Source organism: Halobellus sp. EA9, assembly GCF_051195055.1.
GTDB classification, from domain to species: domain Archaea; phylum Halobacteriota; class Halobacteria; order Halobacteriales; family Haloferacaceae; genus Haloquadratum; species Haloquadratum rubicundus.
Genome location: NZ_JBNTJW010000012.1, coordinates 53,822 through 107,554, shown reverse-complemented (window position 1 = coordinate 107,554; position 53,733 = coordinate 53,822). Strand labels below are relative to the sequence as shown.

Sequence of the window (53,733 nt, the reverse complement as noted above, 5' to 3'; positions counted from 1 at the left end):
GAGGATCAGCAATGCATCGAAGATGCAGATTCAAGCTCTACTGGAGGAGTCAGAACGGTCTCGATGTGATCGACTGACATTCGGGACACCGCGTTTCGTCGGAAAAGGCGGTGAGAGACTGCTGGCTCATCGCCCACCTCCGTCGGCGACGAGTGCCGTCACCTCGGGGTCGCTCACCGACTCGACGACCCGCTCGAAGTCCGCCTTCGGCACTCGCCAGACTTTCGCTTCGGCATCGAAGCGAGCGGTGGGCAGCTCCGAGAAGAACCGCAAGAAGGTCTTGAACGAGTCGGTATCCATATTGCCTGTGCTACTGAATTGGACCGTGGGAGCCGTCCCATCGCCGTGCGCAGCATCGTGGCACTGACGGCACAGGAGGGCGAGGTTGGACAGCCTGTTCGACCCTCCTTGGCCGCGCGGAACGATGTGATGCACGTCGAGCGTCACGTCGGGGCCCGATGCACCACAGTTGACACACTGACTTCGATCCCGTTCGTGGACGGCCTCCCGTGTTTCATCCTTCATTTCGATCTCCTTGCCGCCGCAGACGACAGTGATGCCTCTGGCTGATCTGGATTCTCAGGGCATCCGAGCGGGCTGAGACACCCGCTCTGCCTTCGACGACAGTATCCAGTTTGGACCGATGGTTAATAAACGTCCAGCTCGCCTATATGCTCATATTAGTTAAAAAGAGGGATAAAGCTCACACATAAATTGTGAACTTTTATATCTAAGATTCGTTGTGAGAGTATGTCAGTCAGTTGGTCCACACTACGGAGGTATGAAGTAAGTGATAGGGTGACGATATTGATCAAGTACAAGCCGTTTGATCTCGAACGAGATTTCGTCGGTGAACAACGAATAGAAGTAGTCGATAATCAGATCGGTCAGGCTCATTCTACAAAGGATCGCTATATTGCACGAGCAATTCGCATCCTAATAGAGTGCTACGATATTAAACCTCGTCAAGAATATAGTGATAGTGTTCCGCTTGAACTTGCTCTTGAGGGTAATCCTTCTATCGCGATCTATCTTTGTGGAGCACGGGATTACGGGATCTCGGACGTAGCAGAGATAATGGATATCTCAGAAGACACGGTCGAGAAGTACATTATGCGGCACGACTCGTCCCCATATTGGTCTTCTAGACCAGATTATGAAGCCAAATTTGAGGTTGAGTAATTCGTCGGTCAGGTAGCTCCGTGCGTCGATGACGCGGGCGTACTCCTGACCGACGGGTATCCCCCAACACCGAGATACTCCTACTCCACGCCCTCTATCCCGAGGGCGCGGACCCTGAAGCGCGTCGTCCGCGCCGCGGATCCGACGGCGTCACGTCGACCCCGTCGACTGACGCCGAGGACTCCGCAAGCGGCGACCGCTTCACACTCTCCTTCCCTCCGTATGATCCATTGAGGCGGGGACAAGATTGAAGTTCGAACCGTGAGACGTTAGGGCCGACCGCACGACGGCGTCTCCCCGACGGTGCGAGACGACAGGTGTTATGGGCTAATCCGCCTGTCGCTACCGATTCCGAGGGTGCGAGGTGACGAACACGACGGATTACGGCATCGACGGTTCCGCCGACGGTGTTATGCCGTGCGATAGAAAGCGAATCCGTCGCGTCACGCTACCTGAACGTCCTCGCCTCGGGGAGCGACGGCCGACGGGCGATGCTCGCGCGCGTCGCCGACACCGACGCCTACGGCGAGACCGCGGTCGCGCTCCGGAAGGCGCTCAACACCGCCGCGATGACCGGCAACGTCGACGAGGGGCTCCGCCGGGTCGCGCGCGACACCCCCGCCCAGGACTCCCTCACGCCGTTCCTCCTGAAGTTCCGCGAACACGCCGAACAGGGCCCCGACGCGCTCTCGGAGTACCTGGCGATGGAGAGCCGGATGCTCCGCCACCAGCAGGACCGCGACCGCAGCCGCGCGCAGGGCTTCCTCGAACTGCTGGCCGAGCTCTTCGTCGTCCTCCTGGTCCTCCCGGCGCTGCTCGTGATCGTCCTCACGGTGATGAGCGTCGTCTCGCCGTCGCTGTCGTCCGCGGTCGGAACGCCGCTCGGCCCCGTCACGGTCCGCGCGCTGGCGGTCTACGGGAGCGCGGCGTTCATCGTCCTGGTCGGCCTCGGGACCGCCGGCCTCGTCGCGCGGCTCCGCCCGCCGGACCAGCAGGTCGACTACGACCAGCCGGCGACGACGCTCGGCGTCCTCCGGACCGCGACGATGAACCCCGCGAGCGCCGTCGTCGCGTTCGCGCCGCTCGGCGTCGCGGCCTGCGTCGCGTCGCTCTTCCTCGGCGTCGACGCCGTCGTCTCGCTGCTCGTGGGCTACGTCGGCTTCGCGATCCCGGTCGGCCTCGTCGCCGTCCGCCGCTCCCGGCTCGACGACGGCAAGGACCACGAACTGAAGGACTTCGTCCACGCGATCTCCGGCCACGTCAACCTCGGCCGGCCTTTCTCCGAGGCGGTCGAACACGTCGCCCGCGACGTCGATCTCGGACCGCTGAACCCCGACGTCGCCGACCTCTCGCTCAACCTCCACCTCACGACGCCGACCGACCGGACCGAGACCGACCTCCGGACCGCCGCGCTGGACCGCTTCGTCGACCGCGTCGGCACGCCGATGGCCGAGCAGACCGTCGGGCTCGTGATCGGCGCGCTCGACGCCGGCAGCGACACGGGCGTCATCTTCGAGACGCTCCAGGGCGAGGTCGGCCGGCTGTACCACGAGAAGCGCGCGCTCCGCTCGGCGATGCTCGTCTACGTCGCCGTCGGCTGGACGACCGCCCTGCTCGTGATCGGGATCAGCGTCGCCACGAGCGCGACCGTCTTCGCGGGCTTCGACCGGCTGGCCTCGATGTCGTCGCTCTCGGGCGTCGCGGTCGACCCCGCCGGCGTCGACCTCGCGCGGGACCAGTACCGCGTGTACGTGGCGACGCAGGCGACGATGCTCGCCTCGGGGTGGTTCGCGGGCGTCGCCAGCCGCGGGCGGTACGAGGCGCTCCTCCACTCGGGCTGCCTGGTCGCGGTCTGTCACCTGGTCTTCGCGGGGGCGGGGTTGGTGTGACTGGCCTCGTCCGGCGGGGGCCCGGCACCGACCCCGACCCCGACCGGGCCCAGACGGCCGTCGTCGGCGTCGCGATCCTCCTCGGGCTCACCGTCCTCGCCGTCGCCGGCCTGTCGGCCACCGCGGGCTCGATCGTCGAGGACGGCGCCGCGTCGGCGACGGCGACCCGGGTCGCGGACGATCTCGAAACCGCGCTCGGGCCGGCGTCCGGCGCGCGGACGACGACGCTCGCGCTCGATTCCGGGTCCATGCGCGTCGTGAACCGCTCGGTGTGGGTCCTCGGCGAGGGCGGAGTCGTCTGGGCCGGCCACGCCGGGGCGATCGTCTACGCCGACGGTGGCCACCGCGTCACGGGCTTCGCCGGGGCTGTCGTCCACCGCGACGACCGCGGGCGCCGCCTCCTCGCGCCGAGTCGGCTCGCGCCCGCGGACGACGCGCTGTATCTCGGCGTCCCGGTGCTGAACGCCAGCGGCGCCGACGGCGTCGCCACCGGCGGCCACGGGCTCGACGTGGCGCTCCGGACCGACGCGCGGGCTCGCCGGATCGACCTGCCGCCCGGGCGCTACCGCGTCGGCTTCGAGACCGAGACCCCGGCCGCGTGGGAGCGCCACCTCCGCGAGCGCGGAGCGACGACGACCCGCCGCGACGTCGACGGCGACGGCGTCCCGAGCGTCGTCGCCGCGTTCGACGGGCCGCGGCGGGTCCACCTGATCGTCCACGACGTCCGGCTCCGGGTGGCGGTGGGCCGATGAGCCGGCGGAGTTGCGGGTCGGGGGCGCGGTCGGTGACACCAGCGCAGTGCCGCGGTTCCGGACTCGATCGCGGGCTCTCGCCGGTCGTCGGCAAGACGCTCGAACTCGGGGTCGGCGTGCTGTTCGTCGCGCTCCTGACGGCGACGTTCTTCGGCGGGCTCGTCCCGGAGTACCGCACCGCCGTCGGCGCCGAACTGGGCGAGCGGGCGACCGTGGCGGCCGCCGAGCGGGTCGAGGCCGCCGTTCCCGGGGACCGCCCGGTCGGCGTCGATCGGCGCGTGACCGTTCGGCTCCCGCCGACGATCCGTGGCGATCCGTACCGAGTCGTCGCCGTCGCCGCGGACGGCGGGCCCGCGCTCCGGCTCGTCCATCCCGACCCCGCGGTCGGCGGGCGCGTCCGGCTCGCCGTTCGGGCCGACGCGTCGGTCTCCGGCTCGTGGACCAGCACGTCGCCCTCCCAGGTTCTGGTCTCGACGACCGACCGCGCGGAGGGGGTGGTCTCGGTGCGTCTCGTCGACGCCGAATCGGACCGATCGGGGGACGCGCCGTGACGGACCGCGCGCAGGCGAACCTGATCGGCTTCGCCGTGGCGGTGATCGTCGTCGTGACGGTCACCGTCGGCGGCGCGGGGCTCGCGACCGACGCCCTTGCCGACGCCGAGCGCGAGCCGGCCGCCGTCCACGCCGCGGAGCGCCTGGCCGACTCCCTCGTTGCCGGCGACAGCGCGCACACTCGGGGTCCGAACGTCCTCGACGCGGCGGCCACCGCGAACCTCACGCTCGCCGACGTCGACGCCGCGGCTCCGCCCGTGCGCGGCCGCCCGGTTCGGATCTCGCTCGGCGGCGACGTGCTCCTGGCCCGAGGCGCGTTCGGGGATCGGCACTCCGCTGGCGACGAGCCGGTGCGGATCGTTCGTCGCGTCCGAGTCGAACACGACGCGGCCCGCACCGAGCGGCTCGACCTCCGGACCGAGCGATCGGTCACGCTCGACGACCACGGCGGAAACGCCGCGGTGACGATCGACCCGGTCCCGGGCCAGTCCGTCACGACGGTCCGCGCCGGCGGGCGCGTCGTCCTCCACGACCGGTCCGGACTCGACGGCGAATACGCGGTCCGGCTCCCGTCGACGCGGCCGCTCGCGGTTCGGTTCGAGGTCCGCGGCTCCGGCCTCGGGAGGGCGGGCACGGCGACCGTCGCCTGGGCGGCGCCGACCGGCCGGGACGAACGGCTGGTGGTGGTCGTCGGTGTCTGAGTCCACCGACCGCGGGCAGCTCGCGACCTCGCTCGTCGAGGCCGTGGTCGGCGCGCTGCTGGTGCTGGCGGTCGTCGCCGGGTTCCTCTGGGCTCCCGTCGACGACGGCCGGGCCGACGCCGAGCCGGACCGCCTCGCGGCCGACGCGCTGGCCGTGCTGCACGCCGAGGCGCCCGCGGGATCGGGTCGCAGTCGGCTGACGGCGGCCTGCCGGTCGCCGGCGTCGTTCGCGACCGAGCGCGCTCCCCTGCGGGCCCGCCTGGAAGCGGTGCTTCCCCCCGGGGCGTTCGGACGCGTCGCGACGCCGCACGGATCGGTCGGACCGCCGATCCCGACTACCGTCGTCGAATCCGGCCGGGCGAGGCTCGACGTCGGGCCGTGTGCGGTCGCCCTCCGGGTGTGGTTCCCGTGATGCGTTCGCCACTCCCCGGGCGCGCCGACGACCGCGGCCAGATCGTCCTCGTCTCGGCGGCGGTCGTCGCGGTCGCGCTCCTCGCGATGACGGTCGCGTACGCGCAGCTGGGCTACGACGGCGACCGGGACGCGGCGGCCGACGTCAAGGTGGCGTCGCTCGGGGAGATCGATCGCAGCCTCGCGGGCTCCGTTCGGACGGCCGCGACTGCGGTGACTGCGCGAAACGACGCCGCCGACCGCTGGCGGGACCGCCGCGTCGTCGCCGCGGAGATCAGCGCGGCAGTCGAGTCCGACGTCGCTCGACTCGAACGGGCGCACGCGGCTGAGAGCCGGTCGCTGACGGTGACGTTCGACGACGCGGCGGCGGCTCGCTGGGCCCGCGGGGAGTGCCCCGGTGGTCGCGGACGCGACTTCGGCCCCTGCCGAGCGATCGGGGGCATCGTCGTCCAGGAGCGCGCCGGGACGGCGACGCCCGTCGCGGCCGCGTTCCGCGTCCGAGTCGTCTCTCCGGTCGAGTCGACGCGCGCGACGCTCCTGGTCCGGGTGTGAGGCCGGGCCTCTCCGAGTCACATTCCCGAAACGTAGTTGGGGAGTTGACATTATTCGCTCTTAAGGCCGCCGGACCCGGCGATGTCGACCGATCTCCGGATTCTTCACCGGACTGGTGGTTTGATGTATGATGATCACCTCGGAACGAAACGTCGAAGACACGTATGGCGTGGTACCTCTCCCCAATCTCGGCCCTCGGTTTCGCCGCCGTCGGCGTCCACGCGGCGCTCGTCGCCGTCGGGTGGCGACACCGTGAGTCGCGGTGCGGCCCCGAGATCGCGGCGCTCCACGTCCTCGTCGGCCTCTCGGCGCTGGCGTACGCGATCCAGATCGGCTTCGGATCGGTCGCGATGCAGCGGCGCTGGTGGCAGGTGGCGTTCGCGCTGTCGACCGGCGTCCCGATCCTGTGGCTCGTCGTCGTCGTCCAGTACGTCAGCCGCTCGCAGTGGCTGACGGCCCGGCGCGCGGCGCTGCTCGCGCTCGAACCGCTCGCCGTCCTCGTCGCGACGGCGACGAATCCGATGCACCACCTGGTCTGGACGCTCCCGTCCGGATCGACCGTCGTCGACTCGACCGTCCAGGTCGCGTTCGGGCCGCTCTACTATCTCCACGTCGTCTTCGCCTACACCGCGGTCGCGATCGGAATGGGACTGATTCTTCTGGTCGGGATTCGGATGTCGCTGCTCTACTGGAAACAGGTCGCCGTCCTCGCGGTCGCGCCGCTGCCGCCGTTCCTCTCACACGTCGCGTTCCTGCTCGGTATGAGCCCGATTCCGGGCGTCGATCTGACGTCGTTCACCTTCGCGATCACCGGCGTTCTCGTGGTGCTCGGGCTGTATCACTTCGATCTGCTCGAACGGGTCCCGGTCGCCCGCCGCCGGGCCTTCGAGGCGATGGGCGACGGGCTCGTCGTCCTCGACTCCGACCGCGTCGTCGTCGAGGTCGACGACACCGCCCGCCGGGTCCTCGATCCGTCGCCCGACCCCGGCGACCACGTCAGCGACGTGTTCCCCGAGCACGCCTTCGAGGATCTCAAGGGAACGACGGTCACGGACGGGCGAAGCCGCGCGTACGACATCCGCCTCTCGGAGCTCTCCGACGAGCGGGGCGACGAGGTGGGGTACGCGCTGGCGCTCCGCGACGTCACCGGGCGGCACCGCTACGAACAGCGCCTCGAAGTCGCGAACCGGATCCTACGCCACAACCTCCGCAACGATATGAACGTCGTGCGCGGCTACGCCGACATCGTCGCCTCCGGGACGGCCGACGACGCCGAGCGCGCGGCCGAGTCCATCCTCAGCCGGACGGACGATCTCCTGACCGTCAGCGACAAGGCCCGGAAGGTCTCCGAGCTCAAAGAAACCCACTCGGAGACGCCGACGGTCCACGACGTGACCGAGGTCGTCGCCAGCGCCGTCCGCCGCGCCGCGCGGGGCTACCCCGACGTCGAGTTCGCCTTCGACGGCGACGCCCACGCCCGCGCGGCGCTCACCGATGCCAACTCGATCGGAACCGCGACCGAGGAGCTGATCGAGCTCCTCGTCACCGAGTCCGACTCCGAGGGGCTCCGCGTCCGGGTCAGCGTCGAGCGCGAGGCGACGGCCGACTCGGAGCCGTCGATCGCGGTCCGCTTCGCATCGAGCGGCGACGGCATCCCCGAAGTGGAGCGGCGGGCGCTCGATGCGGGCTCGGAGACGCCGCTCCAACACGCCGAGGGACTCGGCCTGTGGCTCGCGTACTGGTGCGTCATCGAGAACGGCGGCGAGCTCCGGTTCGCCGACGGATCCGGCGGGTCCGCGGGCGACCGCGACGCCCCCGTCGACGGCGATTCGCCCGGCGACGGCGTCGACAGCCCCGCCGAGGGCACCGCCGCCGCAACCGACTTCCGAACGATCGTGACGCTCCGGTTCTCCGAGCCCGACGAGTGAGTGCGCCCCGCCGACGCCGCTGGCGACTCTCTTTACCGAGGCGCGTCCGATACGCCACCAACACGTGGACGCATCGATCGCCCGCCGGCTCGCCGTGGCCCTCCTCGCCGTCGCCGCACTCGCCGCGACGGCGGCGACGATCGACACCACCGTCACCGGCGGGACCGGCGGCGGCCTCGGCGGCGCGTCCGGCGGCGCTCCCGCTGGCGCCCCGGCGCCGCTGATCGACGTTCCGAGCGGAGAGAGCGCCGCCGTCCTGGGCTCCGTCTGCGTCCCGTTCCTGGCTCGGCCGCCCGTCGTCGCGCTCCTCTTCGCGCTCCTCGCGGCGGGCCACTACGCGGTCTACCGTCGATCCGAGTCGCTCGCGACCGTCGTCGCGACCGCCGTGGGGGTCGGGTTCCCGCTCGCACTGCTGTGGGCGGTCCTGGTCTCGTGTCGGCTTCCGACGCTGTCGATCGACGTCGGCTTCGAGTTCGGTCTCGGCGCCGACGGTTTGGGGATCGTTCCGTTCCCCGTCGGGAGCGGCGGGTTCGGCCTCGGCGGGGAGGGAAGCGGCACGGTCGCGACGCCGTCTGCGCTCTTCGGCCTCGCGCTGTTCGTCGCGCTCGCGCTCGCCGTCGTCCTGCTTTTGGCCTCGACGGGGGACGAACTCGCGGGCGACGACGACCCCGCCGACGGGGATTCCGAGGCGACCCCGCCGGACGTCAGGCGGGTCGGCGAGGCCGCCGGCGACGCGGCCGACCGCCTCGAAGCCGAGGCCGACGTCGGGAACGAGGTGTACCGCGCGTGGGTCTCGCCGTCGAGGGTCATCTGTCGCTCCCCCATCGCCTCCAGGAGCGCGGCCTGGGTCTTCGGCGGCGCGCGGTTGATCTCGTCGGCGAGGACGACGTTCGCGAAGATCGGCCCCTCGCTGAACTCGAAGGTCCCCTCGCGCTCGTCGAAGACGTTCGTCCCGGTCACGTCCGCGGGGAGGAGGTCGGGCGTGAACTGCACGCGCGAGAAGGAGAGCCCGAGCGCCGTCGCGACGCTGCGGGCGGTGAGGGTCTTGCCGGTCCCGGGGACGTCCTCCAGGAGGACGTGCCCGCGAGCGAGGACGCCGAGCAGGACGCGTTCGAGGAAGCGCTCGTCGGCGATGACGGCTTTCGAGACCTCCGCGCGGACCGACTCGCAGGCGGCGGTCGCGTCGTCGAGATCCATACCGGCGTCTGGTGCGGCACGCGCCTATGGGGTCGCCTCCGGTCGCCCCGTCGCGCACGCGGACTCGACCAAATCGAAACCGATTAAACGCGTCACCGCCCTACTGGTGAGTGGAGCCGAGGTAGCCTAGCCTGGCCAAGGCGGTAGATTCGAAATCTACTGTCCATTCGGACTCGTGAGTTCAAATCTCACCCTCGGCGCTTCTCCGCGATACCACCCACAAGCGGCGCGTTTAGGCGCCGCGATACGCGTTTGTCGCGCAGTAGCGACCACGTGAGATTTGAATCAGGGAGGAGCCCCGCTCCGATCGTGGTTCAACTCTCACCCTCGGCGCTTCTCCCGAATCAACTCCGAAGCGGCGCGTTTAGGCGCCGCGATACGCGTCCGTCGCGCCGCTCCGTTTCGTTCCCGTGAGGTAAAAATTTCCGGGCCCGTATATGTCGGGGCCGTTCGTACCCCCGACCGAGGTGATTCGATGTCGGGAGTCCCGGGGGTCCGCGTGGCGGCCGAGGCCGCGATCCTCTCGTGTGGCCTCGTACTCGCCTCTCTGGCGTACCGCGCGTACAGGAACACGGAGTCCGCCGCGCTCGGACTCGTGACCGTCGGCTTCTGCCTCGTGAGTCTCGGCGCGGTCGCGGGCGTGGCGCTCCCGTTCGTCGCACCCGTGGAGATCGCTCTCGGACTGACGGTACAGAACGTCCTCACCGCGGTCGGCCTCGCGGTGCTCGTCTACTCGCTACGTGTCTCGAAAACGGGCATCGACACGGGATCGGGACCGGTCTGATCCCGTCTTCCGTTATGTGGCGCTCGTCGCCGTGTCCTGCGTGGCGGTTCCGTCCGTCGGCGTGAGCACCTTGTAGATGGCCCACACCAGCAGGATCAGCAGCGCCGCCACCACCAGACCGGTGCGGAGCTGCGGGTCGACCATCGGCGTGGCGACCACCTCGCCGGCGTCGTTCGTCACCGGCGCCGCGCCGTACGGCGGGCCGTCGAGGATCTCGACGACGCCGAGCACGACGACGCTGACGAACATCAGGCCGGTGCTCACGAGCATCACGATTCTGTCGATCGGGTTCAGGTCTTTGAGTGTCATCTCCTGTCACCTCCTCAGCCGAGTAGGTATCTGAGCCGCGGGTGTTGTTTGACGAACGCGGTCTTCTCGATGATGGCGTCGAGCCCGTAGTAGCGGCCGGCGGCGAACACGATCATCGTCGCGAACAGCAGCAGTCCCATCAGGTCGCCGTTCACGAGCCCGTGGCCGAACGCGGCGTTGCCGGTCCAGAACAGCGTCATGAAGAAGACGCCGCCGAACGCCGCGAGCCGAGTGAGGACGCCGAACAGGAGCCCGAGGCCGATCAGCGTCTCGAACAGCGGCACGCCGGCCTTCACGAGCCAGGCGGCGTCGGTGGCCAGGAAGGTCGCGAGGGGCCCGACGACCGTGTTGCTCATTCCCTTCAGGTACGCCGGCGCGTACGTGAAGTTCAGCCCGTCGGTGATGAGCTTCGTCACGCCCGCGTGGAAGAACCACCAGCCGGTGATCACCCGAAGGAACGCGATCCAGTACTGGCCCCAGCCGCCGGACAGTGTCAGGGCCGTCTCCTCCCCGAGTAAGTTACCCTCGAACTGGTATGACATACGTCTCACCTCTACATTCGTTCGTTGTGGTTCCGCGGGGAAAAGCGAATGAAGCGATTTTCATCCGCCGGGAATTGCACAGCCGTCGGACATAATAGAAAATAACCGGAAATACGATATCAGAGGACTCTCCGCGAACCACCGCCGCCGACGCCGCGCTGTCGCCTCCGCGTCACTCTCTCGGCGGCGACGCCGTCGTCCAGTTTCACTTTCACTCCGCTAGGCTGACTTACATACCGATTCCCGCCGAACTGCGAGTATGCACGCGACGGCGATCGAAGAGCCGACGACCGAGCGCGCCCAGCGAACGCGGCGGATCGACGTGACCGACGTCGAGACGGCCCGCGTCACCGAGTACGCCGCGACCAGGGAGGACGTCCGGTTCGAGCGGCGCGGCGGCTGGACCTACCTCGTCGAAGAGCGGTAGGGCGTCGCGCGCGGTCGCGAATCGATCGGAATCCATCGTCACGACCGCGCGTCGCCGTCGAGCGCCGCCTGTTCGCTCCCAGAGTCCGGAGCGACGTCGCTCGACGCGCCGCTGTCGGAGCCGACGCCCCACGACCGGCGGCCGATTAGGTACGCGTCCGCGTCCGAGCGGTCGTCGGGGTTCGCCGTCCGGATCCACACCGTCGACTCGCCCTGCGCGGAGAGGCCGGCGGCCCACGCCTCAGCGTCCGCGCGCCCGTCGAAGCGGTGACGGCTCCCCGCCTGCTGGATCAGCCGCCCGACCGCGCCGTTCGTCCGGCGCGCCGAGGGCTTCACGTCGACGACGTACTCGCTCACACCCGGAGCCACGGGGCGCAGTCACTTCACCGTGCGGTCCGTTGAGAAGGCGGCGCGACGCGGCGCCGACGCTCAGTCGTCGGCCAGCGTCGCGTCTTCCGGCTCGGCCTCCGCCCCGTCCTCGTCGGCGTCGGTGGCGAGCAGGCGGTCGAGCGCCTCGACCATCGCCTCGACGCTGCAGCGGGTGATGTCCGAGTCGGAGGTCGCGACCGTCACCGTCCGATCGCCCTTCGACATCTCCACCTCCACGGTGACGACGGCGTCGGTGCCGCCGGTGATCGCGTCGACGTGGTAGGATTCGAGCTGCGCGTCGGCCTCGGAGCCGAGCGCGGCCCGGACGGCCTCGACGGCGGCGTCGACCGGGCCGCTCCCGGTGCCGGAGGCGACGCGCTCTTCGGTGCCGACCCGGAGTCGGACCGAGGCGGTCGGCGTCCCGCCGCCCGAAGCGGCCGTGAGGTCCAGGAGCTCGACGTGGCGGTCGCGCTCCCGGCCCTGGACGTCCTCGGCGATCGCCAGGAGGTCGGCGTCGGTGACGCGCTTGTCGCGGTCGCCGAGGCGCTTCACGCGCTCGACGACGTCCGCGAGCTCTTCCTCGCTCACGTCGACGCCGTGCTCGTCGAGCGCCGCGCGGACGCCCGCGCGGCCGGCGTGTTTGCCCAGGACGAGCCGCCGTTCGCGACCCACCATTTCTGGGGGATACGGCTCGTACATCGTGTCGTCCTTGAGCGTGCCGTCGGTGTGGATGCCGCTCTCGTGGGTGAAGGCGTTCTCGCCCACGACCGCCTTGTTCGGCGGGAGCGGCACGCCCGTCGCGTGGGAGACCTGCTGGGCGAGGTCGTACACCTGTTCTAAGTCCATCGTCTCGACGCCGTAGCCGTGCGCCAGGGCGATGGCGACCTCTTCGAGGGCGACGTTGCCCGCGCGCTCGCCGATGCCGTTGATCGTGCCGTGGACGAGGTCCGCGCCGGCCGCGAGGCTGGCCCAGACGTTCGTCATCCCCAGCCCGAGGTCGTCGTGGGTGTGGGTCGACACGGGACCGAGGTCGGCTAGCCGGGAGACGTACTCGTAGGTCGTCTCCGGCGTGGCGTGGCCCACGGTGTCGGCGTAACACGACCGGTCCGCGCCGGCGTCGAGCGCCTCGGCCATCAGGCGTTCGAGGAAGTCCAGGTCGGCGCGGGAGCCGTCCTCGCCGATGACCTCGACCCAGAGGTCGTGGTCCTTGGCGTAGGCGACCAGTTCGCCCGTGTTCTCGACCACCTCGTCGTGGGTGGTGCCGACCTTCCGCTCGACGTGCTTGTCGCTGGCGGGGACGACGATGGTGACGCCGTCGACCCCGCAGTCGAGCGCGAGGTCGATGTCGTTCTGCACGCCGCGCGCGAAGCTCGTCACCGTCGCGTCGAGGTCGAGCGCGGTCACCTGGCGGATGGTCTCGCGCTCGCCCTCGCCGGTGCAGGCGCTACCGGCCTCGATGTACTCGATGCCGGCCCGGTCGAGCGACCGCGCGATGTCGGCCTTCTCGTCCGGCGTGAGCGAGACACCCGGGGCTTGTTCGCCGTCTCGGAGCGTCGTGTCTAGCAGCTGTACGGAGTCGTCAGAATCCACGGTGGATGCGAGGGGGTTGTCGGGGTTACCCCCGAATAAATCGACCACGAGTCATGTGCTCACACTAACTGTGATCGTCCAGCTACTTAAACTGCGCCTTCTCGACGAGCGGCTCGACGCGCGCCGTGCCGCGGTTCCCTCGCACCCCTCACTCCTCGACGAGCCGGACGGTGTCTCCGGTCTCGACGCCGTCCGCGGCGCCCGCGGGGAGTTCGACTACGGTGTCGGCGGTGGCGGCCCCGAGGCCGCGCCACGCCCGGAGGCGCTTTTTCTTCACGACCTCGTCGCCGACGAGCCACAGCGCGTCGAGGTCGAACGGGACGAAGACCATATGGAGGTCGCGGCTGTCGGCCTCGTCGAACTCGAAGACCATCGCGTAGTCGTCGGGGATCGACTGCCGGAACATCAGCCCGCGGGCCCGCGAGAGGAACGTGTAGGCCACCTCGACGTCGCTGGCGAGCGTCGCCCGCTCCCCGCCGCTTCGGTGTTCGAGTCGCACAGGCTCCGGTCTGCGGCCGGCCGGATAAATCGCTCGGCTGTCGGAGCCGCCCGACCGCCGCGCCACCGGCGGATTCAACTCCCCAGCGGCCACAGCCTGGCGTATGCGGGAGACGCCCACGGGCACGCCGGTCGGCGTCGACGACCCCTACGACCACGCCGGCGTCTGCGACCACCTCACCGACGACGGCCGGTGCCGCTTCGCGCTGACGCGCGCCGGCGACGACCCCGAGTTCGCGGCCGCCCGCCGCCGCGCGGACTACGACTGCGTCGCGGCCGCCGACGCCGAGTTCCGCGACTGCCCGCACTACCGCTCGACCACCGACGGCCGCGAGTGCGTCCGCTGCGGCCTGGAAGCCGTCCGGATCGCTCACGACGACTCCCGCCCGCTGCTGGAGGAACACCACCTCTCGTACGGGAGCGCGACCGGCGGAGGGGACGCCGACGAACCGAGCCACGAGATCACGGTCGCGCTCTGCCGGTGGTGCCACGCGAAGATCCACCAGTCGTTCGCGCGCCTCGACGACGACGCCGCGCCGGACCCCGAAGCGATCGCCGCCCGGGAGGAGCGCCGCGCGAAGGAGCAGTCGGAGTTCGGCTTCTCGACCGCGCGCGAGCGCTTGGACGGCGAGGACGGAGGGTAACTACGGGAGCACGACAACCTGCATCAGGGAACGAGCACGACCGGCACGTCCCGCTCCCCCAGGATCCTTGCCGGAGTGCTCCCCGAGAACGCGGCGTCGTCGAAGGACTCGTCCTCGTATCCCATCACGACCGTGTCGACGCTCTCGGACCCGACGATGTCGAGGATCTCCTCCCGAAGCGCCGCCATCGATTCGACGTCGGTCACCGAGTGTTGGCGTATCTCCGCGTCGACGCCCCGTTCAGCCGCCATCGAGCGGATCTCGGCCACGCCGAGGTTCTCCTCGAGGCTGATCGTCTCCGCCGAGAGTTCGACCGCCGTGACCCGGAGGTCGTCGCGGCCGCCGAACACGTCGAACGTGTACCGGACGGCCCGCTCGCTCGCCGGGGAGACGCCGAACGCGCTCTGTGGGACGCGGCTCTCGACCGGTACGATGTCGAACGGTAACAGCAAGTGCATACGGGCTGGTAACGGCCGTGTGCCTGTTAGATCTTAGCACGGTTCTCGGATCGTGGGAGCGGTGTCTTTCTTGCCTCGGCCGCTTCGGGCGCAGACCGGGCGCTTTTTGGCTCCCTTCGGTGTATAGCCCCCAACTGATGACAAGCATCGTCGTCATCGACAACCACGGTCAGTTCACGCACCTCGAGCGCCGCGCGCTCCGGGACCTCGGCGTCGACGTCGAGCTCGTCGACAACACCACCCCGCCGGGAGAGATCGACGCCGACGGGATCGTCCTCTCGGGCGGCCCGGATATGGACCGCATCGGCAACTGCCCCGAGTACCTCGACCTCGACGTCCCGGTCTTCGGCATCTGCCTGGGGATGCAGATCCTCGCGGCCGAGCTGGGCGGCGAGGTCGGCTCCGGCGACTACGGCGGCTACGCCGACGTCGACGTCGACATCCTCGACGGCGGCGACCCCCTCGTGGGCTCGCTCGCGCCCCGGACGCGCGTGTGGGCCAGCCACGCCGACGAGGTGAAAGAGGTCCCCGAGGGCTTCGCTCACACCGCGACCTCCGACGTCTGCGACGTCGAGGCGATGAGCGACCCCGACCGCGACCTCTACGGCGTCCAGTGGCACCCCGAGGTCGCCCACACCGAGCGCGGCGAGGAAGTCTTCCGCAACTTCGTCTCGATCTGCGAGTAGCGCGAGCGGCCGCCGCCCGATCGGCCGAACCGACTCTCCAGCCCCCCAAATCCTGTATGACATCCACACAAAGCGACCTCGCCGGCCTCTCGCGGTTCATCTTCCGCGCCCCCAGTTGGTACACCAGCCTCGCCTTCGCGCTCCTGATCGCCGCCGTCGCGGGCGTGGCCGCCTTCGACTCCGGCGCCTACGCCCGCACCTGGCGCGGCCTGTTCTTCTTCGGGCGCGACGCCTGGGAGGGCATCTTCTTCATCGGCATCCCGACGGTCGTCGCCGCCTTCGGCACGACGGGGCTCGACCGCTTCGTCGGCGGCAAGCTCACGCACAACCGCTCGTCGCTCCTGGCGCTGATCTCGGAGATCATCGTCGTCGCCATCGTCACGCTCGCGGCGATCGTCTCGGTCTTCACCGGGCTCGGACAGCGCTTCGTCTTCGACGCCCTGGTCGTCGCGCTCGCGTCGGTGTTCGCCTTCCGTCTCCTGGTCGTGATGGCGGTCTCGCGCTCGTCGCTGCTTGTCGCGACCGTCCCCGCGAGCCTCCAGACCGCGGCCGCGGCGGTGCTGTTGTTCATCTACAGCGGCACGCTCCGCTACCTCTCGGTCGGCGGGCCGATCCTCGACGTCTACCTGATGCCGTACCTCGCGCGCTCGGCCGACGCGCCCGCGGAGCTCTCTGTCATCTCCGCGGAGCACTTCCTCCTCCTGGGCGTCACCTGCGCCCTCTACGCGCTGGCGGTCTACGCCTTCGTCGTCGCGGTCGACCGCCCCTGGCGGCGCAGCATGGGCGTCTCGATGCTGGACTTCCTCCGGGGCTTCGTCGGCCACGTCGCCGAGGGCTCGCGCGAACTGGAGGAGTTCTTCCAGCAGCTGGGCGAGCAGGCGATCGTGCCCGTCTCGGTGCTCTCGTTCCGGACGGTCGCCGACGGGGGGAGCGACGTCGACGGGACGGACGACGCCGACGAGACCGCGACCGACGGCGGCGCTCGCGAGAAAGCGCGCTTCGTCCTCCCGATGATCCACCCCGGCCCGATGGGCGAGATCGGCGGCGGGAACTTCCCCGAGCGCGTCGCGTCCGACTGCTCGGCGCTCGTCTTCCCGCCGCACGCGACCGCCGGCCACGACTTCAACCTCGTGACAGAGCGCGAGGTCGACACGATCCTCGACGCCGCCCGCGAGGCCGCAGACCGCGTCACCTACGCGCCCGAGGCCTCCCCGAGCGTCCGCGTCCAGTCCGGCGAGGCCTCGATGCTCGGCCAGGCCTTCGGCGACGACGCGCTCTTGGTGTCGACGTACGCGCCCGGCTACGCCGACGACGTCGAGTACGGCGTCGGTCTCTCCGCGGCCGCCGAGGCCCGCACCAGCGGCCTCGACGACGTGCTGCTCGTCGACGCGCACAACTCCAACGACGGGCTCTCGGGCCCGGACCTGGGCCACGTCACGCCCGGCTCACAGCGCGCCTTCGATATGATCGGCGCGGCTGGCATCTCCGGCCAGCGCCTCGCGACGGCCGAGCGGGGCGACCTCGAACTCGGCGTCGCCTGGGACGAGACGCCCTGGGAGCCGATGGACGGAATCGGCCCGCTGGGCGTCCGCGTCGCGGTCACGGCGGTCGGCGGGGCCGAGACGGCCTACGTCCTCGTCGACGGCAACAATATGGAGCCGGGGCTCCGCGGCGAGCTCGTCGACGCCTTAGTCGAGGACGGCCCGGTCGACGCGGCCGAGGTGATGACGACTGACACCCACATCGTCAACACCGTCGAGGCCGACAATCAGGTCGGCGCGGCCATCGACTGGGACGAACTCCGCGGGCTGATCTGTGATTTGGCGGACGAAGCGCGCGCCGACCTGGAGCCCGTCGAGGCCGGCGTCGCGGTCGAGCGCGCGGAGGTGACGGTCTTCGGCAACGACCGCACCGAGACGCTGGCCAGCCACGCCAACGCCGTCGTCGCGATGGGCGGCGCCTTCGCCCTGTCGGTGATCCTCGCGGCCGTGGCCGTCAGCGTGCTGATCTTCCTGTTCGCATAAGAGCCGCGTCGCCGTCGGTCGCCGCGTTCGGCTACGCCGCGAGCCGTTACGAGTCGCTCTCGCCGAACAGCTCGTCGACGGCCTCTCGGGCCGCTAACGCGGCCTCGTCGGCGACCGCTTCGGCGTTCTCGTCGGCGTCGTCGGGGGCGTTGACGTACACGTCGACGTCGAGGACGCCCTCCTCGAACGTCACGGTCACGTCGAAGTCGGTGAGCTCCGACTGCTTGTAGTGGGCGAGAATCACGCCCTCGGCGGCCTCGGCCGCCGTCTGGACGACCTCCTCGTCGGTCGGCATCGGCTTACGCGCCGCCGGCGCCGCCCGGACCCATCGGGCCGCCGCCCGCGCCGCCTGCGCCGCCCTGGAGCATCTGCTGGAGCTCCTGCTGGAGGTCCTCGAACTGCTCTTGGACGCGCTCTTCCTGCTTCGTCAGCTGTTCGACGCGGATCTCGAGGCTGTCGACCTTGTCTTCGAGTTCGTCGTAGGCCTCGTCGTACTCGGTCTCGACGAGCAGCTCGCCGACCTCGCGGTACATCGTGGTGTCGTCGTCGATGTCTTCGAGCGCGTCGAGCGCCGTCTGGGACTCGTTGAGCGTCGACTCCGCCTGCTCCTTCTGGGCGGCCACCTTCTGGGCCGTCTCCTGTAGGTCCTGCAGTTCTTCGAGCTTCTCCTGTGCTTCCGGCGGCAGATTGCCCTGCATACCCGGGGCGACGGGACGCTGACTGAAAAAGGCCCGTATTCTCCGCTCGGCCGGTCTACGGCGGTTACGACCGCTCGCCCGCGGTCTCGTCTGTCGATCCGCCCGCCGCGTCGGCGTCCGCAGCGACGCCCTCGGCGACGTCGACGAGGCGGACCCAGGTGTTGAGCCCGGCGCGCAGCGCGACCAGGTCGGCGGCCGCGACGTCGACGCTGACGACGGCCCCCTCCCGGCTCACGTCGGCCCGCGAGCGGTCGTCGGCGATCTCGCCGACCTCGACGCCGACGCTCTCGGCCACGGTGCGGGCGCGCCGCTCGTCGTCGTAGACGAAATCGACCGCGGCCGCGTGTTCGGCCCCCCGCTCGGGAGCCTCACGGTTCGACATCGACGGGAGAGAAACCCTATTCGACCGGGACTTCCTTCACGTCCGGCGCGCGCTCCTTCAGGAGGACGCGGTGCCCGCAGTAGGGACAGCGGACGCCGCCGTACTCGTCCAGTTCGACGTCGCGCTTGCACCGGGAACACTTGTAGCTCATCGTTGGATGCGTGGGGATGTGGGGTGTTGTGCCTTTCGCGATTCCGGATCGGTCACTCTTCGTCGCCGGAGAGGGCGGCGCGGATCGAGCGGCGGACCTGCTTGCCGCCGGGGGTCTGCGGACGGTAGGTGCCGCCGGTGAAGACCTCGCCGGTCTCCTCGTTCTTCCAGATGCCGGGTTCGAGACGGGTGACGTCGTCGTCGTCGACCGTCGCGCTCCGCATCTCCGCTTCGATCTCCTTCACGCGCCGGCGGGCGACCCGCCCGTAGCGCGCGCCAAAGCGACCGGCGCTGCCGGTCTTTCGCGCCTTCTTTTCGGCCATAGTACCGCGTCCTACCTCCGGCGTCGGCATAAACCCTGCGAGACGTGGCCGCCGCCCCGCCGCTCCCGGGCACCGCTCATTACCCTCGTTCGTACCCCCGCTCGTCCCCGTGCTCGCTTGGCTCGCGCGGCCCGCTTCCGCCTCTTCGTCACACGGTTCCGCCTCTTCGTCACACGGTTTCGAGCAGGTAGTCGAACGCGTCCGACCCGGGGTGGAAGTGGGCGAAGGTCCCGAGGGTCCGGTACTCGGTGAGCCCGTCGTTGGCGCCGTCGACGCCGGCCCCCCGGACCATCTCGAAGGCGAACCGCGCGTCCGACGCGGCCGTCGCCGAGGAGAAGTGGTACTCGTGGCCGCGGCGCGTCTCGCCCGCCGGCGCGATGAGCGTGTCCCGCGTGGCCCGCACGCCGACGTGATCCAGGCCCACGAGGCGGTCGCGCATCCGCGTCTCCACGGGGAGGACGCCCGCCATCTCGTACTCGCCGTCGTCGGTCGACAGCGACTCGCCGAGGACCATCGTCCCGCCGCACTCCCCGAAGACGGCCAGCCCCTCGGCGGCGTGCGCGCGGAGTTCGTCCAGCGTCGGCGACGCTGCCAGCGCCGCGGCGTGGCGCTCGGGGTACCCCCCGGGGAGGTAGACGGCGTCGCAGTCGGGGATCGGATCGCCCGCGAGCGGCGAGAACTGCTCGACGACGCCGCGCCCGCGGAGCCGATCGCGCGTGCTCGGGTAGACGAACCGGAACGCGTCGTCGGCCGCGACCGCGATCCGGGCGCCCGTCTCGTCGGCCGCGCGGAGCGAGGGCGTCGTATCGAGATTGGGTGGCCGAGCGACGTCGACGAGCCGGTCGGTTCGGATCCCCCGCGCCGCGGCGTCGAGCGTCTCCTCGCGGATCGGCGACTCGTCGCCGAGGTCCGCTCCGAGGTGTCGGCTCGGGAGCTCCAGGCCGTCCAGCGGCGGGGTCCGTCCCACGTACCGCAGGCCGGCGACCGCGTCGCGGATGCCGCGCTCGTGTCGGCCGCCGCGTGCCCGCGCCGCGAGCAGGCCGACGACGTCGACGTCGTAGTCCGCGCGGTCGGCGTACTGCTGGAAGCCCAGCGCCGTGGCGGCGACGCTTTCGATCCCCGCCGACGCGTCGACGACGAGGATCACCGGGAGGTCCAGCGCCGCGGCGACGGCGGCGGTGCTCACGTCGCTGTCGTAGAGCCCCATCGTCCCCTCGACGACGCAGACGTCGCCGTCGTCGGCGCCGCGGGCGTATGCCCGCCGGACGCCAGTCTCCCCGGCGAGCCAGGGGTCGAGCGTCCGCGAGGGGCGGCCGAGGACGGTGGCGTGGTGGCTGGGGTCGACGAAGTCCGGGCCGGCCTTGGCGGCGACCGGCGTCTTCCCCTCGCGTTCGAGCGCGCGACAGACCGCGAGCGTCGCGACGGTCTTTCCCACTCCGGAGGCCGTCCCCGCGAGGACCACCCCGGGCAGGTCGGAGGGGACCGCGTCGGTCGGCATCACCCGACCTCCGCCGCGCGGTCTGTTAAGTCAACCGCCCTCGCTATCGACGTTGATACTCTCGACGGCCGCGCGCCGGTCGGTCACGGTGCCGTACTCGGCGGCCGCGACCGACTTCGGGGGATCCTCGCTATCGTATCGCGACTCCAGCGCCGCGAGCAGCGCGTCCCGGACGCAGGCCCGCGCCGCCGACCCGACCGCGGTCGCGCTCCCGGAGAAGGCCGCCCGCTCGCCGGCGGGATCGCAGGCGGCGAGCACGGCGTCCGAGGTCGTCCCCGGAACGCCCGTGCGCGGGAGCAGCGTCGCCGCCTTCGCCTCGGCCGCGACCGCGACGAGGTTCGCGAGCGCGCCGGGCGCGAGCGAGCGCGTCGTCCCGATCACCACGTTGACAGTGCCGATCTGGCGTTCGTCGTCGCGATCGTCGCGGTCGTCGCGGTCGGCGTCGAGCGTTTCCGCTCGGCCGTCGTCGCCGACGCCACTCTCGTCGGGAACCGGCAACGCGGCGGGGTTGCTCAACCCGGCCGTGACGACCGCCTCCGCCGGTCCCAGCCGCGCCCGGTGCGCGTGGCGCATCGAGACGCCGGTGAGGAGCGCGGGCGCGGCGTCGAGGGGCGCGTCCGACGCCCCCGCAAAGCCCGCCGCTCGCCGCCGCCGCGCGACGTAGCTCGCGACGTCGACGTCGTCCCAGCCCTCGGGGACCGAGACGAGATACGCGGCGTCCGCCCGCGACTCGCCGCCGTCGTGACCGGTCGAGAGCCACCGCGTGCCGGGTCGTCGCAGGCGACAGACCTCCCCGCGGACCGTCGCCTCGAAGATTGGATCGGACTCGGCCGCGTCGTCGCGCCCGCTCATCGCCCGTCGAGCAGCGCGTCGAGCAGCCGGTCGTTCTCGTGCGGTCGGCGGACCGCCACCCGAATGTGGGAGTCCAGCCGGGCGAACGTCCGCGCGTCCCGGACCGCGACGCCGCCCTCGCGCGCCCGTTCGAGTGTCCGGTCCACCGACGCGTCGCCGACGCCGAGAAGCAGGAACGGCGCGTCCGAAGGGGAGACGTCGTACTCGGTCGACAGCGCCGCTCGGAGCCGCGCCCGCTCGCTCGCGACCCGCTCGCGCGTGCGCTCGACGAACGCGGTCTGTCGGAGGCAGTGCGCGCCGACTTCGGCCGCCGGGGTCGAGAGCCCCCACACCGGGCGCGCGGCGCGGAGCCGACTCCCCAGTTCGCCGGTCGCGACGGCGAAGCCCGCGCGGATCCCCGGCAGGCCGAACATCTTGGTGAGCGAGCGGGCGACGATCGCTCCGTCCCGGCCCGCGAGGCTCGCCGCGTCGGTGAAGTCCAGGAACGCCTCGTCGACGACGAGGGGCGTCCCCGCCGCGCGGCAGTCGGCCAGGAACGACCGGAGCGCGTCGGGATCGGGGAGTTCGCCGGTCGGATTGTTCGGCGTACAGACCACGGCCGCCTCGACGTCCCGGGGATCCGTTTCGAGCAGCTCGTCGTGGGCGACGCCGACCGGCTCGCCGCCCTGGAGCCTGATCTCGCGGGCGTACTCGCCGAAGCTCGGTTCGGGCACGGCGACGCGGTCGCCCGGACCGACGGTGACGCCGAACGCCAGCCGGAGCGCCGCGAGGCCGCCGGCCGTCGGGACGATCTGTTCGGCGTCACAGTCGACGTAGCCGGCCGCGGCCGCGCGGTAGTCGGGGCGGTCGTCGGCGTACCGCGTCGCGTCCGCGAGCGCGGCCTCGTAGACGTCGCTGACGCCTTCGGGCCGGCTCGGATTCGTATTCGCGCTGAAGTCGAGGAGGTCCGCGTCGTCGCTCCCGCCGTGGGGCACGCGGTCGACGTCGGCGACGGCGTCGGGGTCCATCGCCGTCAGTCGCCCCGCTCCCGCTTTCGCTCCCGGTCTGTCACTCGGTCGAGCACGTCGAGGGTCGCGTCGATCACCGCGTCGAGCCGTCCGGCCTCGTCGGCCAGCGCGAGCGCGCCGCCCATCGCGGCGCCCTCCTTGCCGACGCCGTCGGCGAAGGCCGACAGCGGCCCCGCCTCGGGGGCGTCGAAGCCGGGGTCCGAGACGGTCAGGTCGAGATCGAGCGCCGCGGCGGCCGATTCGAGCCCGGGGACGTCGCCCGCGAGGTACGACGTCGTCGCGAGCGTCGCGGGCCGCGGGACGCCCGCGTGGCGGACCAGGGCGGCGACCGCGAGCAGCTGGGTCCCGCCACCGAGCACGACCTCGGTCCCGGATTCGAGCGCGCCCGCGACGAGCCCGGACGCGACCGCGAGCACCGGGTCGCCGACGAAGCGGACCGCGAGCTCGGGCGTGTGGGCGGCCTGGCCGGGCTCGATCTCCGAGGAGGCGAAGGCCTCCTCGACGACCTCCCGTTTCAGGTCGAGCGGGTTCTCCGGCAGCGACGACGAGGTCTCGATGCCGTCCTCGCCGAGCGCGCGCAGGACGGCCATCGCCGTGGTCGTCCCGCCGGGGATGGTCTCGCCGACGACGACGCGCTCGTCGGGGAGCGCGCGGCCGAACTCCCGGCCCGCGGTGAAGGCGCCGGGCGCGGTCTGGACGGGGTCGGCCTCGCGGATGTCGCGGCCGGGCTTTGCGCCGACCGAGACCGTCGGGGCGCCGGTCGGGCGCGCGAGGCCGCCGTCGACGACCGTGACGTCGAAGTCCAGGAGCTCGCGGACCGCCCGGGTCACGACCGCGGGCGTCGGACAGCCCGTCGGACTCACCGGGACGGCCGGCGCCCGGACGACGTCGCCGAAGGTCAGGAGCTCGGCGTCCGCGCCGGGGGTGTGCAAGAGCGCCTCCCGCGAGGCGCCGGCCGCGCTGATGCCGTCGATCCGTCCCGTCTCTGTCGTCCCCGCGACGAGGATCACGCGGGGAGCGTCGCTCCCGCTCATCCGCACAGCGCCTCCGCGAGGGCTCGGTCTCGGGGTCGGTTCACGTTGACCGCCAGGCGCGCGTCGTACGTCAACGCCACGGTGTCGCCGTCGCCGGCGACGACGTTCAGCCCCGTCGGCGCGACTTCTCGACTCCGGTGCTCGAACGTCGTGTCCGCCGACGCGCCCAGTCGACGCTTCAGCGCCGCCGGGACACAGACCGTGAGCGAGGTGGGCTCGGCGTCCGCGTTCGCCTCTGTTCCGTCTGCCGTTCTCGCTCTCGCGAGCGCGTCGTCGACGTGCTCGGCCGAGAGCAGCGGCAGGTCCGCGGGGACGGTGAGCGCCGGCCGTCCGACGGCGTCCAGCGCCGTCCCGAGGTCGGCCACGTACCCCTCGCCCGGCGTCTCGACGGTCGAAAGCGACAGGTCCGCGGCGTGGGCCGCCGTCTCGGGCGCCTGCGGCGAGACGACGGCGTGGACGGTCCCGGCGAGGCCGCTCTCCCGGAGCGCCTCGGCGACGCGTTCGAGCATCGATCGGCCGCAGACCTCGACGAGGGGCTTTTCGGTCTCGACGCCGCTGGCGTCTCGGCCGCTCCCGTCGCGAAGCCGCGTCCCGCGGCCGCCGCACATCACAAGAGCGTCCACGCGATCACCCCCGCGTGGACGCCCGCGACCCGACCGAGCTCGTTCGCCGCGCCGAGGACGTCGCCGCTGATCCCGCCGAGCGCGCCGGCCGCCCAGGCGCCGACGAGCCACGCGGTCCCGACGGGCGCGAGGACCGCCGCGGCGGCGCTCGCGTGGCCGACGCCCAGCCCGGACGCGACGGCGATGACCGGCGCGAGGACGAGCGCGACCGGAAGTAAGGCTGTCGGCGTCGCGTGCTCGGTGAGGGCCGAGCCGAGCCCCTCGTGTGCGGGCTCGCGGGCACAGACGAGGAGCGCCATCCCGGCCTTCGCACCGACCTCGACCGCGAACGCCAGCGCGAACGCGACGCGCGGGCGCGTCCCCGCGAGGCCGAGCGCGCCGAGGCCGAGCGCGACCACCGCGAGCGAGACGGCGAGCGCGCCGCCGACCCCCGTCTGCGAGTCCTTCAGCACCTCGCGCCGGCGCGCGCGGTCGGCCCCGCCGTGGACCGCGGCCGCGTCGCCCAGGTCCGCGAGGCCGTCGGCGTGGGTCACGCCCGTGAGGAGCACGAGCGTCACGAGGTACAGCGCCGCGGCGCTCGGCACCGGAATCGGAAGGAAAAGCGGGAGCGCCGCGAGCGCGCCGACGAGGTATCCGGCGAGCGGGATCGCCGCGGGCGTCCGCCGGAAGGCCTCCCAGGACGCCTCGTCGCCGCCGACGGGGAGGCGCGTCAGGAAGCCGACCGCCCCGCGGAGCGCGCTCAGAACCACGCGACCACCCCCGCGAGCGCGGCGGCGAGGAGGCCGGCGCGGCGCGTCACCCGCACGGCGCGCGTCGCCGTCGAGATGTCGGGGAGCGGAGCCGACATCTCGACGCTGTCCACCGTTTCCGTACTGTCTGACGCGTCTGACAGGGCGGCGTTTCCCGTTCCCGATCCCGGGTCGAGGTCGTACGCGCCGGGCTTTTCGAGCCGCACCGAGAGCGCGGCCGCCATCGTCGCCATCGGCCAGCCCGAGTTCGGCGAGGCGGGCCGGCGGGCGAGGCGCCGAACCGAGGCGCGAAACGGCAGCAACGGCGCCCCGGCCGCGACGGCGATCAGCAGCGCCGACGCGCGGGCGGGGAGCCACATCACGAGGTCGTCCAGGCGCGCGGGCGCCCAGCCGACCGGCTTCGAGCGGTACCCGAGCATCGAATCCAGCGTGTTGACGCCCTTGACCCACGCGGCCGCGCCCGCGGCGAGCGGGAGTGCGAGCGTACGGAGGTCCGCGCCCGCGGCGGGGCCAGCGCCAGCGAGCGCGCTCGCGCCGGCCGCGACGACCGCGAACGCGGCGAGCGGCGCGACCAGCCCGTCGGCGAGGTTCTCGGCCAGGCTCTCGACGGCCGCCGAGCGGACGTGCGCCGCGTCCAGCGCGGCGGCGTCGCGGCCGGCCAGCGCCCGGAGGGCGGTCCGCGCCTCGTCGAGGTCGGCGTCGCTCGCGTCGATCACCTCGCGGGCGCTCGCGAGCAACAGGCGGAGGCTCGTCGTCGAGAAGAGCACGCCGCCGGCCAGCGCGGCGCCGAGCCACGGACCGACCGCGGCGCCGGTCGCGACGACGCCGACGGCGACGCCCGCGAATCCGAGCGGGAGCGCCAGCGCGGCCAGCGCGCCGACGAGTCGCGGGGAGAGCGCGGCATCTGCCGACGGCTTGGCCCCGCGATCGACCAGTCCGACGACGCGGCCGAGGAGCGCGACCGGGTGGATCCGGGCCGGCGGCTCGCCGACCGCGGCGTCGAGCCCGGCGGCCAGCGCGACCGCGACCGTCGCCGTCACCAGCACGAGCGCGCCCCCCGTGGGTCGTCGCTCCCCTCACCGTCGACTGACGCGAGAGCGTCCCCCGCTTTCAGCCGCGTCGCCAGCGTTTCCAGGTCGACGTCGCCGACGTCGACGAACCCCCCGCCGAGGGCTTCGATGCCGCCGTCGGTCGCGGGGTCGTCGCCGATGTGGACCACCTCCGCGGCGTCGGTCTGGAGGCGCTCGGCGACCGTCTCGAACGCTCCCGCGTGCGGCTTGCGCCACCCGCAGCCGACGCTCGTCACCACGGCGTCGAACGCCGCCCGGTCGAGGTCGGAGCGGATCAGCGTCCGCGAGACGAGCTCCGGCACCGAGCAGTTCGAGAGCAGGCCGACGGGACCGCGCTCGCCCGCCGCTCGCACCGCGTCGACGGCGCCCGGACGCGTGGTCACGGCCGGGTCGAACGCGGCGACGACGGCCCGTCTGACGGCGTTGGCGGGGGCGTCGACGTCGCAGGTGCGGAGGGCGGCGGCGACGTGTGCGGGAAGCGGGACTTCGGCCCCGTCGGGAGCGTCGACGTGCGGCTCGGCGTAGCGATCCCGCCAGTCCTCGGGGACGGACACCCCGCGATCGCGGAGTTCGGTCGCCACCGCCGCGGCGGGGTCGTCGGGGCGGTCGACCGCGACGAGGGTGCCGAAGAGATCGAACGTGACTGCCACTACGCTTGGATCGGTGAAAGCAGACTTGAATTTGCCGGAGGCGCGGGCCCGAATAGGGCGACAGACATCCGTCAGACACGAGGGAAGATTGAAATACTGGGTCGCGTATGTTGAACCGATGAGTAAGATCACGTTCCGCGCCGACGACGACCTCGTCGAGCGGCTGGAGGCGCTGGAGACCTCCAAGAGCGAGGCGATGCGCGAGGCCCTGCGCACGTACCTCGACGGCGCGGACCGTGACGAGAGCCCGGCCGCGTCTGACAGCGTCGACGACGTGATCCGCGAGCGCGTCGACGAGCTCGTGACAGAGCGCCTCGACGATCTGGTCGGACGCACCCGGCCGCGCCCCGCGCGCGACCTCAACGTCAACGTGACCGTCGACGGCGTGCAAACGCCTGAAACGGACGAAAACGACGTCGTCGAGGTCGATGAGTCCGACGCGCCCGAACGTAAGACACGCGCCGATCCCGGCGTTGACACGGGCGCGGCGCGCGACAAGACGTGCGACAAATGCGGCGAAAACGTCGACGCAGACCACGTTTACTGCCCGAACTGCGGCGAGAAGGCGTCCCACCGCGTGTTCTGCGAGTGCGGCGACGAGCTCCGGTCGGACTGGGCGTTCTGCCCCAGCTGCGGCCGCCGGACCTCCGCCGCCGACGTCCTCGAACGCACGTAAACGGCGTGTACCTCCCGTATACGTCACTTTCGGCGTGTTGTCTTACGACCGGCGTTACTTTTATATTATATCAGTCTGTGGTATCTGTCGCGTAAGACGGTCGTCTTACAGGCCCGGCGTGCGGGCGGGAGATGACTCCTGCCGGCCGTTTTCGGGGATGTAAGACGTTTGCACAGGGTGTGCGCGCCGTCTTACCGGGGGAATGCAACAATGGAGCGTGTGACACTACGAATTCCGAAGCAGCAGATCGAGGAGGTCGAGCAGATGGTCGAAACCGGCGAGTTCCCGAACCGGTCGGAGGCCATCCGTTCAGCCGTCCGCGAGATGCTCAACGAACAGCAGCCGGAGAACCGCGAGTCGCCGACCAAACACTGGGCCAAGGTGTAAGACGATGCAGGATATTGTCAGAGAGGCGATGGAGCGGGACGAAGAAGAGCGCGACGCGGCCGCGGCGGCCGACGACGAAGAAGAGTTCGGGAGTCCCCGAATCGTCATCGTCGGCTGCGGCGGCGCCGGCAACAACACGGTCAACCGCCTCTACAACATCGGCGTCGAGGGCGCTGACACGGTGGCGATCAACACCGACAAGCAGCACCTGAAGATGGTCGAGGCGGACACGAAGATCCTCGTCGGCAAGTCCCTCACGCAGGGGCTCGGCGCCGGCGGCGACCCCTCGATGGGCGAGCGGGCGACCGAGATGGCCCAGGGGACCATCAAGGAGGTCCTCGGCGAGGCCGACCTCGTCTTCGTCACCGCGGGGATGGGCGGCGGCACCGGCACCGGTGCGGCCCCCGTCGTCTCGAAGATCGCCAAAGAGCAGGGCGCGATCGTCGTCGGGATGGTCTCGACGCCGTTCAACGTCGAGCGGGCGCGGACGGTGAAGGCCGAAGAGGGGCTCGAAAAGCTCCGCAACGAGGCCGACTCGATCATCGTCCTCGACAACAACCGCCTGCTCGATTACGTCCCGAACCTCCCGATCGGGAAGGCCTTCTCGGTGATGGACCAGATCATCGCCGAGACGGTGAAGGGCATCTCCGAGACCATCACCCAGCCCTCGCTCATCAACCTGGACTACGCGGACATGTCCACGATCATGGACCAGGGCGGCGTCGCGGTGATGCTCGTCGGCCAGACCCAGGACAAGAACAAGACCCAGGAGGTCGTCAACGACGCGATGAACCACCCGCTGTTGGACGTCGACTACCGCGGCGCCTCCGGCGGCCTGGTCCACATCACGGGCGGCCCCGACCTGACTCTGAAGGAGGCCGAGGGCATCGCGAACAACATCACAGAGCGCCTCGAAGCGCGCGCGAACGTGATCTGGGGCGCCCGCATCCGCGACGAGTACAAGGGGAAAGTCCGCGTGATGGCGATTATGACGGGCGTCCAGTCCGCCCAGGTGCTCGGCCCCTCGACGCAGAAACAGGCCAACAAGTCCAGAGAGAGCATCGAGTCTTCGGAGTTCGACGCCAGCGAGAACGCCGACTTCGCACAGGGGGGAACCTCTTCGGGGTCGACCGCGACCGGGGGATCCTGGCAGTCCGACGGCGGCAAGGACCAGCGCGAACAGCAGCACGGCGTCGACGTCATCCGCTGACGGACGCCACCGATTCGCCGATCCGACCCATCCGGTGACCATCCGGACACGCGCCGTTCCGGCGCACTCGACCGTCTCCAGTCGGTCGCCCGTACGATTCGCTTTTCGGCTTCGATTTCGATTTTCGGATCTCAGACGGCTTCCAGCGACTCCAACAGCCGGCACTTCCGACAGACGTCCCGCGTCGTCTGCGAGCCGCAGTGCTCGCACTCGCGCATCGCCGGCGTCGACTCGCCGCGGTACTTTTCGGCAGCCATCGACGCCAGTTCCTCGTAGCCCGAGATGATCGAGTGTCTGGTCCCCGGGTGATCGTCCTCCAAGGAGAGCAACAGCTCCTGGATCTCGCCGCGGAACGCCTCGGAGGCGTGGGGGCACTCGGTGATGTGCGCCGGGAGGTCCTTCAGGTGGGCGTAGAGCGCGACCTCCTTTTCGGGCACGTCCCGGAGCGGCTTCGCCCGGGGGACGAAGTGCTCGGAGTCGTGGCGCTCGTCGAAGGGGCCGAGGCTCGCATCGAAGTGCTTGGCCATCTGCTCGACGTCGCCCTCCAGGATGTTCATCAGCGCGGTCTGGGCCTCGTCGTCGAGGTTGTGGCCCGTGAGCATGATGTCCGCGTCGAACTCGTCGGCGTACGTCTCCAGCAGGTCGCGCCGGAAGACGCCGCAGTACGCGCAGGCGGCCATCCCCTCGGGATCGTCCTCGACGACGTCGTCCATCCGGACGCCGAACTCCTCCTCGTAGGAGACGAGTTCGTGGCGGATCTCCAGGTCAGAAGCGAGCTCGACGCAGGCGTCGACGCTCTCGTCGCGGTAGCCCTCGATCCCCTCGTGGATCGTCAGCGCGAGAATCTCGATGCGGGGGTCGCGACCGAACGTCTCGTCGAGGATGTGGGTGAGCACGACGCTGTCCTTGCCCCCGGAGAGGCCGACGACCCACCGCTCCGGGTCGTCGGGCGAGGCCTCCCGCGGGACGAGACTGTCCCGGCGGATCCGGCGACGGACGCGCTTCTCCACGGAGGCACAGAAGTGCTCCTCGCAGAGGTGCGCCCCGGAGTAGCCCGCGTGCATCACGGCGTCGCGTCCGCACTTGTCGCACTCCATCGCCCGAGCGTTGGCCGTCGGGGAGGATACGGGTTTCGTCTCGGTGCGTTCCGAGCGCGGTCGCGAAAGGGAGTCGGGGCACGCCGGATCGAAGGGAGAGGGGGGGATGGGGGGAAGGCACCCCAGGGTAGCGTTGCCCCGAGTGGTCACCGTCGCGATGACCGATCGATCGACACCCCAGAGGTGCCGGTCGATTATTGGGAGACCGCACTCAAAATTCCTCCGGAAGCGCGGTGGGCGTTGACATTGAACAGTTCTACCGACCGGCGGACGAGCCACCCACCCGCCGGCAGACGCCCCTGGAAATATCGTTTCCAATAACCGGCCGGACGATTAATGACTTCGACGTGCCTACCGGGTTCAATGACTGCCACGGACGATTCCACCGCTTCGGTTCGCGTCCTCTACGTGAACGACGACGGTGACTTCGCGGAGTTGCTCCGGGCAAAGCTCCGCGAGAGGGCGCCGGAGTTCTCGGTCACGACCGTCGCGACCGCTGACGCTGCGCTCGATCAGCTCGATACCTCGCACGTCGACTGCGTCGTAACCTCGTATTCGCTCCCGGACGGGACGGGCATCGACCTCCTGGAGCGCCTGCGGTCAGCACAGCACGAACTGCCGGTGTTGCTTTTCACCGGACGCGGAAGCGAACGCATCGCGAGCGAGGCGATGCGGGCGGGCGTCTCTGACTACCTCCCGATCCGGTCGGAACAGAACACCTTCGAGCTGCTCGCCCGCCGCGTTCGGACCCTCGTGGATGCGGCGCGAAGCGAAGCCGCCGCCGAGCGGCTCTCCGACCGCTTTCAGCGGACGCTCGAACGCGCCACCGACGCCATCTACGCCGTCGACAGCGAGTGGCGGATCGAGTATATGAACGATCGGATGGCCGAGCGTGTCGGTCGCGACGCCGAGGAAGCCATCGGCAGTGTCCTCTGGGAGGAGTTTCCGTCGATCGTCGGGACGGAACTCGAAGACCGGTACCGGACCGCGATGCGGAAGGGAAAACCGGTGAGCTTCGAGCAGTACCTCGACGACCCGTTCGAGTACTGGGTCGAGGTCCGGGTGTTCCCGGACGACGACGGGATCACGATCTTCTCGCGGGAGATCACCGCCGAGCGGGAGCGTGAACGCGAGCACGAACGCAGCGAGGCGATCCTGCAGCACGTCCACGACGTCGTGGTCGTCGCCAACCCGGAGGGGGAGGTCGAGTTCGCGAACGCGGCCGCGAAACGACTGATCGGCGGTGGACAGGACGCGTCGCTCGACGGGCGCCTACTGGACGATGTCGTCGCCGATCGGGTCTCGCCGGCCGACAAAGAGCGGTTCTCGAGCGCCTTCGAGTCGGCGCTCGGCGAGATGGCGGGCGACGGCGGGTCCATCGGGCTGTACGACGCGGACCTGCAGCTCGATATCGACACCGAGGACCGGCCGCGGACGTTCGACGTCCGGCTCACGCCCTTTCGCGAAGGATCGGGCCGCCGCGTACTCGTGGTCGCCCGCGACGTCACCGAACGGCACGACGCCAGGCGGCAACTGGAGCGGGAGCGCGACGTCCTGCAGGAACTCCAGGCCGTGGTGGCAGAAAGCGGGGTCGCGACCGACACGCGCCTGCGGAACCTACTGGAGGTCGGGTGCCGGACGCTGGATCTCGAAATCGGCATCATCTCGCGGATTCAGGACAGCGACTACACGGTCGAAGCAGTTCACGCACCGGAAGCCGATATCGAAGCTGGCGACCAGTTCGATCTCGAATCGACGTACTGTGCGGAAGTCGTCGGCACGGATTCGGTCTGTTCGTTCGTCGACGCCGTTAGCGACGGGAAAGAGACGCATCCTGCCTACCGTGAGTTCGAGTTAGAATCGTACATCGGCGTGCCACTCGTCGTCGACGACACGCGTTACGGAACCGTCAATTTCTCCAGTCCGACGACACGAGTCGCGCCGTTCGGAGCGCTCGAACGAACGTTCGTCGAGCTGGTCGCACAACTCGTGAGTACCGAACTCACGCGTCGTCGTGACCGTGCCGAACTCGAACGACAGGAGTTCCTCTTCGACCGCGTCCAGGACATCGCAGACATCGGTATCTGGGAATTCATCCCGTCGAGCGGCGAACTCACCTGGTCTGACGGGATCCGCCAGATCCACGGTGTCGACGAGGACTACGAGCCCTCCCTCGACGACGCGATCGAGTTCTACCACCCCGACGACAGAGAGACGATTACCGCAGCAGTCGACCGAGCGATCGAAGACGAGGAACCGTACGACCTCGACCTCCGAATCGTTCGACCCGACGGCGAGGTGCGTGACGTTCGGGCGTGGGGAGAATACGTCGACGACACACAGCGCGGCGACGCAGCACTTCGGGGCGTTTTTCAGGATATAACGGAGCGAAAAGCGGAACGCCGTAAGCACCGAGAGCTCGCGGAGGAATACGAGGCGTTGCTCGAAACGTCCGGGGACGCGATATTCTTGCTCGATGTCGATACCACTGGTGAGGACCCATCATTCGAGTTCGCCAGACTCAGTCCCGGATACGAGTCACAGACCGGACTTACAACTGAGGAGGTCCGCGGCAAGACACCCCGAGAGGTGTTCGGCGACGAGCAGGGTGCTGAACTCGAGGCTAACTACACTCGCTGTGTCGAGCAGTGTGCACCGATTTCGTATCGTGAAGAGCTCGACATCGGAGAGGATGCTCGGTTCTGGGACACCAGCGTCGCGCCGGTCGTCGTCGACGGCGAGACTGTTCGAGTCGTGGGCATCGCTCGAAACGTTACCGAGCAGGTCGAGCGAGAGCGTGAACTCGAAGCGACGAACCAGCGACTGGAATCGCTCATCGAGGCCACGCCACTCACAGTTATGGAGATCGACACGGAGGGAACCGTCATCCGCTGGAACGACGAGGCTGAAACTATGTTCGGCTGGTCGCAGGACGAAGTGCTTGGCGAGTTCAATCCGATGGTCCCGGACGAGCAGCAGGAAGAGTTTGCCTCACACCGGGAGCGCGTCCTGAACGGCGAGCGAATCCGAGCAAAGGAGATACGGCGAGAGACGAAAGACGGAGGCGAACTGGACCTGCTCTTGTCGGTCGCGCCGGTTACAGGCCCCGACGGAGAGACTACGAGCATCCTCGCCGTCTTGGAGGACATCACCGAACAGAAACGGTTGGAAGCTCGCCTCCGCTCGCTTCAGGACACCGCACAATCGCTCAGCGGCGCTGAATCAAGCGAGGAAATCGGAGCGATCGCCGTCGATGCCGCGGCCGAGATACTGGACCTCGATATCACCGGAATTTGGGAGTACGACGACCGAGAGAACGCGCTCGTCCCGATCACGGAAACGTCCGAAGCACGAGACCTGTTTGGCGAGTCTCCCCGGTTCGCTCCCGGAGACGGCCTTGCTTGGGACGTGTTTGAGTCCGGAGAAACACAGGTATATGATGATATCCAAGCTGAGGGGCAACCCCACAACCCGAACACAGAGATACGGAGTGAGATTCTCGTCCCACTGGGTGAGTATGGGCTCATGTCGACGGGGGCAGTTTCCACGCAGGTCTTTTCTGAGACGGACGTCGACCTGTTCCGGATTCTCGGTGCGACTGTCGAGGCAGCACTCGCACGAGCGAGCAGGGAAGCGGAACTACGCCGACAGAACGAGCGACTCGACCAGTTCGCGAGCGTCGTCGCCCACGACCTTCGGAACCCGCTGGCGGTGGCCCGCGGATTCCTCGAATTCGCCGCGGAGAGCGGCGATCCCGAACACTTCGAGCGAGTCGACTCGGCCCACGACCGGATGGAGCGACTCATCGACGACCTCCTCACGCTGGCCCGCGGCGAGACGACGGTGACCGACGCCGAAGCGGTCGACCTCGCCGCGGTGGCGACGGAGGCGTGGGGATACGTCGACACCGACAGCGCGGTCCTCACGATCGCCGAGACGGTTCCGACGGTGGCCGGCGACGGGAATCGGCTGACGCAGCTCTTCGAGAACCTCTTCCGGAACGCGGTCGAGCACGGCGGCCCCGACGTCACGGTCACCGTCGGCGCGATCGACGGCAGCGAGGGCTTCTACGTCGCGGACGACGGCACCGGGATCGCGGCCGACAGACGGGACGACGTGTTCGACCACGGCGTCACCTCCAGCGCGGGTGGGACCGGCTTCGGCCTCTCGATCGTCGCCGACATCGCGGCCGCCCACGGCTGGAGCGTCCGCGTCACCGAGGGGGACGCGGGCGGCGCGCGCTTCGAGTTCGCTCCGGAGGCGTGAGGCGTCGCGCCGTCGAAACACATTCGAGGGTCCCCCGCCGACACGGTGGTATGGAACGCGAGCGCGCCCTGGCCCGGATCGAAGCCGTCCTCGACGCCGTCGAGTCCGAGCCGATGCCGGTCCCCGTCCGGGAGGTCTGGGTCTACGGCGACGTCGCGCTCGGCCTCGATCCGGTCGAGCGCCTCGACGTCTACGTGACGAAGGACCTCCTCCTGCGCGGCGACAGCGAGGCCGCCGAACGGTTCGAGGCCGAACACGGCGTGAAAGGCGTCGGTCGCAGCGTCTCCGCCGAGTGGGCCGAGGCCCACCCCGACCTCCTTCGAACGAACACCAGCGGCCACGCGGCCCCCGAGAAGTGCCTCGCGGCGCACCTGCTTTCCGACGACGAACCCGTCCACCTGGAGGTGTGCAACGCCTCTTTCGAGGACAACGTCCAGCAGCGCCTCAAGAGCGCCGTCGACCGCGACGCCTACGAGCAGATCCTCGACCCGCGCGGCGTCTGTCTGTACGCCGACGGCCGGCGCTCGGAGTCGGCGCTGGAGAAGCTCCGCGAGGGCGAACTGGTCTTTCCCACTCTCGGGGAGGCGCTGTCGATGCTCGGCCTCGACGAGGACCGGGCGGCCGACGCCGCCGACGCGGTCCGGGAGTACCGCGCCTCGCAGTCGGGGGCGACCGTCCGCGGCGACGTCGTCTGAACGCTCACTCGCCGCCAGACCGAACGCGACCGACGACGACGTCGAACGGCACGACCTCGGCGCGTCGGTAGGTCCCGTCCTGCATCGCCTCGACGACCGCCCGCCCCATCTCGCGCCACTCCCGCCTGAGGGCGTCGTACTCGTCGGCCGAGAGCGCCCTCCGCAACTCGGTCTCGTGATCGGCCAGCCCCGCGCCGCTGGCCTTCCGGGCGGCCGCCGACAGCGCCGCCCCGTCGTAGGGGGGCTCGACCAGCTTCCGGTGGTAGTACCGACGCGTCCCGACCTCCGCGAGGCCCGCCTCCCGGAACGACGACACCAGCCGCTCGCCCAGGGCGACGTCCGTCTCGACGCCCTCGATGTACGCCTCGCGGACCTGGCGTTCGAGGGCGACCTCCCGCTCGACGGTCGAGTCGACGCCGACGTCGGCGTTGTCGGGCTCGATCGCCGCCACGAGGTCCGTCGAGAGGTCGGCGAACGTCCGGAGCGCGGCCGTCGGGTCGGGGAGATTCACGAGCAGGGCCTGACAGACGACGAGGTCGAAAGCGTCGTCGGCGACGGGCGGCCGGAGCGCGTCCCCCGCGACGGCGTCGAGCCCCGTCTCCGCGCGCGCGACCGCCAGGAGATCGGGGTCGGCGTCGAGGCAGACCACCTCCGCGGGGGACTCCTCGTCCAGCACGCGGGCGAGTTCGCCCGTGCCCGCGCCCGCGTCGAGGATCCGCGTCCGATCCGAGAGCGACAGCGGCGCGAGCGCCGCTCGGGAGTCCTCCCACATCCCCTCGCGCGTCCGCCGCAGGTACTCGGGCGAGAACTTCCGCACGCGAGGTGGTAGCGTCGGCGCGGTAGAAAAGCGGGGCGGTTCGCCGGACGGTCAGGAGTCGTCGCGTCGCCGCCGGGCGTCCGCCAGGGCGCCGATGCCGGCTCCGAGCAGTGCGACGGCGGCGGACGCGACGCCGAACCCGGGCGTCGAAGTCGAAGTCGCCGTCGCGGTCGCGGTCGCGGTCGGTGATCCATCGCCCGAGTCCGTCGCGTTCCCGGTTCGGGCGCTCTGCTCTCCCGCCGCCGCGGAGCCGACGTCCGTCGGCGACTCGGTCGCCGCCGCGCTCGCGCTCTCCGGCGTCGGGCCGTCGGTGGCCGCCGCGGTGAGGTCGACAGCGACGCCGGCGTGGTCCGACACCCACCGCCGCTCGCCGTCGATGCGGACCGGATCGGCGCCGACCCGCCGGACCGATTCCGCGGCGAGGCCGTCGGCGAGCACGTGGTCGATCCGCCGCGGGAGCCCATCCTCGTCGGGCGGCCGGAGCGACGTCGGCCGGCAGCAGGTCCCGCCCGCGCCCGAGAGCCCGTCGCCGACGACGTCCGAGAGCGACGCGGTCAGGATCTCGTAGGCGCCGGGATCGTCGCTTTCCGCGTTCGATTCGGACGTCGCCGTTTCGGTCCCGCCGTCGCTTGCGGTCGACGCATCCCGCTCGGGGCCGTCGTTGAGGTCGCCGGCGACGACGAGCGGCGACGGGAAGGCGTCGAAGTCGGCCGCGAGCTCCTCGGCCTGCGCCGTCCGGATGCCCTCCAGCCCGGATTCGAGGTGCGTGCTCACGACGCCGACCGACTCGTCGCCGACGCCGAGAGTCGCACCGGCGTACCCCCGCTCGATCTCGACCGTCCGGTCGCCGCCGATCGGGAGCGTCAGCGACTCCTCGTACGTGTGGGCGGCCGTCGAATCGACGGCGACGTCGCCGTCCGCGCGGACCAAGAGCGCGTCCCGGTCGGTGAGCCGCACGTCGATCGCGCCGCCGTCGAGGCGGGCCGGGAACTCCAGGTCCGCGTTGGTATTGACCGCGACGGGCCGGTACGGGACGCCGCGCTCCGAGAGCGCCTCGCGGAGCGTCGCGAGGAAGTCGAAGACGACGGTGCCGGCGTCGGGGTCCTCGGGGTCGTTGCCGGAGCGCGGCCCGCGACGCACGAGCGCGACCTCCTGGAGGGCGAGGACGTCCGGGGGTTCGCGGGCCAGCAGATCTGCGAGCGCGCGCATCCGCGCCCGCGGCTCGCTCGCGCGGACGCCGGCGTAGAGGTCGCCCACCCACTCGGGGATCGACGCGTCGTTCCCGGGGCGGGCGACCGAGAGGAAGTCCGCGCCCAGTCCGAGGTTCTGGGTCGCCAGCGAGAGGCTGGGAGCGTCGGCTCCGTCGTCCGCGTCGCTCGCGTCGCCGGCGCCGCTCGCGGGTGTCGCGGTCGGCGTCGCCGCCGCGGTACCGAGGCCGTCGCGGCCGAGCGCCGAGCCGGCGAGGAGGGCGGTCGCCTGCGCGCCGGCGCGGAGGACGCGTCGGCGCGAGCGGTCGATGTCGTCCACGGCCGGCCCTTCCGGCTACGGGGCCAAGAACGGACCGCTTACGATTCGCGGAGCTCGCGGGTCCGCTCGATGTTCCACGCGAAGCCCTTCCCGTCTTCGGTGGGAGTCTCCAGCACCAGCGGCACGTCGCGGATCGCCTCGTGGTTGACGAACGCGGTCATTCCCGCTTCGCCGATCAGGCCCTCGCCGATGTGGGCGTGTTCGTCCTTGTTGGTCCCGCACTCGTGTTTGGAGTCGTTGAGGTGGACGCACGCGAGGTTGTCGAGGCCGACCTCGGCGTGGAGTTCCTCGATCGTCTCGTCGACGCCCGCGGGGGTCGAGAGGTCGTAGCCCGCGGCGAACGCGTGGGCCGTGTCGAGACAGACTTCGAGGTCCTGGGAGCTCTCGTCGAGCACGTAACCCAGGTGGGCGAAGTCGTCGCCCATCTTCGTGCCCGAGCCGGCGTCGGATTCGACGAGGACGGTGACGCCGTCGGGGACGTCGAGTTCGTCGAGCGCCGAGACCGCGTTGTCGAGGCCCTGCTCCTCGCCCGCGCCCGTGTGCGCGCCGAGGTGGACGTTCACGTAGGGGATGTCGAGCGTGGCCGCGGCGTCGACCTCGCGTTGCATCGAGTCGATCGACTTCTCGCGGAGGTCCTCTTTCGGCGTGCAGAGATTCACTAAGTACGACGAGTGGATCACCCACGGGCCGACGTCGTACTCCGCCGACCGCTCGCGGAAGGCCGCGGCGTCGTCGTCGTCCAGGTCGGGGTCCTGCCAGACCTGCGGGGAGTGGGTGAAGATCTGTCCGCAGTTACCGCCGTCGTCGAGTTGCCGATCGACGGCGTTCGCGACGCCGCCGGCGATCGACTCGTGTGCTCCGACTCGCATCGTAGCGGAGGTCGGACCGCGGGGAGTAAAGCGGCTTCGGAAGTCGCTACCGCTTCGCTACCGGTCGTCGGGGCGTCGCCGCACCCAGTCGTCGCTCTCGTACTTCTCCGCCGCGCGCTCGCGCGCTCGCAAGAGTTCGTCGTCGGTCCACGAGCCCTCGGCGGCGTCGGCCCACGTCGCGAGCGACTCCTCGACGGCGTCGACGAACTCCGCGCGGGTGACGTCCGCCAGCTCGTCGACGCCGACGACGCGCTCGCGGAACCGTTCGGGGCTGACGTCGTGTCCGGCGAAGGCCGAGAGGTGGTCGTCCGCGCGCACCGAGTAGGTGAGCGACCCGTGCTGGATGACGGCGTCGCGCCGCCGGTACTGGGCGTTGCCGCTGATCTTCCGCTCGGCGGCGACGACGTCGTGTGCGGGGTGGAGCTCCCGGAGGTAGCACGCCGGCGACCAGATCTCCGGAACCGACTCCGGAACGTAGTCGGCGTCGATTCCGACGCGATCGAAGGCGTCCAGGATCGGCTCGCACAGGAGGTGGTAGGCGTCGAGTAGGTCCCCCGGCAGTTCCGTCTTGGGGGCGACGATCGAGTAGGAGACGTCGCCGTCGACGTCGTGGTAGATTCCGCCGCCCCCGGTCTGTCGCCGAGTGACGGAGACCCCGCGCTCCGCACAGCCCTCCCAGTCGACCGTCTCGGGGTCCTGCCCGTACCCCAGCGAGAGCGTGCTCGGGTCCCACTGATAGACGCGGACCGTCCGCGGCCCCCCGTCGGCGGCGGTCTCGGCGGCGATCTCGTCCAGCGCCATCTGCATCGGTCCGTCGCGCGCCTCCTCGCGGATGAGCCGCCACTCCTTGTCGGCGAGGGGGCCGCCGCTGTCGTCGGTCATACCTCAGGCTACGCTCGGCGGGTGAAAGCGGTTTCGTCGTCCGGCGGCGCGATTTCATATCGCGATATGAGATATATCGACTCGCTTCTTCGACTCGCGACCCTTTTACCCGTCGCTGTCCAGGATCCGGTATGGTGCGGAACGTCGCCGGCGTGATGGCCGAACTCGAACCCGAGGACTTCTATCTCCTCTCCGGCGTCGAGCAGGGAATGCGCTTTTCCGAGTGGGTCAACCGCGGGAAGCTCCCCGAACTCTCGAACCTCACCTCCGAGGAGGTCGAGTACCGCCTCGACCGGTGTGCGACCCGGGGGTTGATCGAACGCAAGACGATCCAGTACGAGGGCTACACCCTGACCGCCGAGGGGTACGACGCGCTCGCGCTCCGGACGTTCTCGAAGCGGGACACGATCGAGGGCGTCGGCGCGCCGCTGGGCGTGGGCAAGGAAAGCGACGTGCTCGAAGTGCAGTCCTACCGGCCGCTGGCGCTGAAGTTCCACCGCGAGGGGTACACGAACTTCCGGGAGGTGATGCGCGAGCGCGACTACGCCTCCGACAAGCAACACGTCTCGTGGCTCTACACCGCGCGCAAGGCGGCCGAGCGGGAGTACGAGGCGCTCGAAGCGCTCTACCCCGAGGTGTCGGTCCCGCGGCCGATCGATCAGAACCGCCACGCGATCGTGATGGCGAAACTGGAGGGCGTCGAACTCGACCGCGCCAAGCTCCCCGACGAGCAGGTCGTCGGCGTCCTCGATCTGATCCTCCGGGAGCTCGCGAGCGCGTACCAGGTCGGATACGTCCACGCGGATATGAGCGAGTACAACGTCGCCGTCAGCGAGTCCGGCGTCACCGTCTTCGACTGGCCGCAGGCGGTGTCGACCGACCACGACAACGCGCGCGAACTGCTGGCGCGGGACGTCTCGAACCTCGTCTCGTACTTCGAGCGGAAGTACCCGCGAAACCTCCCCGACCTCGACGTCGACAGCGTCAGCGAGAGCCTCGCGACTGACGACTTCGAGACCGTGCGAAACCACGCCTGAGTCGGGTTCTCACCGTTTCAGCCGCTTTTTGATGAGCCTCTTACCGGGGCGTGTCGATAAAAAGTAAATCCTATAATGCGATATCGAATCGCTATGCGTACGGTTGGTCGTACTCCCAGGTGTCGGTGTAGGCGTCGACGACGCGCTGCAGCATCCCCGCGTCGGTCAGCAGTCGGTACGCGATGCCGGGGTGGCGCGCGACCCGTGCGACCACGCGGCGCGGCGAGCGCGTGATGTCGTCGACGGTCAGACCGTCGAGCGCCTCGGCGATGTCCGCTAACAGGCGCGCGTCCCCGTGTTCGACCCAGACGCCGCGCATCAGGTGGGCCAGTCGGTACTCGGATCGCATCAGGTCGTAGAGCCGTTCGGGGTACGTCTCGGGGCGACCCTCCGCGATGGTCTCGGCGGCCAGGTACGACGAGCGGATCGCCTGGCAGATTCCCTCGCCCTGATAGCGGTTGGCGATCCCCGCGGCGTCCCCGACGAGGAAGACGTTCTCGCCCGCGCGGTAGGTCGCCGCCGGATCGAGACTCGGGCCGCGGGGAATGGTGTAGATGTTCGTCTCCGAGCGGTCGGGCACCGGGAGGTCGTTCCGGCGGCAGGCGCCCGTCAGGGCCTCGTAGTAGTCGTCCGGGCGCTCGTCGCCGGCCCAGCCGATCCCGAGGTTCGCGCGCGAGTCGGACTTGGGAAAGAGCCACGCGTAGCCGACGTACCCCTCGAAGAAGATCTGCGGGTACGCTTCGATCGCGGCGAAGTCGCCCGTTACGTCGGCGTTGACGGCGACGATCTCGCCGGTGTAGGCGTCGAGGTCGCCGAAGGCGCGCATCGAGAGCGCCGGCTGTCCGGTCGCGTCGATCACGTAGTCGTGGGTCCGACAGAGTTCGCGGAACTCGTTCGGTCCGACCGCCGCGTTCTCCCTGACGTCGACGCCCCTCTCGGCCAGCCGTTCGGCCCACCGGCGCTCGACGACGTTCCGGTCGGTGATGTAGCCCGGCGCACAGCGGATCCGGGCGTCCCCGAGCGGTTCGTCCGACGGGCCGTGATCGCGGCCGCGAAAGATCCGCAACTCGAAGCCGTCGACGTCGTTCAGGAACCCGTTTTCGGGCGTCTTCTCCAGGGGGATCAGCGGGGCGTCGTTGATCGCTTCGCCGCAGTTGACGCGCTTTTCGTCGTACGACTGGCGTTCGAAGAGGGTCACCGTCGCGTCGGCCGCCAGCCGGTCCGCGGCGGCGAGGCCGGCGACGGCCCCGCCGACGACTGCGATCGACCTCTCGTCCATATCAGTCGAACGCGACGCCGTGCAAATATTTTGTCGGAGGCGGCGGGACCGGCGGGCGCCGTCTGACGCGGGCGTTACGTTCATACGCGATGACGTCTAACCTCAAAGTACGGAATGAGGCGGGACTACTTCGAGTTGGACGTCGAAAACATCTCCTGGGTCGACGACGACGGCGACCCGCGCAAGCCCCTGGTCCGGATCGCCTTCCACGGCCCCCGAGAGGAACTGGAGCGTCGGCTCTCCGATCCGTCCGGCGAGTACCTCGACGCCGGCGAGACGGACGTCGCGTTCCGGCTGCAGGAGTCGCTGGACGACCCGGAGGCGACGGGCGTGGTCAGCGTCACGAACCGCATCACCGGCGACTTCGTTCTCGAACTCAACGAGGACGCCGACGACGTACTCACGTTTATCCGCGCGGCCCGCGAGTACGGCCGCGACGCAGCGGACGCCGACGACGGCCGCTACCGCGTCGAGGTGCTGCTCGACGGCGAGGAAGCCGTCGCCTACGAGAAACAGACGTTCCTCGTCTACGACGCCGACGGACACCTCCTCCGCTCTCACAGTCTGATCCCCTCGGGCGTCGAACTGTAACTCGGTTCGAACCGCGTCGGTTTTTAATTCGCGTCCTCCAATGGACCTCATCGTGGAGAACGTCACCGACCGAACGAGCAATCCCTTCGGTATGCGACCGCCCTGTGACCGGTTCGTCCCCGGATACGGCGACGCCAACGCCGACTTCCACGTCGTCGGCGACAGGCCGGAGGTCCACGGCGGCCTCGATACCGCGGTTCCGTTCACCAACGACGCGGGCCGCAGGCTCCAGGACGCGCTGGTCGCGGCCGGTCTCTTCCGCTCGGCCGGCGACGACCCCGACGTGCGGAAGACCTTCCTCTCGTACCTCCATATGTGCGCCCTCGGGCCCGACGAGCCCCCGCAGTCGTCCTACGACGACCTCGAACGCTTCTTCGACGCCGAACTCCGGGCGATCGCCGCGCACGTCCTCCTCCCGGTCGGCGAGCGGGCGACGCGACACGTCCTCGAGACCTACACTGCCCAGGCGTGGAAGACCGACGTGGAGATGGAGGCCCTCCACGCCACCGAGATCCGCGGGAGCGGCTTCCTCGTCGTTCCGATCCGAGAGCCCGCCGACTGGGACGGCACGCACCACGACCGCCTCGTCGACGGCCTCCGGACGCTGCGGTCGACGGACTACCGGCGCGAGGCCGACCTCGGACGGTTCAACCCCGGCGACGATCCGTACCTCGTCCGATGACCCCTCGACCTCACCGAATTTTCAGTAATCGATCAGGATCTATCCGGAACGTACACTGACCACCTCTGGATATTTACATATTTATTTTCTAGAAGCGAAACCCGCGCAGTATTATTTAATATTCACCTCTCGTCGCAGAGGACGGTTGATATTGGTACTATCACAGAACTTTTGAGCACAAACGTCGAAATCCATCCTGACGCGCGTGGTCGATACCGGGCGCGTCAGGTAAGGACCTGCGAGACTGGTGCTCTTCGCAGTGGCTTGGTCAGTCAGGGGGACCGCCCTGCGGTCCCCGTTTCCTTTCGTGACACGCTCCGGGAGTACTCGCTATCTGGCCGCGTAGCGTCCGACGTCGACCGCGAACAGGAGCGTCGCACCGATCGGTACCGCGGCGACGAGCGCCACCACGACCCCATCGGAGAGGGCGACGACCGGCCCCACGGCGAGGGCGGCGACGGGAGCGAGCCCGCCCACCGGATAGAGGTACGCCGAACCGCGCCCGGACGAACTGACGACAGCCAGAAACGCGACGGCGAGCGCGACGACCCCGACGGGAAACAGCAGTTCGGGGCCGGGGGCGGAAGCGCCGGCTACTGCCCGGAGCGCGAACGTCCCGGGCGCGGGCAGCCGCGTCGCCGTCAGGGCGCCGATCGGATCGGCGGCGACCGCCTCCCGGAACGACGCGACGGCGGCCGCGTTCGCGCCGAGGTACTGCCAGAGCCCGGCCAGGTAGACGGTCCCCGCCAGCAACACGCCGAGCCACCCGTACTGGAGCCGTGTGAGCCCGCGGCGGGCCGTCGAGTCCCGATCCGCGGTCCGGCCGGCCGTCGTCGACCGGCCGTTCGCGCCGGCGGACCGTGACTGCCCGTCCGCCGTCGACGCCCGCGACGTTCCTCCCGAGTGTCCCGTCTGCGACCCGCCGCCGGACCCCGTTCGATCCGACTCCCTCCCGGGGCCTTCCGTCGCGTCGGCGCTTTCGTCGTCTTTGTCGCCTTCGCCGCCTTCGTCGTCTCCGTCGATCGCGTCCGGACCGGGCTGGCCGGCCGTCGGGAGGCCGCCGAGTCGCTCTCGGACGTACGTCTCGTGGCCCAGTCTGTCGTAGGCGGCGCGTTTCTTCTCCGATGAGAGCACCTCGTGGGCCGCCTTGAGCGTCTTGAACTGCGCGTTCGCCCTGGCGTCGTCGTTGACGTCCGGGTGGTAGGTCCGGACCCGATCGCGCCACGCGCGGTCGATCTCCTCGGTCGGGGCGTCCTCCGACACCCCGAGCAGGTCGTAGAAGTCCTCCATCCCCTCCCGCCGGCTTCGCCGTCGACGGAATTGAATGTACCGACGGCCCCGCTTCGCCCCCGGTATGACAACCCTCATAGTCGTTCGCCCGGTTCCTCGTGTATGGATCTCACCCGCATCCCGCTCGGCAACACGGTCTTCGAGGGGGAGAACAACGCCTACCTCGTCGAGGGCGAGGTGACGACGCTCGTCGACGTCGGCGCGTCGACCGAGACCGTCCGCGCCGATCTCGAAGACGGCCTCGACGAGGCCGGGATCGCCCTCTCGGAGATCGATCGCATCCTCCTGACGCACTGGCACTCGGACCACTGCGGCCTCGCGGGCGAACTCCAGGCCGAATCGGACGCGACGGTGTACGCCCACGAGGACGACGCCGCGGTCATCGCCGGCGACGACGACGCCATCGCGGACCTCCACGACCTCCGCGACCGGCGCTTCCGGGAGTGGGGCATCCCCGAGGACAAACTCGACGAGCTCCGGGCCGTGCAGTCGGACTTCGAGGCGGTCGCGGGCGACCCCGCCGACGTCGAGACGCTCGCGGACGGCGACCGCATCACCGCGGGCGACGAACAGTTGGAGACGATCCACCTGCCGGGCCACGCCGCTGGCCACGTCGCTTTCGCTTTCGACCGAGAAGCCGAGGATCCGTCCGAGACCGACGCCGCTCCCCGTTCGGAGGTTTTCGTCGGCGACGTGATCCTCCCCGAGTACACCCCGAACGTCGGCGGCGCGGACCTCCGCCTCGACGAGCCCTTGGAGCGGTACGTCGAGAGCCTCGACCGCCTGGCCGCCCGCGACTTCGACCTCGCGTGGCCGGGCCACCGCGATCCGATCGACGACCCGAGCGGGCGGGCGCGCGTCATCCGCGAGCACCACCTCGACCGCACCCGGCGCGTGATCGAGGCGCTCCGCGAGCACGGACCGGCGGACGCCTGGACGGTCAGCGCGCATCTCTTCGGCGAACTGGAGCACATCCACATCCTCCACGGGCCGGGCGAGGCGTACGCGCATCTGGACCACCTCGAACGCGTCGGCGCGGTCGAGCGCGAGGACTTCGAGTACCGCCTCGTCGACTCCGATCCGGACGTCGAGGCCCTGTTCCCGAATACGAAATACTGAAACGCCGTCGCCGGGAAAGAGCGGGTATGGAACTGCGGGTCATCGACAAGACCGACGAGGAACTCCGCATCGAGGTCGCCGGGGAGGACCACACCTTTATGAACGTGATCAAGGGCGCGCTCCTGGAGACCGAGGGCGTCGCCGCCGCGACCTACGACGTGAACCCCGAACAGTCCGGCGGCCAGACCGAACCGATCCTCTCGATCAAGACCGAAGACGGCGTCGACCCCCTCGACGCGCTGGGCGACGCCTCCCGACACGTCCAGTCGACCGTCGACGAGTTCTCCGCGGCGTTCGAGGCCGCGACCTAAGCTAAAGCCTGACGGGCACGCCGCGCTCGTCGAGGTACTCCTTCGTCTCCTGGATGCTGTACTCGCCGAAGTGGAAGATCGAGGCCGCCAGTCCCGCGTCCGCGCCGGCCTCGGTGAACACTTCGTACATATCCTCGGGGCCGCCGCATCCCGAGGAGGCGATCACGGGCGTCGAGACGGTGTCACAGACGGCCTTCGTCAGCGGGATGTCGTAGCCGTCCTTCGTCCCGTCGGCGTCGATGGAGTTGACGAACAGCTCGCCCGCGCCGCGGGACTCGGCCTCGCTCGCCCACTCGACCACGTCGACGCCGGTGCCCTCGCGGCCGCCCTTGATGGTGCATTCGAACCAACAGGACTCGCCGTCGACCTCGACGTAGTGCTCGCCCTCCTCGTCGAAGCGCCGGCGCGCGTCCACCGAGATGACGATGCACTGCGAGCCGAACGCGCGGGCGCCCTCGTCGATCAGGTCCGGGTTCTCCAGCGCGGCGGTGTTGATCGAGACCTTGTCCGCGCCGGCCCGGAGCGTCTCCTTGACGTCCTCGCGGGTGCGGATCCCGCCGCCGACGGTGAGGGGAATGAACACCTCGTCGGCGACTCGCGAGACGGTGTCGAGCATCGTCTCGCGGCCCGCGGCCGAGGCGGTGATGTCGAGAAAGACGAACTCGTCGGCGCCGGCCTCGTTGTACCGCTTTGCCATCTCGACCGGGTCGCCGGTGTACTTCAGGTCCTCGAAGTTGACGCCGGTGTAGACCGCCGGATTCCCGTCGTCGTCGAGGTCGACGTCGATACAGGGAATGATCCGCTTCGTGAGGGTCATCGATGGATCGTGATAGGCCCCCCGCCCCCAAAAGCGGTCCGAACGGGCGCCCAGCCGGCCGAACGATTCAATCCGATCCGCTCCCGTGCTTCGAATATGTCGGCCGACGCCGACGGGGACGACCGCGACGGTGGCGCCGATTCCGCGGCCGGCGCCGAGGCGACCGCCCCGTGCGACCGCTGTGAGATGTCGATCCCGGTCGACGCGGCCCAGTGTCCGGTCTGCGGCTACCGCCCCGGCGGATACAGCCCCCGCCTGCTGCGGGCCGGAGAGGTCGCCTTCGCGGTCGCGATCTTCGGTTCGATCCTGATCTTCGTCGGCGGCGTGACGCGGCTCTCCCTCGGAGTCCCGACCGACATCCTCGCACAGGCCGCGGTCGTCACGCCCTACACGGCGGGCATCTCGGGGTTCTTCCTGTACTACCTCCGAAAGAAGCGCCGGGCGACGCCGACTGACAGCCGGATCTTCGGGCGGGACTCGTGACCGCCCGAGGCGATCGTTTTTATGCGAACACGGGGCCAGACGCGCCGTGCGCTGAGGACTGCCGCGACGCGCCCGCGGGTGTGCGACACGCCGCGTCGCGGAGCGGCGGCCGTGTCGCCTGTTCGCCCTCTCCACTCGGATCGGGAGCGTTTTAGTAGCCGGCGCTCGATCGCTCGGGTATGAGCGATCACGACGACCACGGGCACGACGACCACAGACACGACGACCACGGACACGACGAAGACGAGGGACGGGTCACCGCGCCGATGCAGGACTTCGGGATGAGCCAGGTCACGACGGGACTCGTCGTCCTCGTCGTCGGGCTCGTCGTCGTTTTCGGCGTCCCGCTTTTGGTCTGATGGCTTGAACAGCGATCGAACCGCCCGTCGCCGACCGACACGAAAAACGTCCGTTTTCGGCCTCAGTCGAGTTCCGCTTCGATGACGTCCCGGAGCGCCGCGACCTCTTCGCTCGTGACCGCGAGCCGCTCGTCGCCGACCGACAGCGACAGCGTTCCGTCCCGGGTCGCCTCGCCCAGCTCCGCCACCGGCGCGACGCCGTCGAACGCGGCGTGGACCGCCTCGGGGGCTTCGGTCTCGACGACCGCGCGCCCCGGCGTCTCAGCGAACAGCGACGCGACGTCCTCGACGGCGACGTCGGCGCCCGCGTCCGCGGTGATCATCTCGGCGAGCGTCACCGCGAGGCCGCCGTTGCTGACGTCGTGGGTCGCGAGCGTAGCGTCCGCGTTCGCGACCTCGGCGAGCGTCGCGACGACCTCGCTCGCGTTCTCGGGGAGCGTCGGGAACCGGTCCGCGCCGCCGACCTCCGCGAGCAGTTCGGAGCCGCCGAGCGCGTCGCTTCCGGCGCCGACGAGCAGGAGCGTCCCGCGCCCGTCGAGGGCCGCAGACGGCGCCTCGTAGCCCGGCTTCGTGCCGACCATCGCGAGCGTCGGCGTCGGCGGGATCGGCCCCGCCGCGGAGTCGTTGTACAGCGAGACGTTGCCGCCGACCACCGGGACCGAGAGGTCTCGGCACATATCGGCGAGCCCGTCGACGATCGCGGTGAAGCGGCCGTAGACGTCCGGCTTCTCGGGGTTGCCGCCGTTCAGGCAGTCGACCGCCGCCAGCGGCGTCGCGCCCTTCGCGGCGAGGTTGGTGGCGTTCTCCAGGGCGACCGCGCGCGCGCCGTCGTAGGGTGCGCAGTCGGTCCACGCGGGCACCGCGCCGGCCGACAGCGCCAGTCCGGTGCCGGCCTCGCGGACCGCCATCACGGCGGCGTCGTCGCCGGGCTTCAGCGCCGTCCGCGCGCCGACCTCGTGGTCGTACTGGCGGTAGACCCAGCGCTTGGAGGCCGTGTTCGGCGCGCCCACCACGGCCTCGAACGCGGACTGGAGGTCGACGTCCGGTCGGTCGGGCTCGGGCTGTGCCGGCTCGACGGCGTCGAGGTCGTTCATCGGCGCGCCGTCGGCGAGGAACTCCGCGGGCACGTCGACGACGGTCTCGCCCTCGAAGGTGCAGACGTAGTTCCCCTCGCTGACCTCGCCGATGACCGAACAGCCGAGGTCGTACTTCCCGGCGATCTCCTCCACGCGCTCGACGTCTTCCGGCCGGACCTCGTAGCACATCCGCTCTTGGGACTCGGCGAGGACGATCTCCAGGGCGTTCATATTCGGCTCGCGCTGGTGGACTCGCTCCAGGTCGATCCGCGCGCCGAGGCCGCCCTTCGCGACCATCTCCGAGGAGGCGCCGCCGAGGCCGGCCGCGCCGAGGTCGCGGGCGGACCGGACCAGCCCGCCGTCGATGAGCTCCTCGTTCGCCTCGATCAGCAGCTTCTCCGAGTAGGGGTCGCCCACCTGCACGGCGGGGCGGTCCTCGGTCTCGGCGTCCTCAGCGAGGTCTTCGCTCGCGAACGACGCGCCGCCGAGGCCGTCCCGGCCGGTCGCGTTGCCGACGAGGACGAGCTCGTTCCCTGGCTCCTGGGCCTCGGCGGTCACGAGCCGCTCCTCGTCGACGAGGCCGACGCAGGCGACGTTGACGAGCGGATTGCCCTCGTAGTCGTCGTGGAACTCCACGCTCCCGCCGACGGTCGGCACGCCGATCGCGTTGCCGTAGTCGGAGATCCCCTCGACGACGCCCTCGAACAGGTAGCGGGTGTGCTCGCGGTCGAAGCCGCCGAAGTAGAGGCTGTCCGCGAGCGCGATGGGGTAGGCCCCCATCGAGAGGGTGTCGCGGACGATCCCGCCGACGCCCGTGGCCGCGCCGTCGTAGGGGTCGACGTACGACGGGTGATTGTGGCTCTCGATGCCCATCGTCACGTACGCCTCCGCGTCGCTCTCGCCGCCGTTGTCGGGGACGCGGACGACGGCCGCGTCGTCGCCGGGGCCGACGACGACCTGGTCGCCCTCGGAGGAGAACGCCGAAAGAAGCGGTCGGGACGAGCGGTACGCGCAGTGTTCGCTCCAGAGATTCTCGAAGAGCGCGGCCTCGGTCGGGGTGGGATCGCGCCCGAGTTCGGCCGTCACGAGTTCGCGGTCGGAGTCCGCCAGGCTCATTCACCTACCTGTTCAAGAAGGCCGAATTAATGCTTTTCTGTATGCACGGACGTGTATCTCATCCGGACGCGCGGCGCCCTGCGGGGCGGAGCGGTCGGCGTCGCGGAGGCGACGTGGGCCGCGGCACGGATCGGGTCGCTTTTTTAATCCGGGTCACTACGGCCACTCGTGCTATCGGTCGAGCTGCACGCGCACTCGTCGCTCTCGTACGACGGCCGCGACCCGGTCGACCTGCTCTTAGCGCAGGCCCGGGCGGTCGGCCTCGACGCGCTGGCGGTCACCGACCACGACGAGATCGACGCGAGCCTCGAAGCCGCCGCGAAGGCCGAGGAGTACGGCCTCGTCGGCGTCCCGGGAATGGAGGTCACCTCCGAGGTCGGCCACATCCTCGCGTTCGGCATCGACGAGCTCGTCCCCGCCGGGCTCTCCTACGACGAGACGCTCGACCGGATCCACGAGCAGGGCGGCCTCGCGGTCGTGCCGCACCCCTTCCAGTCCTCGCGGCACGGCGTCGCCGCCCACATCTCCCGCGACCAGCTCGCCCGGGCGGACGCCATCGAGGTGTACAACTCCCGGCTGTTCACCGGCTGGGCCAACCGCCGCGCCGAGCGCTTCGCGACCGCCCGAGAACTCCCGAAGACCGCCGGCAGCGACGCGCACATCGGCGAGATGGTCGGCCAGGCCGTCACCGAGGTCGCGACCGACGACCGCTCGGTCGAGGGCATCCTCGAAGCCGTCCGCGAGGGGAAGACGAGCGTCGTCGGGAACCGGACCCCCTGGCGGATCTCCTTCCGGCAGTTCGGCGGCGGCGTCAAGCGCCGGATCAAACGCACCGTCTCGGACCTCGTGTAGATGCCCGCTGCTTCCGACGCCGGGGCGGCGTCCGACCTCGACGGCGCCTCTGCCGCGACGGTTCGGGACGCGCTCCGCTCGGCCGACCCGCTCCCCGGAACCGCGGGCTTCGCCGGGCGCGTCGACGACCGACTCGTCCGCGACGTCCTCGGGCGACGGCCCCTGTTCGTCGACGCCGACGACCCGTCGGCGTGGGCGTTCGACCCGACCCGCCTCTCGGACCCGACGTCGGTCCCCGCCGGAGTCGCCCGTCAGGTGGGCGACCGCCCGACGGACGGCGACCGCGTGTGGACGCTCCCCGACCTCGCTCCCGACGACCGTGAGCCCGCGCTCGCGGCCGTGCGCGAGGCGGTGCGGGCGCAGACGCGGGCCGTCGACGCCGACGAGGGTTCCGCGTCGGCCGGCGGCGACCTCGCGGTCGCGTTCTCCGGCGGCGTCGACTCCGCGGTCGTCGCCGCGGGCGTGCCCGACGCCCCCTGCTACGTCGCGGGCTTCGAGGGCTGTCACGACGTCGCCGCCGCCCGTGAGGCCGCGGACGCGATGGACCGGGACCTGCGCGTCGTCGAACTCACCCACGGCGACCTCCGCGAGGCGGTCCCCCGGCTGGCGAGCGCGCTCGGCCGCACGAACCCGATGGACCTCTCGATCGCGCTTCCCCTCCATCTCGTCGCTCGGCGCGCCGCCGCCGACGGCTTCGACCGGCTGGCGCTCGGCCAGGGCGCCGACGAGCTGTTCGGCGGGTACGCCAAGGTCGCGAAGGCGCCAGAGGACCCGCGAGTCGACGCCGACACCGTCCGCGGGGCCCGCCGCGAGGTGCTCGCGACGATCCCCGCCCAGGCCGAGCGCGACGTCCTCGCGATCCGCGCGGCCGGCGTCGAGCCCGTGACGCCGCTCCTCCACGACGACGTCGTCGCCGCGGCGCTCCGGCTTCCCGGGGAGTCGCTCGTCGATGACGGGGTCCGGAAGGTCGCGCTTCGGGAGGCGGCCCGCGGGCTCGTCCCCGATTCGGTCCGGACCGCCGACAAAAAGGCCGTCCAGTACGGCACCTACGTCTCCCGCGAACTCGACCGGCTCGCCCGGCAGGCGGGCTTCAAGCGCCGGATGGACGATCACGTCGAGCGGTACGTCCGGTCGCTGTGCGACGGGGCGGCGACGGAGTAGGCCGAGGGCGTCAGTCTCCGGCGCGCTCGGTCGCTTCGATGGCCTCCAGCGAGAACTGGACGGTATCGGGGTCGATGTCGCTCCCCTTCAGGTCCTGCTCGTCGTACCACTCCCAGACCTCGGGGTCGGCCTCGTCGTCGCCGGCGGGGTCGATCTCGCGGGAGTCGACGCGGGCGTAGTAGACGTGGTCGATGTGCTGGTGGCCGACGCTGCCGTCGTCGTGGACGTTGATGTCGTAGAGCATCTGGTGGCGGGGCTGGGGGAGCCGCTCGCCGGCCGGCGCGCCCACGGGCTCCGTGCGGTCGAGCAGTTCCGCGTCGAGCCCCGTCTCCTCGTACACCTCCCGGAGGCCCGCCTCGTGGGGGACCTCGTCGCGGTCGACGTGGCCGCCCGGCGGAATCCGGATCCCGAGCCGGTCGTGGTGGTGTAGCGCGACCGCGCCGCCCTCGACGATGTAGACCGTCGCAGTGAAATGCCGCGTCGTCTCCATACTCACCCGTTCGGCGGGGTCGCCGAGTCTCTTACTATCCACGGCGGACGCGATCCGACGCCCGGATCGCCCGCCCCGGAGCGCACCGAAACCCTTACTCCCGGGCCACGGCTCTCCTCGGACATGAGCGAGACGCCCGTCGACGCCGAGGAGGTCGAACACGTCGCCGAACTGGCGCGCGTCGACCTCGCCGAGGACGAAGTCGACGCGTTCACGACGCAGTTCGCGGAGATCCTCGAGTACTTCGAGGCCCTCGACGAGGTGCCCGAAGTCGACAGCGAGCCGGAGCTCGTGAACGTGATGCGCGAAGACGAGGTCACAGAGGGCCTCGATCAGGAGGAGGCGCTCCGGAACGCCGAGGAGACCGAAGACGGCTTCTTCAAGGGGCCGCGGGTGTCGTAGATGGGCCTGAACGCGTTCATCACCGACGCAGAGCTCGAGGGCGACGCGGAGGGCCCGCTCTCGGGGATGCGAGTCGCAGTCAAGGACAACATCAGCACCGAGGGAGTCCGCACGACCTGCGGCTCCGCGATGTTAGACGACTACGTGCCGCCGTACGACGCGACGGTCGTCGAGCGGCTGAAAGCGGCGGGCGCGACCATCGTCGGCAAGGCCAATATGGACGAGTTCGGGATGGGCGGCACGACCGAGACCTCCGCGTTCGGCCCCGCGAAGAACCCCGTCGACGAGGCGCGCGTCCCCGGGGGCTCTTCGGGCGGCTCGGCGGCCGCCGTCGCGGGCGGCGAGGCCGACCTCGCGCTCGGGTCGGATACTGGAGGATCGGTCCGCAACCCCGCGGCGTTCTGCGGCGTCGTCGGCATCAAGCCCACCTACGGTCTCGTCTCCCGCTACGGCCTCGTCGCCTACGCCAACTCCCTCGAACAGATCGGGCCGATCGCGAACACCGTCGAGGACGCGGCCGCGCTCTTGGACGTCATCTCGGGGCCGGACCCGCGCGACGCGACGACGCAGTACGGCTCGGCGGCCGGCCCCGACGGGGCGGACGAGGGCGCCGACGAGGCGCACCCCGCCGCGGACTCGAACTACGCCGCGGCCGCCGACGGCGACGTCGACGGGACCACGATCGGCGTCATCACGGACCTCCTGGAGGGCGCCGACGAGCGCGTCGTCGAGACCTTCGAGGCCGCGCTCTCTGACCTCCGCGCGCAGGGCGCCGAGACCGTCGAGGTCTCGCTGGACTCGGTCGAGCACGCGGTCCAGGCGTACTACGTCATCGCGATGTCGGAGGCGTCCTCGAACCTCGCGCGGTTCGACGGCGTCCGATATGGAAAATCGGGCGGCTACGAGGGCAACTGGAACGACGCCTTCGCCCGCGCCCGCGAGGAGGGATTCGGCGAGGAGGTAAAGCGCCGGATCCTCCTCGGCACGTACGCGCTGTCGGCGGGCTACCACGACAAGTACTACAAGAAGGCCCAGGACGCCCGCGCGTGGGTGAAGCGCGACTTCGACGAGGCGCTCGACGAGGCCGACGTGCTGGCGACGCCGACGATGCCCGTCCTGCCGCCGGAACTGGGCGAGAGCCTCGACGACCCGCTCCAGCTGTATCTGATGGACGCCAACACCGTCCCGGTGAACCTCGCGAACCTCCCGGCGATCTCGGTGCCGGCGGGTGAGGCCGACGGCCTCCCCGTGGGACTGCAGCTGATCGGCCCGAAGTTCGGCGAGGAAGCGATCGTCCGGGCGGCCTCGGCCGTCGAGGACTGACCGGCCCCGCCGCGCGGCGATTTCCGCGGGAGGCGGTCGACGGCGGCATCGGCGCCGACGCGAGCAGCGGTATGTTTTCAACGCTGGCCCGAAGAGCGCCAACACCGAGATGTACATCATCGTCGTCGGCGCCGGCAACATCGGGACGCCGCTCATCGAGATCGCCACCGAGGGCGGGAACGAGGTCGTCGTCATCGAGCGCGACGAGGCGAAGGCCGAGGCCGCCGCGACGGCGTTCGACTGCCTCGTCCTGAACGACGACGCCACCGAGAAGGAGACGCTGCGCGACGCCGGCGCCGAGCGCGCCGACGCGCTCATCTCCACCACCGACCAGGACGCGACGAACATTATGGTCTGTCTGCTCTCGAAGGAACTGGAGATCCCCGACAT

58 protein-coding genes, 1 tRNA gene and 3 pseudogenes (1 of these 62 running past the window's edge) are annotated in these 53,733 nt (G+C 70.3%); 30 read left to right on the top strand and 32 right to left on the bottom strand.

Features of this window, described 5'->3' with window-relative positions:
- Nucleotides 1–126 precede the first annotated feature (126 nt).
- The gene (locus ACQUQ0_RS15225; RefSeq protein WP_435186338.1) at nucleotides 127–300 is read right to left on the bottom strand and encodes a hypothetical protein; all 174 of its coding nucleotides are present in this window, start codon (nucleotides 298–300) and stop codon (nucleotides 127–129) included.
- 57 nt (nucleotides 301–357) lie between these two features.
- A pseudogene (locus tag ACQUQ0_RS15220) lies at nucleotides 358–525 on the bottom strand (HNH endonuclease); the annotation flags it as partial.
- Between the two features lie 1,097 nt (nucleotides 526–1,622).
- Between ACQUQ0_RS15220 and ACQUQ0_RS15215 the strand changes: the two are divergent.
- The 7 genes and pseudogenes from ACQUQ0_RS15215 to ACQUQ0_RS15185 all read left to right on the top strand — a co-directional run.
- Nucleotides 1,623–3,071, top strand: a pseudogene (locus ACQUQ0_RS15215) (type II secretion system F family protein); the annotation flags it as partial.
- The gene (locus tag ACQUQ0_RS15210; protein WP_435186324.1) at nucleotides 3,068–3,823 is read left to right on the top strand and encodes a DUF7289 family protein; all 756 of its coding nucleotides are present in this window, start codon (nucleotides 3,068–3,070) and stop codon (nucleotides 3,821–3,823) included. The pseudogene ACQUQ0_RS15215 and the gene ACQUQ0_RS15210, both read left to right, overlap by 4 nt.
- Nucleotides 3,820–4,374 carry a DUF7266 family protein gene (locus ACQUQ0_RS15205; RefSeq protein WP_435186322.1) on the top strand — a complete coding sequence of 185 codons (555 nt, stop codon included), beginning with the start codon at nucleotides 3,820–3,822 and terminating at the stop codon, nucleotides 4,372–4,374. The genes ACQUQ0_RS15210 and ACQUQ0_RS15205 overlap by 4 nt, the downstream gene beginning before the upstream one ends.
- On the top strand, nucleotides 4,371–5,075 hold the full coding sequence (locus ACQUQ0_RS15200; RefSeq protein ID WP_435186320.1) for a DUF7263 family protein: 705 nt from the start codon (nucleotides 4,371–4,373) through the stop codon (nucleotides 5,073–5,075). Before ACQUQ0_RS15205 ends, ACQUQ0_RS15200 begins: the two co-directional genes overlap by 4 nt.
- Complete coding sequence (locus ACQUQ0_RS15195) at nucleotides 5,068–5,487, top strand: DUF7262 family protein (RefSeq protein ID WP_435186319.1); 420 nt, start codon at nucleotides 5,068–5,070, stop codon at nucleotides 5,485–5,487. Before ACQUQ0_RS15200 ends, ACQUQ0_RS15195 begins: the two co-directional genes overlap by 8 nt.
- On the top strand, nucleotides 5,487–6,038 hold the full coding sequence (locus ACQUQ0_RS15190) for a DUF7261 family protein (protein ID WP_435186316.1): 552 nt from the start codon (nucleotides 5,487–5,489) through the stop codon (nucleotides 6,036–6,038). The genes ACQUQ0_RS15195 and ACQUQ0_RS15190 overlap by 1 nt, the downstream gene beginning before the upstream one ends.
- A gap of 164 nt (nucleotides 6,039–6,202) precedes the next feature.
- Nucleotides 6,203–7,966, top strand: a complete 1,764-nt coding sequence (locus ACQUQ0_RS15185; protein ID WP_435186314.1) for a histidine kinase N-terminal 7TM domain-containing protein — start codon at nucleotides 6,203–6,205, stop codon at nucleotides 7,964–7,966.
- A 786-nt stretch (nucleotides 7,967–8,752) separates the two neighbouring features.
- Here ACQUQ0_RS15185 and ACQUQ0_RS15180 read toward each other — a convergent pair.
- Nucleotides 8,753–9,163: pseudogene (locus ACQUQ0_RS15180) on the bottom strand (AAA family ATPase); the annotation flags it as partial.
- Between the two features lie 115 nt (nucleotides 9,164–9,278).
- On the opposite strand from ACQUQ0_RS15180, the gene ACQUQ0_RS15175 reads away from it, so the two are divergent.
- Nucleotides 9,279–9,363 (top strand) — tRNA-Ser (locus ACQUQ0_RS15175).
- A gap of 275 nt (nucleotides 9,364–9,638) precedes the next feature.
- A complete protein-coding gene (locus ACQUQ0_RS15170; protein WP_435186312.1) occupies nucleotides 9,639–9,947 on the top strand; it encodes a DUF7521 family protein in 309 nt (102 codons plus the stop codon).
- Between the two features lie 12 nt (nucleotides 9,948–9,959).
- On the opposite strand, the gene ACQUQ0_RS15165 is transcribed toward ACQUQ0_RS15170, so the two are convergent.
- Both ACQUQ0_RS15165 and ACQUQ0_RS15160 read right to left on the bottom strand, forming a co-directional pair.
- Entirely contained in the window at nucleotides 9,960–10,256 is a 297-nt protein-coding gene (locus ACQUQ0_RS15165) for a hypothetical protein (RefSeq protein ID WP_372387776.1), read from the bottom strand.
- Nucleotides 10,257–10,270: 14 nt separating this feature from the next.
- The gene (locus tag ACQUQ0_RS15160) at nucleotides 10,271–10,798 is read right to left on the bottom strand and encodes a DoxX family membrane protein (protein WP_435186310.1); all 528 of its coding nucleotides are present in this window, start codon (nucleotides 10,796–10,798) and stop codon (nucleotides 10,271–10,273) included.
- Between the two features lie 259 nt (nucleotides 10,799–11,057).
- Here ACQUQ0_RS15160 and ACQUQ0_RS15155 point away from each other — a divergent pair, with 259 nt between their 5' ends.
- Nucleotides 11,058–11,225, top strand: a complete 168-nt coding sequence (locus ACQUQ0_RS15155) for a hypothetical protein (protein WP_435186308.1) — start codon at nucleotides 11,058–11,060, stop codon at nucleotides 11,223–11,225.
- Nucleotides 11,226–11,263: 38 nt separating this feature from the next.
- Here the strand turns inward: ACQUQ0_RS15155 and ACQUQ0_RS15150 are convergent, their stop codons facing one another.
- The 3 genes from ACQUQ0_RS15150 to ACQUQ0_RS15140 form a co-directional block, all read right to left on the bottom strand.
- Entirely contained in the window at nucleotides 11,264–11,581 is a 318-nt protein-coding gene (locus tag ACQUQ0_RS15150; RefSeq protein ID WP_372387783.1) for a hypothetical protein, read from the bottom strand.
- A 72-nt stretch (nucleotides 11,582–11,653) separates the two neighbouring features.
- Nucleotides 11,654–13,231 (bottom strand): (R)-citramalate synthase, encoded by a 1,578-nt coding sequence (locus ACQUQ0_RS15145; protein ID WP_435186306.1) that lies wholly within the window; start codon nucleotides 13,229–13,231, stop codon nucleotides 11,654–11,656.
- Between the two features lie 100 nt (nucleotides 13,232–13,331).
- Nucleotides 13,332–13,682: a DUF192 domain-containing protein gene (locus tag ACQUQ0_RS15140; RefSeq protein ID WP_435186304.1), complete on the bottom strand. Its 351-nt coding sequence runs from the start codon at nucleotides 13,680–13,682 to the stop codon at nucleotides 13,332–13,334.
- Nucleotides 13,683–13,785: 103 nt separating this feature from the next.
- Between ACQUQ0_RS15140 and ACQUQ0_RS15135 the strand changes: the two genes are divergently transcribed.
- The gene (locus ACQUQ0_RS15135) at nucleotides 13,786–14,325 is read left to right on the top strand and encodes a DUF7097 family protein (RefSeq protein ID WP_435186302.1); all 540 of its coding nucleotides are present in this window, start codon (nucleotides 13,786–13,788) and stop codon (nucleotides 14,323–14,325) included.
- Nucleotides 14,326–14,348: 23 nt separating this feature from the next.
- Here ACQUQ0_RS15135 and ACQUQ0_RS15130 read toward each other — a convergent pair whose 3' ends face one another.
- Complete coding sequence (locus ACQUQ0_RS15130; RefSeq protein WP_435186300.1) at nucleotides 14,349–14,783, bottom strand: universal stress protein; 435 nt, start codon at nucleotides 14,781–14,783, stop codon at nucleotides 14,349–14,351.
- A gap of 137 nt (nucleotides 14,784–14,920) precedes the next feature.
- On the opposite strand from ACQUQ0_RS15130, the gene ACQUQ0_RS15125 reads away from it, so the two are divergent.
- Both ACQUQ0_RS15125 and ACQUQ0_RS15120 read left to right on the top strand, forming a co-directional pair.
- Nucleotides 14,921–15,469 (top strand): GMP synthase subunit A, encoded by a 549-nt coding sequence (locus tag ACQUQ0_RS15125; protein WP_435186298.1) that lies wholly within the window; start codon nucleotides 14,921–14,923, stop codon nucleotides 15,467–15,469.
- 56 nt (nucleotides 15,470–15,525) lie between these two features.
- Nucleotides 15,526–17,493 carry a DUF2070 family protein gene (locus tag ACQUQ0_RS15120; protein ID WP_435186296.1) on the top strand — a complete coding sequence of 656 codons (1,968 nt, stop codon included), beginning with the start codon at nucleotides 15,526–15,528 and terminating at the stop codon, nucleotides 17,491–17,493.
- 46 nt (nucleotides 17,494–17,539) lie between these two features.
- Here ACQUQ0_RS15120 and ACQUQ0_RS15115 read toward each other — a convergent pair whose 3' ends face one another.
- The 13 genes from ACQUQ0_RS15115 to ACQUQ0_RS15055 form a co-directional block, all read right to left on the bottom strand.
- Nucleotides 17,540–17,788 carry a DUF3194 domain-containing protein gene (locus ACQUQ0_RS15115; RefSeq protein WP_435186294.1) on the bottom strand — a complete coding sequence of 83 codons (249 nt, stop codon included), beginning with the start codon at nucleotides 17,786–17,788 and terminating at the stop codon, nucleotides 17,540–17,542.
- Between the two features lie 4 nt (nucleotides 17,789–17,792).
- Nucleotides 17,793–18,191, bottom strand: a complete 399-nt coding sequence (locus tag ACQUQ0_RS15110) for a prefoldin subunit beta (RefSeq protein ID WP_372387798.1) — start codon at nucleotides 18,189–18,191, stop codon at nucleotides 17,793–17,795.
- 64 nt (nucleotides 18,192–18,255) lie between these two features.
- The gene (locus ACQUQ0_RS15105) at nucleotides 18,256–18,573 is read right to left on the bottom strand and encodes a KEOPS complex subunit Pcc1 (RefSeq protein ID WP_435186292.1); all 318 of its coding nucleotides are present in this window, start codon (nucleotides 18,571–18,573) and stop codon (nucleotides 18,256–18,258) included.
- A 16-nt stretch (nucleotides 18,574–18,589) separates the two neighbouring features.
- Nucleotides 18,590–18,724, bottom strand: coding sequence for a DNA-directed RNA polymerase subunit P (locus ACQUQ0_RS15100; RefSeq protein WP_089764242.1), 135 nt, complete (start codon nucleotides 18,722–18,724; stop codon nucleotides 18,590–18,592).
- A gap of 52 nt (nucleotides 18,725–18,776) precedes the next feature.
- On the bottom strand, nucleotides 18,777–19,046 hold the full coding sequence (locus ACQUQ0_RS15095; RefSeq protein WP_435186288.1) for a 50S ribosomal protein L37ae: 270 nt from the start codon (nucleotides 19,044–19,046) through the stop codon (nucleotides 18,777–18,779).
- Between the two features lie 169 nt (nucleotides 19,047–19,215).
- On the bottom strand, nucleotides 19,216–20,517 hold the full coding sequence (locus ACQUQ0_RS15090; protein ID WP_435186336.1) for a cobyrinate a,c-diamide synthase: 1,302 nt from the start codon (nucleotides 20,515–20,517) through the stop codon (nucleotides 19,216–19,218).
- A gap of 57 nt (nucleotides 20,518–20,574) precedes the next feature.
- Nucleotides 20,575–21,360, bottom strand: coding sequence for an adenosylcobinamide amidohydrolase (locus tag ACQUQ0_RS15085; RefSeq protein ID WP_435186334.1), 786 nt, complete (start codon nucleotides 21,358–21,360; stop codon nucleotides 20,575–20,577).
- 32 nt (nucleotides 21,361–21,392) lie between these two features.
- A complete protein-coding gene (locus ACQUQ0_RS15080; protein ID WP_435186285.1) occupies nucleotides 21,393–22,403 on the bottom strand; it encodes a threonine-phosphate decarboxylase in 1,011 nt (336 codons plus the stop codon).
- A gap of 5 nt (nucleotides 22,404–22,408) precedes the next feature.
- Nucleotides 22,409–23,437 carry a nicotinate-nucleotide--dimethylbenzimidazole phosphoribosyltransferase gene (locus tag ACQUQ0_RS15075; protein WP_435186283.1) on the bottom strand — a complete coding sequence of 343 codons (1,029 nt, stop codon included), beginning with the start codon at nucleotides 23,435–23,437 and terminating at the stop codon, nucleotides 22,409–22,411.
- Nucleotides 23,434–24,060, bottom strand: coding sequence for an NTP transferase domain-containing protein (locus ACQUQ0_RS15070; RefSeq protein ID WP_435186281.1), 627 nt, complete (start codon nucleotides 24,058–24,060; stop codon nucleotides 23,434–23,436). The genes ACQUQ0_RS15075 and ACQUQ0_RS15070 overlap by 4 nt, the downstream gene beginning before the upstream one ends.
- Nucleotides 24,045–24,809, bottom strand: coding sequence for an adenosylcobinamide-GDP ribazoletransferase (gene cobS, locus ACQUQ0_RS15065; RefSeq protein ID WP_435186279.1), 765 nt, complete (start codon nucleotides 24,807–24,809; stop codon nucleotides 24,045–24,047). The genes ACQUQ0_RS15070 and cobS overlap by 16 nt, the downstream gene beginning before the upstream one ends.
- Nucleotides 24,800–25,855 (bottom strand): adenosylcobinamide-phosphate synthase CbiB, encoded by a 1,056-nt coding sequence (gene cbiB, locus ACQUQ0_RS15060; protein ID WP_435186277.1) that lies wholly within the window; start codon nucleotides 25,853–25,855, stop codon nucleotides 24,800–24,802. Before cbiB ends, cobS begins: the two co-directional genes overlap by 10 nt.
- Nucleotides 25,846–26,529, bottom strand: a complete 684-nt coding sequence (locus tag ACQUQ0_RS15055; RefSeq protein ID WP_435186275.1) for an HAD family hydrolase — start codon at nucleotides 26,527–26,529, stop codon at nucleotides 25,846–25,848. The genes cbiB and ACQUQ0_RS15055 overlap by 10 nt, the downstream gene beginning before the upstream one ends.
- A 118-nt stretch (nucleotides 26,530–26,647) precedes the next feature.
- Between ACQUQ0_RS15055 and ACQUQ0_RS15050 the strand changes: the two genes are divergently transcribed.
- The 3 genes from ACQUQ0_RS15050 (at nucleotide 26,648) to ftsZ (ending at nucleotide 28,802) form a co-directional block, all read left to right on the top strand.
- Entirely contained in the window at nucleotides 26,648–27,205 is a 558-nt protein-coding gene (locus tag ACQUQ0_RS15050) for a double zinc ribbon domain-containing protein (RefSeq protein WP_435186272.1), read from the top strand.
- A gap of 210 nt (nucleotides 27,206–27,415) precedes the next feature.
- Complete coding sequence (locus ACQUQ0_RS15045) at nucleotides 27,416–27,592, top strand: ribbon-helix-helix domain-containing protein (protein ID WP_372387814.1); 177 nt, start codon at nucleotides 27,416–27,418, stop codon at nucleotides 27,590–27,592.
- A 4-nt stretch (nucleotides 27,593–27,596) separates the two neighbouring features.
- Nucleotides 27,597–28,802: a cell division protein FtsZ gene (ftsZ, locus tag ACQUQ0_RS15040; protein WP_435186271.1), complete on the top strand. Its 1,206-nt coding sequence runs from the start codon at nucleotides 27,597–27,599 to the stop codon at nucleotides 28,800–28,802.
- A 131-nt stretch (nucleotides 28,803–28,933) separates the two neighbouring features.
- On the opposite strand, the gene ncsA is transcribed toward ftsZ, so the two are convergent.
- Entirely contained in the window at nucleotides 28,934–29,899 is a 966-nt protein-coding gene (gene ncsA / locus ACQUQ0_RS15035; RefSeq protein WP_435186269.1) for a tRNA 2-thiolation protein NcsA, read from the bottom strand.
- 363 nt (nucleotides 29,900–30,262) lie between these two features.
- On the opposite strand from ncsA, the gene ACQUQ0_RS15030 reads away from it, so the two are divergent.
- Both ACQUQ0_RS15030 and ACQUQ0_RS15025 read left to right on the top strand, forming a co-directional pair.
- Nucleotides 30,263–34,165 (top strand): PAS domain-containing protein, encoded by a 3,903-nt coding sequence (locus ACQUQ0_RS15030; protein ID WP_435186268.1) that lies wholly within the window; start codon nucleotides 30,263–30,265, stop codon nucleotides 34,163–34,165.
- A 50-nt stretch (nucleotides 34,166–34,215) separates the two neighbouring features.
- Complete coding sequence (locus ACQUQ0_RS15025; RefSeq protein WP_435186266.1) at nucleotides 34,216–34,860, top strand: DUF7095 family protein; 645 nt, start codon at nucleotides 34,216–34,218, stop codon at nucleotides 34,858–34,860.
- A 4-nt stretch (nucleotides 34,861–34,864) separates the two neighbouring features.
- Here the strand turns inward: ACQUQ0_RS15025 and ACQUQ0_RS15020 are convergent, their stop codons facing one another.
- From ACQUQ0_RS15020 to ACQUQ0_RS15005, 4 genes are read right to left on the bottom strand one after another with little or no spacing between them, the layout of a single operon-like run.
- Nucleotides 34,865–35,677 (bottom strand): class I SAM-dependent methyltransferase, encoded by an 813-nt coding sequence (locus tag ACQUQ0_RS15020; protein ID WP_435186263.1) that lies wholly within the window; start codon nucleotides 35,675–35,677, stop codon nucleotides 34,865–34,867.
- 51 nt (nucleotides 35,678–35,728) lie between these two features.
- A complete protein-coding gene (locus ACQUQ0_RS15015; protein ID WP_435186261.1) occupies nucleotides 35,729–37,204 on the bottom strand; it encodes an endonuclease/exonuclease/phosphatase family protein in 1,476 nt (491 codons plus the stop codon).
- Between the two features lie 38 nt (nucleotides 37,205–37,242).
- A complete protein-coding gene (locus tag ACQUQ0_RS15010) occupies nucleotides 37,243–38,073 on the bottom strand; it encodes a deoxyribonuclease IV (protein WP_435186258.1) in 831 nt (276 codons plus the stop codon).
- A gap of 57 nt (nucleotides 38,074–38,130) precedes the next feature.
- Nucleotides 38,131–38,955 carry a lipoate--protein ligase family protein gene (locus ACQUQ0_RS15005; RefSeq protein ID WP_435186256.1) on the bottom strand — a complete coding sequence of 275 codons (825 nt, stop codon included), beginning with the start codon at nucleotides 38,953–38,955 and terminating at the stop codon, nucleotides 38,131–38,133.
- Nucleotides 38,956–39,086: 131 nt separating this feature from the next.
- Between ACQUQ0_RS15005 and ACQUQ0_RS15000 the strand changes: the two genes are divergently transcribed.
- Nucleotides 39,087–39,992, top strand: coding sequence for a serine/threonine-protein kinase RIO2 (locus ACQUQ0_RS15000; RefSeq protein ID WP_435186254.1), 906 nt, complete (start codon nucleotides 39,087–39,089; stop codon nucleotides 39,990–39,992).
- A gap of 91 nt (nucleotides 39,993–40,083) precedes the next feature.
- Here ACQUQ0_RS15000 and ACQUQ0_RS14995 read toward each other — a convergent pair whose 3' ends face one another.
- Nucleotides 40,084–41,271, bottom strand: coding sequence for an NAD(P)/FAD-dependent oxidoreductase (locus tag ACQUQ0_RS14995; protein WP_435186252.1), 1,188 nt, complete (start codon nucleotides 41,269–41,271; stop codon nucleotides 40,084–40,086).
- A gap of 114 nt (nucleotides 41,272–41,385) precedes the next feature.
- Between ACQUQ0_RS14995 and ACQUQ0_RS14990 the strand changes: the two genes are divergently transcribed.
- Entirely contained in the window at nucleotides 41,386–41,862 is a 477-nt protein-coding gene (locus tag ACQUQ0_RS14990) for a DUF5793 family protein (RefSeq protein ID WP_372387833.1), read from the top strand.
- A gap of 52 nt (nucleotides 41,863–41,914) precedes the next feature.
- The gene (locus ACQUQ0_RS14985) at nucleotides 41,915–42,544 is read left to right on the top strand and encodes a uracil-DNA glycosylase family protein (protein WP_435186331.1); all 630 of its coding nucleotides are present in this window, start codon (nucleotides 41,915–41,917) and stop codon (nucleotides 42,542–42,544) included.
- A 330-nt stretch (nucleotides 42,545–42,874) separates the two neighbouring features.
- Here ACQUQ0_RS14985 and ACQUQ0_RS14980 read toward each other — a convergent pair whose 3' ends face one another.
- A complete protein-coding gene (locus tag ACQUQ0_RS14980; RefSeq protein WP_435186249.1) occupies nucleotides 42,875–43,834 on the bottom strand; it encodes a DnaJ domain-containing protein in 960 nt (319 codons plus the stop codon).
- Nucleotides 43,835–43,936: 102 nt separating this feature from the next.
- Between ACQUQ0_RS14980 and ACQUQ0_RS14975 the strand changes: the two genes are divergently transcribed.
- Both ACQUQ0_RS14975 and ACQUQ0_RS14970 read left to right on the top strand, forming a co-directional pair.
- Entirely contained in the window at nucleotides 43,937–44,953 is a 1,017-nt protein-coding gene (locus ACQUQ0_RS14975; RefSeq protein WP_435186247.1) for an MBL fold metallo-hydrolase, read from the top strand.
- A 26-nt stretch (nucleotides 44,954–44,979) separates the two neighbouring features.
- Complete coding sequence (locus tag ACQUQ0_RS14970) at nucleotides 44,980–45,264, top strand: DNA-directed RNA polymerase subunit L (RefSeq protein ID WP_372387841.1); 285 nt, start codon at nucleotides 44,980–44,982, stop codon at nucleotides 45,262–45,264.
- 1 nt (nucleotide 45,265) lies between these two features.
- Here ACQUQ0_RS14970 and hisF read toward each other — a convergent pair whose 3' ends face one another.
- Nucleotides 45,266–46,081 carry an imidazole glycerol phosphate synthase subunit HisF gene (gene hisF / locus ACQUQ0_RS14965; RefSeq protein ID WP_435186245.1) on the bottom strand — a complete coding sequence of 272 codons (816 nt, stop codon included), beginning with the start codon at nucleotides 46,079–46,081 and terminating at the stop codon, nucleotides 45,266–45,268.
- A gap of 96 nt (nucleotides 46,082–46,177) precedes the next feature.
- Here hisF and ACQUQ0_RS14960 point away from each other — a divergent pair, with 96 nt between their 5' ends.
- Together ACQUQ0_RS14960 and ACQUQ0_RS14955 are read left to right on the top strand one after the other, a co-directional pair.
- Nucleotides 46,178–46,564, top strand: a complete 387-nt coding sequence (locus ACQUQ0_RS14960) for a hypothetical protein (RefSeq protein WP_435186243.1) — start codon at nucleotides 46,178–46,180, stop codon at nucleotides 46,562–46,564.
- A 179-nt stretch (nucleotides 46,565–46,743) separates the two neighbouring features.
- Nucleotides 46,744–46,923 (top strand): DUF7550 family protein, encoded by a 180-nt coding sequence (locus ACQUQ0_RS14955; RefSeq protein WP_435186241.1) that lies wholly within the window; start codon nucleotides 46,744–46,746, stop codon nucleotides 46,921–46,923.
- 62 nt (nucleotides 46,924–46,985) lie between these two features.
- Here ACQUQ0_RS14955 and purL read toward each other — a convergent pair whose 3' ends face one another.
- Nucleotides 46,986–49,115: a phosphoribosylformylglycinamidine synthase subunit PurL gene (purL, locus tag ACQUQ0_RS14950; protein ID WP_435186239.1), complete on the bottom strand. Its 2,130-nt coding sequence runs from the start codon at nucleotides 49,113–49,115 to the stop codon at nucleotides 46,986–46,988.
- A 168-nt stretch (nucleotides 49,116–49,283) separates the two neighbouring features.
- Between purL and ACQUQ0_RS14945 the strand changes: the two genes are divergently transcribed.
- Together ACQUQ0_RS14945 and ACQUQ0_RS14940 are read left to right on the top strand one after the other, a co-directional pair.
- Nucleotides 49,284–49,967 (top strand): CehA/McbA family metallohydrolase, encoded by a 684-nt coding sequence (locus tag ACQUQ0_RS14945; protein WP_435186237.1) that lies wholly within the window; start codon nucleotides 49,284–49,286, stop codon nucleotides 49,965–49,967.
- Nucleotides 49,968–51,128, top strand: a complete 1,161-nt coding sequence (locus ACQUQ0_RS14940) for an asparagine synthase C-terminal domain-containing protein (protein WP_435186236.1) — start codon at nucleotides 49,968–49,970, stop codon at nucleotides 51,126–51,128.
- 10 nt (nucleotides 51,129–51,138) lie between these two features.
- Here ACQUQ0_RS14940 and ACQUQ0_RS14935 read toward each other — a convergent pair whose 3' ends face one another.
- Nucleotides 51,139–51,618 carry an NUDIX hydrolase gene (locus ACQUQ0_RS14935; RefSeq protein ID WP_435186234.1) on the bottom strand — a complete coding sequence of 160 codons (480 nt, stop codon included), beginning with the start codon at nucleotides 51,616–51,618 and terminating at the stop codon, nucleotides 51,139–51,141.
- Nucleotides 51,619–51,741: 123 nt separating this feature from the next.
- Here ACQUQ0_RS14935 and gatC point away from each other — a divergent pair, with 123 nt between their 5' ends.
- The 3 genes from gatC to ACQUQ0_RS14920 all read left to right on the top strand — a co-directional run.
- Entirely contained in the window at nucleotides 51,742–52,020 is a 279-nt protein-coding gene (gatC, locus tag ACQUQ0_RS14930; protein WP_435186231.1) for an Asp-tRNA(Asn)/Glu-tRNA(Gln) amidotransferase subunit GatC, read from the top strand.
- On the top strand, nucleotides 52,021–53,343 hold the full coding sequence (gatA, locus tag ACQUQ0_RS14925) for an Asp-tRNA(Asn)/Glu-tRNA(Gln) amidotransferase subunit GatA (protein WP_435186229.1): 1,323 nt from the start codon (nucleotides 52,021–52,023) through the stop codon (nucleotides 53,341–53,343).
- Between the two features lie 109 nt (nucleotides 53,344–53,452).
- On the top strand, nucleotides 53,453–53,733 hold the beginning of the coding sequence (locus tag ACQUQ0_RS14920) for a potassium channel family protein (RefSeq protein WP_435186226.1). Its footprint extends 400 nt past the window's final position; the window shows 281 of its 681 coding nt (coding positions 1–281); the start codon lies at nucleotides 53,453–53,455; its stop codon lies beyond the right edge, outside the window.

Bases quoted from the DNA above. Each gene is read 5' to 3' on its own strand.
- ACQUQ0_RS15050 (WP_435186272.1), top strand. From the start codon at position 26,648: ATGAGTAAGATCACGTTCCGCGCCGACGACGACCTCGTCGAGCGGCTG.
- ACQUQ0_RS15190 (WP_435186316.1), top strand. From the start codon at position 5,487: ATGCGTTCGCCACTCCCCGGGCGCGCCGACGACCGCGGCCAGATCGTC.
- ncsA (WP_435186269.1), bottom strand. From the start codon at position 29,899: ATGGAGTGCGACAAGTGCGGACGCGACGCCGTGATGCACGCGGGCTAC.
- gatA (WP_435186229.1), top strand. From the start codon at position 52,021: ATGGGCCTGAACGCGTTCATCACCGACGCAGAGCTCGAGGGCGACGCG.
- ACQUQ0_RS15105 (WP_435186292.1), bottom strand. From the start codon at position 18,573: ATGTCGAACCGTGAGGCTCCCGAGCGGGGGGCCGAACACGCGGCCGCG.
- ACQUQ0_RS15025 (WP_435186266.1), top strand. From the start codon at position 34,216: ATGGAACGCGAGCGCGCCCTGGCCCGGATCGAAGCCGTCCTCGACGCC.
- ACQUQ0_RS15170 (WP_435186312.1), top strand. From the start codon at position 9,639: ATGTCGGGAGTCCCGGGGGTCCGCGTGGCGGCCGAGGCCGCGATCCTC.
- ACQUQ0_RS14955 (WP_435186241.1), top strand. From the start codon at position 46,744: ATGAGCGATCACGACGACCACGGGCACGACGACCACAGACACGACGAC.
- ACQUQ0_RS15130 (WP_435186300.1), bottom strand. From the start codon at position 14,783: ATGCACTTGCTGTTACCGTTCGACATCGTACCGGTCGAGAGCCGCGTC.
- ACQUQ0_RS15095 (WP_435186288.1), bottom strand. From the start codon at position 19,046: ATGGCCGAAAAGAAGGCGCGAAAGACCGGCAGCGCCGGTCGCTTTGGC.
- ACQUQ0_RS15155 (WP_435186308.1), top strand. From the start codon at position 11,058: ATGCACGCGACGGCGATCGAAGAGCCGACGACCGAGCGCGCCCAGCGA.
- ACQUQ0_RS15205 (WP_435186322.1), top strand. From the start codon at position 3,820: ATGAGCCGGCGGAGTTGCGGGTCGGGGGCGCGGTCGGTGACACCAGCG.
- ACQUQ0_RS15225 (WP_435186338.1), bottom strand. From the start codon at position 300: ATGGATACCGACTCGTTCAAGACCTTCTTGCGGTTCTTCTCGGAGCTG.
- ACQUQ0_RS15080 (WP_435186285.1), bottom strand. From the start codon at position 22,403: ATGGACCCCGACGCCGTCGCCGACGTCGACCGCGTGCCCCACGGCGGG.
- ACQUQ0_RS15045 (WP_372387814.1), top strand. From the start codon at position 27,416: ATGGAGCGTGTGACACTACGAATTCCGAAGCAGCAGATCGAGGAGGTC.
- ACQUQ0_RS15030 (WP_435186268.1), top strand. From the start codon at position 30,263: ATGACTGCCACGGACGATTCCACCGCTTCGGTTCGCGTCCTCTACGTG.
- ACQUQ0_RS15160 (WP_435186310.1), bottom strand. From the start codon at position 10,798: ATGTCATACCAGTTCGAGGGTAACTTACTCGGGGAGGAGACGGCCCTG.
- purL (WP_435186239.1), bottom strand. From the start codon at position 49,115: ATGAGCCTGGCGGACTCCGACCGCGAACTCGTGACGGCCGAACTCGGG.
- ACQUQ0_RS15125 (WP_435186298.1), top strand. From the start codon at position 14,921: ATGACAAGCATCGTCGTCATCGACAACCACGGTCAGTTCACGCACCTC.
- ACQUQ0_RS15075 (WP_435186283.1), bottom strand. From the start codon at position 23,437: ATGAGCGGGAGCGACGCTCCCCGCGTGATCCTCGTCGCGGGGACGACA.
- ACQUQ0_RS15110 (WP_372387798.1), bottom strand. From the start codon at position 18,191: ATGCAGGGCAATCTGCCGCCGGAAGCACAGGAGAAGCTCGAAGAACTG.
- ACQUQ0_RS14960 (WP_435186243.1), top strand. From the start codon at position 46,178: ATGTCGGCCGACGCCGACGGGGACGACCGCGACGGTGGCGCCGATTCC.
- ftsZ (WP_435186271.1), top strand. From the start codon at position 27,597: ATGCAGGATATTGTCAGAGAGGCGATGGAGCGGGACGAAGAAGAGCGC.
- ACQUQ0_RS14980 (WP_435186249.1), bottom strand. From the start codon at position 43,834: ATGGAGGACTTCTACGACCTGCTCGGGGTGTCGGAGGACGCCCCGACC.
- ACQUQ0_RS15185 (WP_435186314.1), top strand. From the start codon at position 6,203: ATGGCGTGGTACCTCTCCCCAATCTCGGCCCTCGGTTTCGCCGCCGTC.
- ACQUQ0_RS15165 (WP_372387776.1), bottom strand. From the start codon at position 10,256: ATGACACTCAAAGACCTGAACCCGATCGACAGAATCGTGATGCTCGTG.
- ACQUQ0_RS15000 (WP_435186254.1), top strand. From the start codon at position 39,087: ATGGTGCGGAACGTCGCCGGCGTGATGGCCGAACTCGAACCCGAGGAC.
- gatC (WP_435186231.1), top strand. From the start codon at position 51,742: ATGAGCGAGACGCCCGTCGACGCCGAGGAGGTCGAACACGTCGCCGAA.
- ACQUQ0_RS15005 (WP_435186256.1), bottom strand. From the start codon at position 38,955: ATGACCGACGACAGCGGCGGCCCCCTCGCCGACAAGGAGTGGCGGCTC.
- ACQUQ0_RS14990 (WP_372387833.1), top strand. From the start codon at position 41,386: ATGAGGCGGGACTACTTCGAGTTGGACGTCGAAAACATCTCCTGGGTC.
- ACQUQ0_RS14940 (WP_435186236.1), top strand. From the start codon at position 49,968: ATGCCCGCTGCTTCCGACGCCGGGGCGGCGTCCGACCTCGACGGCGCC.
- ACQUQ0_RS15115 (WP_435186294.1), bottom strand. From the start codon at position 17,788: ATGCCGACCGACGAGGAGGTCGTCCAGACGGCGGCCGAGGCCGCCGAG.
- ACQUQ0_RS14995 (WP_435186252.1), bottom strand. From the start codon at position 41,271: ATGGACGAGAGGTCGATCGCAGTCGTCGGCGGGGCCGTCGCCGGCCTC.
- ACQUQ0_RS15120 (WP_435186296.1), top strand. From the start codon at position 15,526: ATGACATCCACACAAAGCGACCTCGCCGGCCTCTCGCGGTTCATCTTC.
- ACQUQ0_RS14970 (WP_372387841.1), top strand. From the start codon at position 44,980: ATGGAACTGCGGGTCATCGACAAGACCGACGAGGAACTCCGCATCGAG.
- ACQUQ0_RS15100 (WP_089764242.1), bottom strand. From the start codon at position 18,724: ATGAGCTACAAGTGTTCCCGGTGCAAGCGCGACGTCGAACTGGACGAG.
- hisF (WP_435186245.1), bottom strand. From the start codon at position 46,081: ATGACCCTCACGAAGCGGATCATTCCCTGTATCGACGTCGACCTCGAC.
- ACQUQ0_RS15010 (WP_435186258.1), bottom strand. From the start codon at position 38,073: ATGCGAGTCGGAGCACACGAGTCGATCGCCGGCGGCGTCGCGAACGCC.
- ACQUQ0_RS15135 (WP_435186302.1), top strand. From the start codon at position 13,786: ATGCGGGAGACGCCCACGGGCACGCCGGTCGGCGTCGACGACCCCTAC.
- ACQUQ0_RS14975 (WP_435186247.1), top strand. From the start codon at position 43,937: ATGGATCTCACCCGCATCCCGCTCGGCAACACGGTCTTCGAGGGGGAG.
- ACQUQ0_RS14935 (WP_435186234.1), bottom strand. From the start codon at position 51,618: ATGGAGACGACGCGGCATTTCACTGCGACGGTCTACATCGTCGAGGGC.